Source organism: Rhizobium sp. P2_G9 (assembly GCF_056403475.1).
In genome coordinates, this window is the sequence record NZ_JBFUFK010000008.1 from 115,002 (window position 1) to 172,316 (window position 57,315).

The 57,315-nt window shown below is 61.2% G+C and carries 54 protein-coding genes (2 of these 54 running past the window's edge); 27 read left to right on the top strand and 27 right to left on the bottom strand.

Annotation, left to right across the window (positions count from 1 at the left end):
• Window positions 1–162: the 5' portion of a glycoside hydrolase family 3 C-terminal domain-containing protein gene (locus tag AC1DYF_RS08860; RefSeq protein WP_477876340.1), read on the bottom strand. The gene continues 2,301 nt to the left of window position 1, outside the view; the window shows 162 of its 2,463 coding nt (coding positions 1–162); it begins with the start codon at window positions 160–162; its stop codon lies off the left edge, out of view.
• Window positions 163–426: 264 nt separating this feature from the next.
• Between AC1DYF_RS08860 and AC1DYF_RS08865 the strand changes: the two genes are divergently transcribed.
• A complete protein-coding gene (locus AC1DYF_RS08865) occupies window positions 427–1,017 on the top strand; it encodes a TetR/AcrR family transcriptional regulator (RefSeq protein ID WP_477876341.1) in 591 nt (196 codons plus the stop codon).
• 94 nt (window positions 1,018–1,111) lie between these two features.
• Here AC1DYF_RS08865 and mctP read toward each other — a convergent pair whose 3' ends face one another.
• The 5 genes from mctP to AC1DYF_RS08890 form a co-directional block, all read right to left on the bottom strand.
• Window positions 1,112–2,587, bottom strand: a complete 1,476-nt coding sequence (mctP, locus tag AC1DYF_RS08870; RefSeq protein ID WP_477876342.1) for a monocarboxylate uptake permease MctP — start codon at window positions 2,585–2,587, stop codon at window positions 1,112–1,114.
• A complete protein-coding gene (locus tag AC1DYF_RS08875) occupies window positions 2,577–2,774 on the bottom strand; it encodes a DUF3311 domain-containing protein (protein ID WP_477876343.1) in 198 nt (65 codons plus the stop codon). Before AC1DYF_RS08875 ends, mctP begins: the two co-directional genes overlap by 11 nt.
• A gap of 269 nt (window positions 2,775–3,043) precedes the next feature.
• On the bottom strand, window positions 3,044–3,688 hold the full coding sequence (gene mctR / locus AC1DYF_RS08880; protein WP_477876344.1) for a two-component system response regulator MctR: 645 nt from the start codon (window positions 3,686–3,688) through the stop codon (window positions 3,044–3,046).
• Window positions 3,685–5,064: a two-component system sensor histidine kinase MctS gene (gene mctS / locus AC1DYF_RS08885; RefSeq protein WP_477876345.1), complete on the bottom strand. Its 1,380-nt coding sequence runs from the start codon at window positions 5,062–5,064 to the stop codon at window positions 3,685–3,687. Before mctS ends, mctR begins: the two co-directional genes overlap by 4 nt.
• Before the next feature lie 119 nt (window positions 5,065–5,183).
• On the bottom strand, window positions 5,184–6,314 hold the full coding sequence (locus AC1DYF_RS08890; RefSeq protein ID WP_477876346.1) for an ROK family transcriptional regulator: 1,131 nt from the start codon (window positions 6,312–6,314) through the stop codon (window positions 5,184–5,186).
• A gap of 180 nt (window positions 6,315–6,494) precedes the next feature.
• Here AC1DYF_RS08890 and AC1DYF_RS08895 point away from each other — a divergent pair, with 180 nt between their 5' ends.
• Genes AC1DYF_RS08895 through AC1DYF_RS08915 form a run of 5 tightly spaced genes read left to right on the top strand, consistent with a single transcriptional unit; the run spans window position 6,495 to window position 11,921 of the window.
• Window positions 6,495–7,781 (top strand): glycoside hydrolase family 30 protein, encoded by a 1,287-nt coding sequence (locus AC1DYF_RS08895; protein WP_477876347.1) that lies wholly within the window; start codon window positions 6,495–6,497, stop codon window positions 7,779–7,781.
• Window positions 7,782–7,818: 37 nt separating this feature from the next.
• The gene (locus AC1DYF_RS08900; protein WP_477876348.1) at window positions 7,819–9,081 is read left to right on the top strand and encodes an ABC transporter substrate-binding protein; all 1,263 of its coding nucleotides are present in this window, start codon (window positions 7,819–7,821) and stop codon (window positions 9,079–9,081) included.
• 58 nt (window positions 9,082–9,139) lie between these two features.
• On the top strand, window positions 9,140–10,063 hold the full coding sequence (locus tag AC1DYF_RS08905) for a carbohydrate ABC transporter permease (protein ID WP_477876349.1): 924 nt from the start codon (window positions 9,140–9,142) through the stop codon (window positions 10,061–10,063).
• Window positions 10,060–10,890, top strand: coding sequence for a carbohydrate ABC transporter permease (locus tag AC1DYF_RS08910; protein WP_477876350.1), 831 nt, complete (start codon window positions 10,060–10,062; stop codon window positions 10,888–10,890). Before AC1DYF_RS08905 ends, AC1DYF_RS08910 begins: the two co-directional genes overlap by 4 nt.
• Before the next feature lie 35 nt (window positions 10,891–10,925).
• Window positions 10,926–11,921: an ABC transporter ATP-binding protein gene (locus AC1DYF_RS08915; protein ID WP_477876351.1), complete on the top strand. Its 996-nt coding sequence runs from the start codon at window positions 10,926–10,928 to the stop codon at window positions 11,919–11,921.
• 184 nt (window positions 11,922–12,105) lie between these two features.
• Here AC1DYF_RS08915 and ggt read toward each other — a convergent pair whose 3' ends face one another.
• The 5 genes from ggt to AC1DYF_RS08940 all read right to left on the bottom strand — a co-directional run bounded on the left by ggt (window position 12,106) and on the right by AC1DYF_RS08940 (window position 16,804).
• Window positions 12,106–13,698: a gamma-glutamyltransferase gene (gene ggt, locus AC1DYF_RS08920; RefSeq protein ID WP_477876352.1), complete on the bottom strand. Its 1,593-nt coding sequence runs from the start codon at window positions 13,696–13,698 to the stop codon at window positions 12,106–12,108.
• 15 nt (window positions 13,699–13,713) lie between these two features.
• Complete coding sequence (locus AC1DYF_RS08925) at window positions 13,714–14,439, bottom strand: ABC transporter permease (RefSeq protein ID WP_477876353.1); 726 nt, start codon at window positions 14,437–14,439, stop codon at window positions 13,714–13,716.
• Window positions 14,436–15,149 carry an ABC transporter permease gene (locus AC1DYF_RS08930; RefSeq protein ID WP_477876354.1) on the bottom strand — a complete coding sequence of 238 codons (714 nt, stop codon included), beginning with the start codon at window positions 15,147–15,149 and terminating at the stop codon, window positions 14,436–14,438. Before AC1DYF_RS08930 ends, AC1DYF_RS08925 begins: the two co-directional genes overlap by 4 nt.
• 55 nt (window positions 15,150–15,204) lie before the next feature.
• Entirely contained in the window at window positions 15,205–16,050 is an 846-nt protein-coding gene (locus AC1DYF_RS08935) for a transporter substrate-binding domain-containing protein (RefSeq protein WP_477876355.1), read from the bottom strand.
• Window positions 16,051–16,132: 82 nt separating this feature from the next.
• Window positions 16,133–16,804: a GntR family transcriptional regulator gene (locus tag AC1DYF_RS08940; RefSeq protein ID WP_477876356.1), complete on the bottom strand. Its 672-nt coding sequence runs from the start codon at window positions 16,802–16,804 to the stop codon at window positions 16,133–16,135.
• Between the two features lie 68 nt (window positions 16,805–16,872).
• Here AC1DYF_RS08940 and AC1DYF_RS08945 point away from each other — a divergent pair, with 68 nt between their 5' ends.
• The 3 genes from AC1DYF_RS08945 to AC1DYF_RS08955 all read left to right on the top strand — a co-directional run bounded on the left by AC1DYF_RS08945 (window position 16,873) and on the right by AC1DYF_RS08955 (window position 20,664).
• Entirely contained in the window at window positions 16,873–17,748 is an 876-nt protein-coding gene (locus AC1DYF_RS08945) for a GntR family transcriptional regulator (RefSeq protein ID WP_477876357.1), read from the top strand.
• Between the two features lie 188 nt (window positions 17,749–17,936).
• On the top strand, window positions 17,937–19,361 hold the full coding sequence (locus tag AC1DYF_RS08950) for a glutamine synthetase family protein (RefSeq protein WP_477876358.1): 1,425 nt from the start codon (window positions 17,937–17,939) through the stop codon (window positions 19,359–19,361).
• A gap of 1 nt (window position 19,362) precedes the next feature.
• Window positions 19,363–20,664 (top strand): NAD(P)/FAD-dependent oxidoreductase, encoded by a 1,302-nt coding sequence (locus AC1DYF_RS08955; protein ID WP_477876359.1) that lies wholly within the window; start codon window positions 19,363–19,365, stop codon window positions 20,662–20,664.
• Between the two features lie 15 nt (window positions 20,665–20,679).
• Here the strand turns inward: AC1DYF_RS08955 and AC1DYF_RS08960 are convergent, their stop codons facing one another.
• Window positions 20,680–21,312 carry a TetR/AcrR family transcriptional regulator gene (locus tag AC1DYF_RS08960; RefSeq protein WP_477876360.1) on the bottom strand — a complete coding sequence of 211 codons (633 nt, stop codon included), beginning with the start codon at window positions 21,310–21,312 and terminating at the stop codon, window positions 20,680–20,682.
• 358 nt (window positions 21,313–21,670) lie between these two features.
• Between AC1DYF_RS08960 and AC1DYF_RS08965 the strand changes: the two genes are divergently transcribed.
• The 11 genes from AC1DYF_RS08965 to AC1DYF_RS09015 all read left to right on the top strand — a co-directional run bounded on the left by AC1DYF_RS08965 (window position 21,671) and on the right by AC1DYF_RS09015 (window position 33,487).
• Window positions 21,671–22,771, top strand: coding sequence for an ABC transporter ATP-binding protein (locus AC1DYF_RS08965; RefSeq protein ID WP_477876361.1), 1,101 nt, complete (start codon window positions 21,671–21,673; stop codon window positions 22,769–22,771).
• A gap of 5 nt (window positions 22,772–22,776) precedes the next feature.
• Entirely contained in the window at window positions 22,777–23,679 is a 903-nt protein-coding gene (locus tag AC1DYF_RS08970) for an ABC transporter permease (protein ID WP_477876362.1), read from the top strand.
• Window positions 23,672–24,505, top strand: coding sequence for an ABC transporter permease (locus tag AC1DYF_RS08975; protein ID WP_477876363.1), 834 nt, complete (start codon window positions 23,672–23,674; stop codon window positions 24,503–24,505). Before AC1DYF_RS08970 ends, AC1DYF_RS08975 begins: the two co-directional genes overlap by 8 nt.
• Window positions 24,506–24,527: 22 nt before the next feature.
• Complete coding sequence (locus tag AC1DYF_RS08980) at window positions 24,528–25,550, top strand: extracellular solute-binding protein (RefSeq protein WP_477876364.1); 1,023 nt, start codon at window positions 24,528–24,530, stop codon at window positions 25,548–25,550.
• A gap of 79 nt (window positions 25,551–25,629) precedes the next feature.
• Entirely contained in the window at window positions 25,630–27,297 is a 1,668-nt protein-coding gene (locus AC1DYF_RS08985; RefSeq protein WP_477876365.1) for an amidohydrolase, read from the top strand.
• 230 nt (window positions 27,298–27,527) lie between these two features.
• A complete protein-coding gene (locus AC1DYF_RS08990) occupies window positions 27,528–28,196 on the top strand; it encodes a GntR family transcriptional regulator (protein ID WP_477876366.1) in 669 nt (222 codons plus the stop codon).
• Window positions 28,197–28,511: 315 nt separating this feature from the next.
• Window positions 28,512–29,459, top strand: a complete 948-nt coding sequence (gene bioB, locus AC1DYF_RS08995; RefSeq protein WP_477876399.1) for a biotin synthase BioB — start codon at window positions 28,512–28,514, stop codon at window positions 29,457–29,459.
• Window positions 29,456–30,601: an 8-amino-7-oxononanoate synthase gene (locus AC1DYF_RS09000; RefSeq protein WP_477876367.1), complete on the top strand. Its 1,146-nt coding sequence runs from the start codon at window positions 29,456–29,458 to the stop codon at window positions 30,599–30,601. Before bioB ends, AC1DYF_RS09000 begins: the two co-directional genes overlap by 4 nt.
• A complete protein-coding gene (gene bioD / locus AC1DYF_RS09005) occupies window positions 30,598–31,236 on the top strand; it encodes a dethiobiotin synthase (protein ID WP_477876368.1) in 639 nt (212 codons plus the stop codon). The genes AC1DYF_RS09000 and bioD overlap by 4 nt, the downstream gene beginning before the upstream one ends.
• Window positions 31,233–32,498 (top strand): adenosylmethionine--8-amino-7-oxononanoate transaminase, encoded by a 1,266-nt coding sequence (locus tag AC1DYF_RS09010; RefSeq protein ID WP_477876369.1) that lies wholly within the window; start codon window positions 31,233–31,235, stop codon window positions 32,496–32,498. The genes bioD and AC1DYF_RS09010 overlap by 4 nt, the downstream gene beginning before the upstream one ends.
• A gap of 2 nt (window positions 32,499–32,500) precedes the next feature.
• The gene (locus tag AC1DYF_RS09015) at window positions 32,501–33,487 is read left to right on the top strand and encodes a beta-ketoacyl-ACP synthase III (protein ID WP_477876370.1); all 987 of its coding nucleotides are present in this window, start codon (window positions 32,501–32,503) and stop codon (window positions 33,485–33,487) included.
• 47 nt (window positions 33,488–33,534) lie between these two features.
• Here AC1DYF_RS09015 and nadC read toward each other — a convergent pair whose 3' ends face one another.
• The 9 genes from nadC to AC1DYF_RS09060 form a co-directional block, all read right to left on the bottom strand.
• The gene (gene nadC / locus AC1DYF_RS09020; RefSeq protein WP_477876371.1) at window positions 33,535–34,428 is read right to left on the bottom strand and encodes a carboxylating nicotinate-nucleotide diphosphorylase; all 894 of its coding nucleotides are present in this window, start codon (window positions 34,426–34,428) and stop codon (window positions 33,535–33,537) included.
• Between the two features lies 1 nt (window position 34,429).
• Entirely contained in the window at window positions 34,430–35,965 is a 1,536-nt protein-coding gene (locus AC1DYF_RS09025; protein WP_477876372.1) for an L-aspartate oxidase, read from the bottom strand.
• Window positions 35,962–36,933, bottom strand: coding sequence for a quinolinate synthase NadA (gene nadA, locus AC1DYF_RS09030; protein WP_477876373.1), 972 nt, complete (start codon window positions 36,931–36,933; stop codon window positions 35,962–35,964). The genes AC1DYF_RS09025 and nadA overlap by 4 nt, the downstream gene beginning before the upstream one ends.
• 67 nt (window positions 36,934–37,000) lie before the next feature.
• A complete protein-coding gene (locus tag AC1DYF_RS09035; RefSeq protein WP_477876374.1) occupies window positions 37,001–37,894 on the bottom strand; it encodes an NUDIX hydrolase in 894 nt (297 codons plus the stop codon).
• Window positions 37,895–38,023: 129 nt separating this feature from the next.
• Window positions 38,024–38,671, bottom strand: a complete 648-nt coding sequence (locus tag AC1DYF_RS09040; protein WP_477876375.1) for a hypothetical protein — start codon at window positions 38,669–38,671, stop codon at window positions 38,024–38,026.
• Window position 38,672: 1 nt separating this feature from the next.
• Window positions 38,673–40,133, bottom strand: coding sequence for an aspartate aminotransferase family protein (locus AC1DYF_RS09045; RefSeq protein ID WP_477876376.1), 1,461 nt, complete (start codon window positions 40,131–40,133; stop codon window positions 38,673–38,675).
• A gap of 3 nt (window positions 40,134–40,136) precedes the next feature.
• Window positions 40,137–40,784, bottom strand: a complete 648-nt coding sequence (locus AC1DYF_RS09050) for a class II aldolase/adducin family protein (RefSeq protein ID WP_477876377.1) — start codon at window positions 40,782–40,784, stop codon at window positions 40,137–40,139.
• Window positions 40,777–42,369: a xylulokinase gene (locus tag AC1DYF_RS09055; protein ID WP_477876378.1), complete on the bottom strand. Its 1,593-nt coding sequence runs from the start codon at window positions 42,367–42,369 to the stop codon at window positions 40,777–40,779. Before AC1DYF_RS09055 ends, AC1DYF_RS09050 begins: the two co-directional genes overlap by 8 nt.
• Window positions 42,370–42,448: 79 nt before the next feature.
• Complete coding sequence (locus tag AC1DYF_RS09060) at window positions 42,449–43,489, bottom strand: AraC family transcriptional regulator (RefSeq protein ID WP_477876379.1); 1,041 nt, start codon at window positions 43,487–43,489, stop codon at window positions 42,449–42,451.
• A gap of 290 nt (window positions 43,490–43,779) precedes the next feature.
• Between AC1DYF_RS09060 and AC1DYF_RS09065 the strand changes: the two genes are divergently transcribed.
• From AC1DYF_RS09065 to AC1DYF_RS09090, 6 genes are all read left to right on the top strand, one after another.
• Window positions 43,780–44,922 carry an MFS transporter gene (locus AC1DYF_RS09065; RefSeq protein ID WP_477876380.1) on the top strand — a complete coding sequence of 381 codons (1,143 nt, stop codon included), beginning with the start codon at window positions 43,780–43,782 and terminating at the stop codon, window positions 44,920–44,922.
• Between the two features lie 4 nt (window positions 44,923–44,926).
• Window positions 44,927–46,330 (top strand): coniferyl aldehyde dehydrogenase, encoded by a 1,404-nt coding sequence (locus AC1DYF_RS09070; protein WP_477876381.1) that lies wholly within the window; start codon window positions 44,927–44,929, stop codon window positions 46,328–46,330.
• Window positions 46,331–46,486: 156 nt separating this feature from the next.
• Window positions 46,487–47,752 carry a calcium-binding protein gene (locus AC1DYF_RS09075; RefSeq protein WP_477876382.1) on the top strand — a complete coding sequence of 422 codons (1,266 nt, stop codon included), beginning with the start codon at window positions 46,487–46,489 and terminating at the stop codon, window positions 47,750–47,752.
• A 63-nt stretch (window positions 47,753–47,815) separates the two neighbouring features.
• Window positions 47,816–48,688, top strand: coding sequence for a hypothetical protein (locus tag AC1DYF_RS09080; protein WP_477876383.1), 873 nt, complete (start codon window positions 47,816–47,818; stop codon window positions 48,686–48,688).
• A 76-nt stretch (window positions 48,689–48,764) separates the two neighbouring features.
• Entirely contained in the window at window positions 48,765–49,376 is a 612-nt protein-coding gene (locus AC1DYF_RS09085) for a hypothetical protein (protein WP_477876384.1), read from the top strand.
• Between the two features lie 7 nt (window positions 49,377–49,383).
• The gene (locus AC1DYF_RS09090) at window positions 49,384–50,022 is read left to right on the top strand and encodes a hypothetical protein (RefSeq protein WP_477876385.1); all 639 of its coding nucleotides are present in this window, start codon (window positions 49,384–49,386) and stop codon (window positions 50,020–50,022) included.
• A 98-nt stretch (window positions 50,023–50,120) separates the two neighbouring features.
• Here the strand turns inward: AC1DYF_RS09090 and AC1DYF_RS09095 are convergent, their stop codons facing one another.
• The 6 genes from AC1DYF_RS09095 to iolE all read right to left on the bottom strand — a co-directional run bounded on the left by AC1DYF_RS09095 (window position 50,121) and on the right by iolE (window position 56,090).
• Complete coding sequence (locus AC1DYF_RS09095) at window positions 50,121–51,230, bottom strand: Gfo/Idh/MocA family protein (protein ID WP_477876386.1); 1,110 nt, start codon at window positions 51,228–51,230, stop codon at window positions 50,121–50,123.
• 22 nt (window positions 51,231–51,252) lie between these two features.
• On the bottom strand, window positions 51,253–52,053 hold the full coding sequence (locus tag AC1DYF_RS09100) for an ATP-binding cassette domain-containing protein (RefSeq protein ID WP_477876387.1): 801 nt from the start codon (window positions 52,051–52,053) through the stop codon (window positions 51,253–51,255).
• Window positions 52,050–53,183: an ABC transporter permease gene (locus AC1DYF_RS09105; protein WP_477876388.1), complete on the bottom strand. Its 1,134-nt coding sequence runs from the start codon at window positions 53,181–53,183 to the stop codon at window positions 52,050–52,052. The genes AC1DYF_RS09100 and AC1DYF_RS09105 overlap by 4 nt, the downstream gene beginning before the upstream one ends.
• Window positions 53,184–53,255: 72 nt before the next feature.
• Window positions 53,256–54,236, bottom strand: a complete 981-nt coding sequence (locus AC1DYF_RS09110) for a rhizopine catabolism ABC transporter substrate-binding protein (RefSeq protein WP_477876389.1) — start codon at window positions 54,234–54,236, stop codon at window positions 53,256–53,258.
• A 40-nt stretch (window positions 54,237–54,276) separates the two neighbouring features.
• Entirely contained in the window at window positions 54,277–55,182 is a 906-nt protein-coding gene (locus tag AC1DYF_RS09115; RefSeq protein WP_477876390.1) for a ChbG/HpnK family deacetylase, read from the bottom strand.
• A gap of 2 nt (window positions 55,183–55,184) precedes the next feature.
• Window positions 55,185–56,090, bottom strand: a complete 906-nt coding sequence (iolE, locus tag AC1DYF_RS09120; RefSeq protein ID WP_477876391.1) for a myo-inosose-2 dehydratase — start codon at window positions 56,088–56,090, stop codon at window positions 55,185–55,187.
• A gap of 130 nt (window positions 56,091–56,220) precedes the next feature.
• On the opposite strand from iolE, the gene mocR reads away from it, so the two are divergent.
• Window positions 56,221–57,315: the 5' portion of a rhizopine catabolism transcriptional regulator MocR gene (mocR, locus tag AC1DYF_RS09125; RefSeq protein WP_477876392.1), read on the top strand. 360 nt of this gene lie beyond the right edge of the window; only the first 1,095 of its 1,455 coding nucleotides appear in the window; it begins with the start codon at window positions 56,221–56,223; the stop codon falls past the right edge of the window.

Sequence of the window (57,315 nt, forward strand, 5' to 3'; positions counted from 1 at the left end):
GGCAACCAGAGAGCCGGCACCGCGCGCGCCATTCGGCCCATCCGTCACCTTGATCTTTGGCACGCCGAGCCGCTCGACGGGAACGGTCGTCCAGAAATCGGCGCCGGACAGCAGGGAGACCTGCTCTTCGAGCGTCATCTGGTCGAGAATGGAATCGATCATGCAAACCTCCCGTTCAATCGAATTTGGACATGCCGAGTCGCAGGCCTCCAGCCGCCACTGTCGTCACTAAACTTACCGATTACTCGGTATTTTTAAGATGTCAATAGCCGGACCATGATGTATGAAGGGGGGCGCTGAAGAAATCTGCTGCAGGGATGTCAAACCGTCGCCATCCGGATAGAAGAAGCAGAAGAAAACGATGGGGAGCTTTGCGAATTGAAGTCCGTGCAGGAGGAAAAAAGGCGCCGATCCCCGAAGGGAGAAATGCGTCGCGCCGAAATCCTGACAGCTGCGATGCGGCGCTTTGCCGAAGACGGCTACCAGAATGCCGCCATAGGCGACGTGGCCCGGGACGTCGGCCTGTCGCTGCCTGGCTTGCTGCATCATTTCCCCACCAAGGTCGATCTTCTGCTTGCCATACTGGACAAGCGCGATCTCGACAGTGCCGATATCATCGGCCATTACCGCGCTGATCTTCGCAGCCTGCTTACGGGCATGATCGAAGTCTTCCGCCGCAATGCCGAGATGATCGAAGTCGTCCGCGCCTTCGCTATCCTGAACGCCGAGAGTCTGACGAAGGATCACCCCGCCAAAGCCTGGTTCCGCGATCGTGCCACACAACTGCAGAACGACATCGCAACGACTTTCGAGTGGGCCGCCGCCGATGGCACGGTGGATGGCAGGATCGATGGCAAGGCGATGGCAGCTGAGCTGATCGCGGTGATGGACGGCCTGCAGATGCTCTGGCTGCGCGATCCCGACCGCTTCGATATGGTCGGCGGATTGGAAGCCTATGTCCGTCGCCTGCTGGCGAGCCTTGGTTTGGACGCCGATTTAAAAGGCGTTGAGCGATAAGAACGGGTTGCTATCCGCCGCTTTCCGTGGCCGCGCCACATCTTCGCCGACGGCTTCGAGTGCGAAGGGTTGAAGCCCTCCGCACCCGACAGGTTTAGGCGTTTGCCGGAGCTTTCGCCGGAACCATGGCGTTGATCGCCACCGCGACCACGATGTTCGCGGCGAGTGCAAGCAGACCGGTATAGACCGTGAAAGGTTCTCCGCCGAGGCTGATCATGTGCAGCGGCTTCCAACCGGCGTCCCAGACGAGGAATGTGCCGCCAAAGAAGCCGACGAACCAGCCGGCCAGCAGTGCCGGCGCCTTGAACCAGTTGGTGTAGAGCCCGAAAACCAGAGCCGGAAGCGTCTGCAGGATCCAGATGCCGCCGAGCAATTGCAGATCGAGTGCAAACTGGGTGGGCAGGAAGATGATCACCAGCAGCGCACCGACCTTCACCACCAGTGAGGTGATTTTCGCCACCTTGGCTTCGCCGGCGTTGCTGACTCGGGGATCGACATAGGCTTTCCAGAAATTGCGGGTGAAGAGATTGGCCGCGCCAATGCTCATCACCGCCGCCGGCACCAGCGCGCCGATGGCAATCGCGGCGAAAGCAAAGCCGGAGAACCAGCCGGAGAACAGCGTCTTGAACAGGGTCGGAACCACGTCGGTTGCGCTGTCGAGCTTCAAGTTTGCGGCATGGCCCATGTAGCCGAGCAGGGCGAGAAGGCCAAGCAGCAGCGTGTAGGCCGGCAGAAGCACGGCGTTCTTGCGGATCGTCTTGCCGCTGTTGGAGGCGAAGATCCCGGTCAGCGTATGCGGATACATGAAGGCTGCGAGCGCCGAACCAAGAGCAAGCGTCGCATAGGCGACATATTGGCCGCCACCGAGCAAGAGATTGCCCTTGCCTGCGGCCTGGAACGCGGCATCGGCAGAGGCAAAGACATTGGCATAACCGCCGAGCTTTGAGGGTATCAGTGCCACGGCGGCGAGTACCACGATATAGATCATGATGTCCTTGACGAAGGCTATCAGGGCAGGCGCGCGCAGGCCGGCCGAATAGGTGTAGAGCGCCAGCACGATGAAGGCCACGGCGAGCGGCAGTTCACCATGCAGGCCGAGCGCCTTCAGCACCGCCGTCATGCCGACCAGCTGCAATGCGATATAGGGCATGGTGGCGATCACGCCCGTGGCTGCGACGGCAAGTTCGAGACCGCGCGAGCCATATTGCCCGTGCACGACGTCGCCCGCCGTCACATAGCCAAAATCCTTGGCGCGTTTCCACAGAACCGGCATGACCATGAAGACGAAGGGATAGACGACGATCGTATAGGGCAGGGCGAAGAAGCCATAGGCGCCGACCGTATAGACGAGAGCCGGTACCGCGATGACCGTATAGGCGGTATAGAAATCGCCGCCGACCAGGAACCAGGTGATCCAGGTGCCGAAGCTGCGTCCGCCCAGACCCCATTCATCGATGTGGGCAAGCGTTTCAGGCTTGCGCCAGCGGCTGGCGACGAAGCCCATGATGGTGACGAGCGCGAAGAAGAAGATGAAGACAGCGAGTGCGGTGGGATTGATCTCAGTCGTCATGGCGCGTGCTCCGATAGGCGATCCAGGTCAGCGCGGCGGTGATCGGCACCCAGAGCAGCTGATACCAGTAGAAGAACGGGAAACCGAACAGAGCCGGCTCGCGCATATTGTAGAAGGCCGGCCAGAGCAGGCCGATATAAGGAATGACGAGCAGCCAGAGCGCTGCCTTGTTCTGTGGTTTTTCCACGTCGGATACCTCTCGGGCGCCGGATGTCGGCACCAAGTTGCAGTTGTCGGCTTGGAAGGTGATTTGTCAGTCGCTGGACGGAGTGAGCCTGGCTCGTCCTGCAGCGACCGGTTTTCCGAATGAACGGAAGAAGGCGTGACGCATTTGAAGTCCTCCCAACGGCTCGCGCTCGGCCAGCCGTAGCGAAGTCCTATGGCGGAGCTTTTCGTCCGGCAAGGGGGCTCAAGGCATGAAATAGCCGGGCCTACCCAGAACTGGGTAGACGGGTTTTACCCTGCTTTCGCGCCGATTCCATGATCCAGCGCGTAGCGGATGAGGCCGGCCGTCGTGGCGATCCCGAGCTTCTTCTTGAGGTTCTTGCGATGTGTCTCCGCCGTGGCGGGGGTGATCCCGAGGCTCTCGGCGATCTCCTTGTTGCTGCGGCCGGCGACGATCAGGCCGAGCGTATCGCGTTCGCGCGGCGTCAGGCCGTCGCCCTCGTCGGGAGAACCCCGCTCCATCAGCGCATCGTGAACACCGGACGAGAAATATCTCCCCCCACCGGCTACGATCTCGATCGCCTTGACGATCTCATCGGTCGAGACGTCCTTGAGGATATAGCCCGCAGCGCCGCGCATGACGGAGGAGGAGATATATTCGCGGCTGTCATGCATCGACAGCATCACGATCCGTGCCTCGGGCAGCTCTTTGCGGAAAAGCTCGATCGCATCGATGCCGCTGAGCTTCGGCATGTTGATATCCATGAGCACGACCTGCGGCCGGACCTGTTTTCCAATATCGAGGCCGAGCTGTGCCGACGCCGCAGTGCCGGAGACTTCGATATGGTCGAAGGTTTCGAGCACGGCCTTCAGGCCATCGAGCACGAGCGGATGATTGTCGATCAGCAGGATCTTGATCTTGAAGCGGTCGGTCATGCGGCTTCCGCGCGTGTGAGTGGAAGGCGATTGGCCGATTTCGGCATCATCGCCGTCAGCGTCGTGCCCGCCGCGCTGCTGTCGATCAGAAGCAGGCCACGGAAATGCGCCATCCGTTCCTGCATGTTGCGCAGGCCGAGGCCAGATCTATCCGCGGCCCCCTCCTTGCCGAAGCCGGTGCCATTGTCCGACACTGTCATGCGCGCGCGTCCCCCATCAGTCCAGAGCCTGACGTCAAGCCTGGTGGCGCCGGAATGCCGTTCGACATTGTTGAATGCCTCCTGCGCGACGCGGTAAAGGGCTGTGCTCGCCTCCGGCTTCAGCATATCGACGAAGCCCGCCGCGCCGATTTCCGTCTCGATTGCCGTGCGCTCGCCAAAATGATGGCAGAGCGCTTCAAGCGCTGCAGTCAGTCCGAGATCGTCGAGGGCACGTGGACGCAGATCATGGGAGAGCCGCCTGATCTCTTTGATCGCGCCGTTCAACGCTTCGACACCGCGGTCGATCGTGACGGCGGCCTCCTCGACATTGGTCTTCACCTTGCGGCTGGCAAGGTCCATCGTGTAGCGCACGCCAAGCAGGTTTTGGGAGATGCCGTCATGCAGTTCCCGCGCCAGCCGCGAACGCTCCTCTTCCTGTGTGTCGATCACCCGTTGGGTCAATTCTTTTAGCCGGCCATCGGCCATGCGGCGTTCATGGAAGGTGAGAAACATGCAGGTGGTGAACACGACCAGCACCGCAGGCACGGCGATCAGCGCGACGATCACAAAAGTCTTCTTGATACTGGCGCGCATGGCGATGTTCGCGGCGGCACTTTGCGCATAGACATCGTCGAGATAGACACCGGTCCCTACGACCCATCGCCATTTGTCGAGGCTGACGACAAAGGACAGCTTGTCGGCGATCTGTCCGGTGGACGGCTTCTGCCATTTGTATTGGTGCAGGCCACCGCCGGCCTTGGCCGTGGCGATCAGTTGGGCGATCACCTTGTCGCCATCGGGGTCGGTCAGGTTCAGCCAGTTGCGCCCGTGCCGAAAACTCTGGCGCGGATGAACGATATTGTTGCCGTCATAATCATAGACGAAGAAATAGCCGTCCTTGCCGTAATCGAGCGAGGTCAGGATCGCCGCCACCTTGTCCTTGGCGGCCTGGTCGTCGAGAGCCGCTTCGCCATAGGTTGACTGGATTGCCGACAGTGCGAGATGGGTCAGGTTGAGAATCTCGGCTTCCTTGGCCTTCAGCATATTCTGCTCGAATGTCGCGATATTATCTCGGGCGAGCTTTGCCGATTGCCAGGTGATGAAGGCCGTGATCGCCAGGATCGCAATCACCAGCGGAATGATCGCAAGCGCGATGATCTGATGTCTCAACGTCACGAGATGGACTCCCAAGGTGGCCGATAGGCCGAGAATTCCATTCAGTAAGGCGTCAAGTATGGCATGCGGTCAAGCGGGGCTGAGTGCGTGCTTGCGATCTGATGTTTCGTCGCCCCACCTTATTTCGCTGAAAAGAAGCTTTGGATCGCAAGCGCTGCAGCGCCCCGCGCCCAATAGTCGGGATGCCAGTCGATGACGAGTTCAGGTCTGGTCAGGGGATACTGGCGTTCGAAACCCTGCCGGACCGCATCCGTCAAATGCGACCCGAAACGAATAGCCTCGCCGCTCACGATGACTAGCTTCGGATCGACGAACATGACGAGGTTGGCGAGCCGCTCGCCCAGTTCACGGCCGGTCTGTTCAAGAAACGCGATCGCCTCGGGGTTGCCGCTTTCGGCAGCGTGCTGGAGGTCGGTTCCGTCTCCGATCAGCCGCCATCGCTCCATGAGCGAGGGTTCGGAAAACCGCGCATCCCACGTCGCCGCGGATGCCGGATCGCCCGGGTCACGGCAGAATCCGATCTCGCCGGCCGCATAATGCGACCCGCTCAGCACCTGTCCGTTTATAACAACTGCTGCCCCGACCCCGGTTCCCATGATGAACACCGCGATCGAACCATGCGCACGCCCATGACCGAAGAGTTGCTGCGCAATGGCATAGGCGTTGACGTCGTTGTCGATCCACACGGGAATGTTGGCACTGGCCTCGACCAGGGCGGCGATCGGAACCGTGTCCCAACCGAAACGGTGCGACCTCATGCAGACGCCCCGATCCCGGTCGATGAGCCCCGGCAGCCCCAGACCCATGCCGACGAGTTTCCTGCGCCGTTCGTCTTCATCCGGCATCAGGCGCGCGACGATATCATGGCATTTTGCCGCCACGATTTCCGGCGACGGTTCGGGAATATCGAGCTGGATGGATTTGAGAGGGGAGGTCGCCAGGTCGGTCAACACCGCCTCGATACTCCCAGACATGATCTTGACGCCGATCGAGTATCGACTGGCATAATCGATCTGCAGCGAGATGGGCCGGCGGCCTCCCGAACTCTTCTGTTGCGGGCCCTCGAAAATAAGGCCGTCTTCCATCAAGTCGGTGATGAGCGTGGTCACCGCTGCTCCGGATAATCCCGTTGTCTGCGCGAGCTCCACCCGGCTGCGCGAGCCTTCCCGCCGCAGGATATCGAGAATGAGCCTTCGGTTCGTTTTCCTGATTTCCGCGGGGTCGCCTTTTCCGTGCATCGCGATGGACATCTCATTGATCTTCCTACGATCTCTCATAATCCCGAGACGCTGTACATCTCCTACTTACTTAATTATCTTAATTAAGTATTGCAATATGCGTGATCCGGTGTTATCAAGCTGACCGACAAAGGGCGGGAACGGAACACGGGATCACCCGAGCCAAAAAGCCCGAGAGTACCGGAGGATCAATTGCGGATCATTGTTTCAACCAGCCAGGCCGCCTGGGTGGAGGATGAATGTCGCCCTGTCGGCGGCAATGCGGACGTAGAAGCATCTGGCACGATAACGCCGAATTTCCGCGGCTTCGGCGCCTGCTTCAGCGAGCTATCATGGATCGCCCTTCAGGCGGCGGAAGAGGGCTCCCGCGCTATCCTGATCGACAAGGTCTTCTCGCCGCAGGGTCTCGATCTGCATTACAACCGTCTTCCGATCGGCGCGAGCGACTTTGCCGAAAGCTGGTACAGCCATAACGAAACCGAAGATGATTTCCCGATGGAGCATTTCTCCATCGCACGCGATCACCGTTATCTCCTGCCTTATCATCGCGCCGCCAGAGCGGCGCATGGCCGCGATTTCACCCTCTTCGCGTCGCCCTGGAGTCCGCCGACCTGGCTCAAGGACCACAAGGCCCATAACTTCGGCAGGCTCATCTGGAAGGATGAATATCGCAAGGCGCACGCGCTCTATCTCGTCAAATTCGTCGAAGCTTACAGAGAGCTCGGCATTGAGATCAGTGCCGTACATGTCCAGAACGAACCTGACTCCGATCAGAAATTCCCCTCCTGCTGCTGGACCGGCGATCGGCTGCGTGACTTCATCCGCGACGATCTTGGCCCCGTCTTCGACGTCAGGCGCGTGGATGCGGAAATCTGGCTCGGAACCATTGAACGTCCGAGTTTCAACGATTGGGTTGCGCCAACCCTGCTCGATCCCGTCGCGCGGCGAAGGATCGGCGGCGCCGGCTTTCAATGGGCGGGCAAGAACGGCATTCAGCGGTTTCGGCAAGCCGCGCCGGATCTGCCCCTGATCATGACCGAAAATGAATGCGGCGACGGCGCCAATAGCTGGGCCTATGCGCATTATGTCTTCGATCTCGCGCAGCACTTCCTGAGCAACGGCGTGCAGGCCTATGTCTATTGGAATGTGGTGCTCAAAAAGGGCGGCATCAGCACCTGGGGCTGGAAGCAGAACTCGATGTTCTCAGTCGATGACCAGACGGGCGAGTTGATCGAGAACCCCGAATATCAGCTCATGCGCCATCTTGCAGGCTTTGTGCGGGAAGGTGCTGCGGTGCTTGAGACGTCCGGGCGCTGGGCGGCAAACGCGATCATGTTCCGCAACCATGACGGCACCGATGTCGCCGTGCTGCAAAATCCCCTGAACGAAGAATGCGAAGTCCGCGTCGGCATTTCCAACGCGGTCTGGTCGGCGGTGCTGCCGCCCAAGTCCTTTGCCACGCTTACCAACCGGGCCTGATGGAAACGATCACGGCTCACACCTGAAGGAGGAGAGAATGAGAAAGCTTACCATGCTGGCCGCGATACTCGCGGCGGGAACCTCTATGATTGCGTCGGTGGCGCTTGCCGGCACGACCGTCAAAATATTCCGCTCTGAGACGAGCCCCGATGAAAGGGCGTTCAACGAAGAGGTTGCCAAGACATATGAGGCCACCCATCCCGGCATCGACATCAAGTTCGAATATGCGGAGACGGAAGCCTTCAAACAGAAGCTGCCGACCCTTCTCCAATCCGGCGATAAGCCCGACATTTTCTACAGCTGGGGCGGCGGTGTTCTCAAGGACCAGGCCGCGGCCGGCTTCCTTAGGGATATCAGTGCCGAAGTGAACGGGGCCTGGGCGAAGTCGCTGTCGGCGGCCGGCGTCAATGCCTTCACGGTCGATGGCAAGGTGGTCGGGGTTCCCGTGAGCGCCAGTGACGTCGGCTTCTGGGTCAACAAGACGCTTGCCGCCAAGGCCGGTATCGATCCGGCCGCGATCAAGACCTGGGACGATTTTCTCGAGGCGGTCAAGAAGGCGAAGGCCGCCGGCATCACGCCGATTGCCGTGGGGGGCAAGGACAAGTGGCCGCTGCATTTCTATTACGGCTACCTCGCCGTCCGGGAAGCGGGACAGAAGGGCTTCGCCGGTGCGATGGCAGGGGCGGGCGACGGATTCGGTTCCGAAGCGTTCATAAAGGCGGGCCGTGAATTCAAACGCCTCATCGACCTAAAGCCCTTCCAGGCTGGGTTCATGGACGCCACCTACAGCCAAGCCTCCGGCATGTTTGGCGACGGCAAGGCCGTCTTCCATCTCATGGGCGATTGGGACTATGATTCCGCGCGCAAGAATTCCGTAAGCGGGAAGGGGATTCCTGACGCCGACCTGGCCCTGATCCGCTTTCCCGCCGTCAAGGACGGCGTGGGCGCTCCGACCGATACCTTCGGCGGCATCAACGGCTGGGCAGTCACGGCGTCCGCCAAGCCGGAAGCGATCGACTTCCTGAAATTCTTCACCACCAAGGAAATCCAGTCGCAGTCCGCCGAGAAGGGCTTCTTCATTCCGGTCGCGATCGGGGCCGAGAAGGGTTTGAAGAACCCGTTCTTCGCCCAGATCTCTGCTGCTCTCGGCCGGTCGACATTCCACCAGGTCTTCCTCGACCAGGCGCTCGGCGCGAATGTCGGCGCAACCTTCAACGACATGTCCGCCGATCTCGCGCAGGGCAATACCACGCCCGAAGATGCCGCGGCGGCCATCCAGGACGCTTGGGTCAATCGGTGATGATCTGGGGCGGCGGCGTGGCCCCCCCCGCCCGTATCCGGATTGGGAGGAGGATGCAATGCAAGTTGATGGTTTGGCCACTCGACCCGCGACGGCTGGCGCGCCGAGTTGGATTCGCGATAGCAGGCTGCCTGCGATCGCCTTGATGCTGCCGCCCGCTCTACTGCTGTTCACGGTCTTCGTGATCCTGCCTTTGATCGATGCAGGTTACTACAGCTTCTTCAAGTGGAATGGCTACGGCTCGCCGACCGACTTTGTCGGTCTGCAGAACTATGTCCAGGTTCTCAACCACTCGGTCTTCTACCGTTCACTGCTCAACACGCTGATCATCCTGCTGGTATCGTTCGTGGTGCAGATACCGTTCGCTCTCGGCCTGGCGCTGCTGATCTATCGAAAGACACCGACGAACACTATTTTTCGGATGGTCTTCTTCGTGCCCTTCATTCTCGCCGAGATCGCCTCCGGCCTGATCTGGAGTTTCGTCTTCGACGGCAATGTCGGGCTTGCGGCAGGATTGTTCCGATCGCTCGGGCTCGAACCGGTTTTCGTGCTGGCCGACAGGAACTGGGCCTTCCTCGCGATCACGATCGTCGTCGTCTGGAAGTATTTCGGCTTTCATATGATGGTTTATATCGCCGCCCTGCAAGGCGTGCCCGAGGAACTCATCGAAGCGGCCAAGATCGAGGGCGCGGGGCGCGCAGCGATTGCCCGCCACGTGCTCATCCCGCAAATCAGGTCCGCCCTGGTCGTCAGCGGCTTCTTTGCGGTCGTCGGCTCGCTGCAGCTCTTCGACGTCGTCATTCCCCTGACGAACGGGGGACCGTCGAACTCGACCCACACGATCGTATCCTATCTCTACACCTTCGGCCTGCTGCGCTTCCGCATGGGCTACGGCAGCGCCGTCGGCGTCCTGCTCTTCATCGCGGCCGTCACCGTCGCGGCCGTCTACCAGACCCAGCTCAATCGGGAGGCTCGTCGATGAAAATGTCGGAACTTCTGCCGCGTGCCGGCCGGTGGCTGGCGCTGACCATCACCTCCGTCTTCGTGCTGACGCCGATGCTGGCAACCGTTCTCGGTGGCTTCAAGACCAACGGTGAACTGCRCATCAATCCGTTCGGGCTGCCGCAGGAATGGCACCCGGAATTCTATTCCGCCATCGCGCTCGATCCGGCTTTCTGGCGATACATGGGCAATTCGCTGATCATATCGATGTCGACCGTCGCGTTGACCTTGATCGTCGGCGCGGCCGCGGCCTATGTCTTCGCGCAGATCAAGTTCTTCGGCGCGCGCTATCTCCAGTCCTATCTCCTGCTTGGGCTGGTGTTTCCGTTTGCAACCGCGATCCTGCCGCTGTTCATCAAGGTCAGGGACCTCAATCTGCTCGACAGCCTGTGGGCCGTGATCCTGCCGCAGACGGCCTTCGGTCTTTCTCTGTCGATCATGCTGTTCAAGACCTTTTTCGAGCAATTGCCCAAGGAACTGTTCGAGGCGGCCTATGTCGAAGGATGCGGCTATATCCGCTTCTTCTGGCAGTTCACCCTGCCACTGTCGACGCCCATTCTCGCGACCGTCGGAGTCTTCGCCTTCGTGTCGAGCTGGAACAATTTTCTGCTGCCGCTGGTGGTGTTGAACTCCAGGGAGCTGTTCACCTGGCCGCTCGGGATGATGCAGTTCCGCGGTGACTACATGGTCGAATGGAACCGCACGCTGGCTTTCATAGCGCTGACGATCATCCCATCGATCGCCTTCTTCTTCGCAGCCCAGAAATACATCGTCGCCGGCCTGACGGGCGGAGCCGTCAAAGGCTGACGCTTGGAGCATGAAATCCAACTGGAGGAAACAAAATGACAGATGTGGCAATCAGTTCGCTCAACAAGACGTTCGGCGCCGTGGAGATCATCCCCAACCTCGATCTCCTCGTCCCGCACGGCTCCTTCACGGTCCTCGTCGGGCCGTCGGGATGTGGGAAATCGACCTTGCTGCGCATGATCGCGGGATTGGAAACCCCATCCCGCGGCACAATCGCCATCGGCGGCGCGGATGTCACGCACGAAGAGCCGTCCAAGCGCGGCATCTCGATGGTCTTCCAGTCCTATGCGCTCTTCCCGCATATGAGCGTGCGCCAGAACATCGATTTCGGCATGCGCCTTGCCAAAATGCCGAAGGAGGAGCGGGACAAGCGCGTCGCCTACGCGGCCTCGGTCCTGAAACTCGAAACCCTTCTCGACCGTAAGCCGGCCGCCCTTTCCGGAGGTCAACGCCAGCGCGTCGCCATCGGACGCTCGATCGTCCGCAACCCCAAAGTCTTCCTGTTCGACGAGCCGCTTTCGAACCTGGACGCGGCACTGCGAACCCAGATGCGGGTGGAATTGGCGGAACTTCACCAGAGGCTCGGAGCCACGATGATCTATGTGACCCATGACCAGGTGGAGGCGATGACGCTTGCCGACCAGATCGTCGTCATGAATGCGGGACGCATAGAACAGGTGGGCGGTCCGCTCGAACTCTATGAGCGGCCCGAGACCGAGTTTGTCGCCACCTTCATCGGTTCGCCGAAGATGAACCTGATCCGGGGCACCGCCGCAGAAGAATTCGATGCCGCCACTGTCGGCATCCGGCCGGAGCATGTCATCTTCGATCGGCAAGGGCCCTGGGAAGGCAAAGTCAGGCTGATTGAGCGGCTGGGAAATGAATCCATTGCCTATGTGGATGCTGAAATAGGCGAGATTACAGTTCGTACCGCAGGCAACATCGAGATCCCAAATGGCGACGCGGTCCGTCTGGCTCCGCAGGGCGAGCACCTGCATCGCTTCGACAATGAGGGGCGCAGGAAAAGATGACCTGCTCGTGAAAGGTGGGGCGAATGACCTGCTTGGTGCCGGTGGAAAACGACCTGGGCGGCAGTTGCGGCCAGTTTCGCCAAAGGTCTGCCCCTGCGATTGAGTATTCGGATCGCGTGGAGGAAGGTCGTCAGGACGCCCGGTCTTGAGCCTGGAATGTTCGCCGCGGCCCCCCTGCCTTCCTTCAAAGTCCCAGCGCACAACCATCCTTGCGCGGCTCGGAACCTCCCGTCAGCGTGCCGTTCGCCCAGTCGATACGGATTGCCTGTGCCCCGCCGATCGGGTCCTCTGCCGGAATGATTTCGAAGCCGCGGTTGCAGAGTTCAACTGCCGTCTCGGGGGATAGGGTGTGCTCGGCCTCCACCTTCGTACTGCCTGACACCGGCACCACTCTCGGCAGGTCGATGGCGTCCTGGATATCCATGCCAAAATCGAACACTTTTGATATGAGATGGGCGTGGCCCATCGCCTGATAGTATCCGCCCATGACGCCAAACGGCATCTCGACCCGGCCATCCCGGACCACCATCCCCGGAATGATCGTGTGCAATGGCCGTTTGCGAGGCGCCACGACATTGGGGTGATCGGAAGCAAGCGAGAAGCTCTGGCCGCGATTGTGGAGCACGATGCCGGAGCGGGGTGACACCAGACCCGTGCCAAAACTGTCGAAGATCGAATTGATGAAGCTTACGGCATTCCGATCCCTGTCGACCACGGAAATATAGACCGTATCCCGATGGCGGGGCATTTCGAACGACGGTAGGTCCCAACGCGCCCGCTTGAGATCAATCTTGCCGGCAAGGAGATCTGCGGTGGCGTCAGACAGCAGCGCGGAGACGGGAATGTCAGCCTTGTCAGGATCCGCAAGCAAGGCATCGCGCGCCGCATAAGCAAGCCGTGTCGCCTCGATCTCGATGTGCAGCCGGTCAGTCGATTGCGGATCACCCTTTGCCTCGAAACGGGAGAGGATGTTGAGGATCATCAGTGCGATCACGCCCTGCCCGTTCGGTGGGCATTCGTAAATGTCGTGGCCGCGGAATTCGGACTTGATCGGCGTGACATAGTCACCGCCGGCGGCAGCGAAATCCTCCATCGTATGCAGTCCGCCAAGCCCACGCAGATAGTCTACCATGTCCTCGGCGACCGGCCCGGTATAGAAGGCATCGCGTCCCTTCCTGGCGATCAGGCGCAATGTCGCGGCCAGTTCGGGCTGGCGATGCACCTCGCCGATCCGGGGTGCACGGCCTTTCGGCAGGAAAATCCGTGCTGCCGTCGCGTCGCGGGAAAGCAGGCTTTCTTCCAGCAACCAATCACGGTGCACGCGCGGAGAGATGGCATATCCCTCTTCGGCAAAGCAAATTGCCGGGGCAAGCACCTGGTCGAACGGCAGCCTGCCGTGATCGGCGTGCAATCGCGTCCAGGCGTCGATCGCGCCCGGGATCGTGACCGCGCCGGGAGAGTGGCGCTCGACCTCCGTCATGCCGCGTTCGATGAACCAGTCGCGCGTCAGTGCGGCCGGCGTGCGGCCTGATCCATTGAAAGCAATGACGTCGCTCGATTCGCCTGGCGATAGCAGCGCAAAGCAGTCGCCGCCGATGCCAGTCGAGCCCGGCTCGACGACACATTGCACCGCGCAAGCTGCGATCGCCGCGTCCATCGCATTGCCGCCGGCCGCGAGTATCCGGATGGCTGTCAGCGTTGCCGATGGATGCGAGGTCGCTGCCATCGCTTCGCATGCGACGACGACCGAGCGTGAGGGTTTCTCGAAATTGCGCACGGATGATCCTTTCTGTCAGGCGTGGCTCGTCGCGACCATGGTCGCTGGCGCGCTGCGCCGCATATCCGGCGACAACCTGTGTTCAAGTATGGACAGAGCCCGGATGAGCGAGAAGTTGAGGGCGAGATAGATGCCGCCGGCACAGATGAAGACCTCGACCGGACGGTAGGTTTGGGAAATCAGCCCTTGAGCGACGCTGGTGACTTCCATCAGCGTGATGATCGAGGCCAGCGACGTTCCCTTCACCATCAGAACGATTTCGTTGCTGTAGCTCGGGATGCATTGACGCAAGGCGAGCGGCAAAACGACGAGCCGATAGGCGAGAGCGCGTGACATGCCCAACGAGCGTGCAGCCTCGACGAGGCCGGCAGGCACGGACTGGATGGCGCCGCGCAGGATTTCGCTGCCATAGGCGGCGGTGTTGAGCGACAGCGCCAGAATGGCGCACCAGTGGGGCTCCCGGAACAATCCCCACAGCCCGACAGCTTGCAAGCCGTGACGAAACTGGCCCAGGCCGTAGTAAATCAGAAATATCTGCACCAGCAGCGGGGTGCCGCGGAAAAGGGCGACAAAGCCGCGTATTGGCAGGCGGACGAGCGCGGAACTGCCTTGCTGCACCAGTGCGAGTGTCAGGGCAAGCATGAAACCGATTGCGATCGAGGTGGCGGCCAGTTCCAGCGTCAGTGGCAGGCCCGATAGCAGTTTCGGCAGGATTTCCGCATAGAAGGCAAAATCGATCATGCGCCGCGGGCTCCGCGCCAGGCCCTGAATTCGGCCAGCCGGAAAACCTGGCCGGTGACGAGCGCAATGGCGAAATAGAGGAACGCTGCCGCGGTATAGAAGAGGAAAGGCTCTCGCGTCGAGCCCGAGGCGATCTGCGCCTGGCGCATCAGTTCGACGAGGCCGATCACCGAAATCAGCGCCGAGTCCTTCAGGACCAGTTGCCATACATTGCCGAGACCGGGCAAGGCGTGGCGGAGCAGTTGCGGCAGCATGACGAGACGCAATCTCTGCAAGCGCGACAGCCCAAGCGCCCGGCCGGCATCTGTCTGCCCTGGATCGATCGCAAGATAAGCGCCGCGGTAAACCTCCGATTGATATGCCCCGGAGATCACGCCGATCGCCACGACGCCGGCGCCGAAGGTCGGCAGTCCGACGAACCCCGCTCCGCCCAAAGCATGGTCCAGGCGGGTCAGCACGATGCTGCCGCCATAATAGAGAAGATAGATGGTCAAGAGATCGGGCACGCCGCGGAAGACGGTGCCATAGACGCTGGCCAGCCATCGCAGGGCGGCAACGGAGGAGAGGCGCCCGGCGGCCGCCGCGCCGCCGAGCAGGATCCCCGCCGTAAACCCGACCAGGGAGAGCAGCGCGGTGACGCCGGCAGCGATCAGCAGCGCCGTTCCCCAACCTCCTTCGCCGAAGCCAAGAAGTCCAAGTCCGTCAGTCATCTATGCATGCCCATGAAAAGAAACCAATCAGAGATGGTCATCAGGCGAAGCCGTGTCATTTGACCGGTGTCACATCGGTGTGGACCCACTTCATCGATATCTTCTTGATCGTACCGTCGGCAATGGCCTCGTCGATCGCCTTGTTCAGCATCGCCTTCAGCGCCGTATCTTCCTTGCGCAGGCCCGCTCCCGTGCCACGTCCGAAGACGCCGCCGACAAAGCCTGGTCCGGCGAGCGTATAGTCGGCGAATTCCGGCTTTGCGAGTGTGGCAGCCAAGGCTGTCTGCTGGGCAAAAAGCGCGTCGATACGGCCTGCTGCGAGATCGAGATCGTGCTCTTCCGTCGTCTTGTATTCCCGGATTTCCACGACATCGCCAAAATACTTCTTGAGGAAGTCGAGGTTCGTCGTTGCCGCCTGCACGCCGACAATCTTGCCCTTGAGCAGCGGTCTGAGCTTGTCGATCGCCGCTTGCGCGGCGGTGCCGTCGTCGAGCTTGAATTTCTCGCCGGTGATACCGAGCTTGCCAAGCTCGCTATCCTTGGCCGCGGCAAAGCCAGACGGATCGACAGCGTAAGCCTGGGTAAAATCGATCGTCTTGAGGCGCTTGTCGGTAATGAACATGCTCGCCATGATGACGTCGAACTTGCCGACCGTCAGCGACGGGATCAGACCGTCCCAGTTCTGGGCGATGATCTTGCACTCAATCTTCATCCGGGCGCAGAGATCATGCGCAAGGTCGATCTCCAAACCATCGAGCTTGCCGTCAGCCGTGGTGAAATTCCACGGGGCATAGGCGCCTTCGGTGGCGATGGTAATGGATTTTGGTGCGTCGGCGGCAACGGCGCCGAATGCGATGGTGCAGACAACCGCGGCGAGGGCGGCAATACGACGGATACTCATCAGATTTCCTCTCAGATTTCAGTGTTTGATTGTTTCCCCATCCGGTGCCGATTGTCTCCGGCTTCCGGTCTGCTACCGGCCGTCAACGGCGGCCGGGACTCGCGAAATCGGCCAACATCGGCGCGGTTTCGAGAATATGGGCCCGCATCACGGATTCGGCGTGCGCGGCGTCGCCGGTGCGAAGTGCCGTGATCAGGCGCTCATGCTCGTCGAGTGCGCTGACGGGTTTGTCGACATAGTCGAACCAGATCCGCATATAGGGCTCGATCACCACATGCAGTGTGGCGATCTGGCGGATCAGCTTGGGCCGGCCGCTGAGCTTGCAGATATAGAGGTGGAACTCCTGATGCCGGGCGACCCAGTCGCTGCTGCCGGCCAGTCCGGCACGCTCCATGCGCTCCAGCAGGCTTTGCAATTCTTCGAAGATCTCCGGTGTCAGCCTTTGCATGGCGAGCCGGACCGCAAGGCCTTCGAGGACGGAGCGGATTTCGAAGGTCTCGTAGATCTCCTCCAAGGTGAGGCCCGCGACGACGCAGCCGCGATTGGGCCTGAGCACGACAAGGCCGTCGGCCGCCAAACGGCGAAAGGCTTCGCGTACCGGCATGCGGCTCATGCCGACCTCCGCGGCGATGTCCTCCGCGATCAGCCGGTCGCCGGCGCGATACCGCCCAAGCCGTAATGCCTGATGGAGATAGCGATAGGCTTCCTGCTCGGCGGTCGAGCTTGCCGCTTCTTCGGTAAGGGACGGGATCATGCGTAAAACCCTGCTATTGGATAAATGTATCCAATCATCCAAATATCCATCGGTCAATGGAATTGTTAATGGCGCGACGCCAGGTGCGAATGCGGTCTAATCGTGAACCTGCAGGCGGTACCGCTGGTGTGGTTGACCGGGTTCGCTCACGCCAATCTTATTCGTTGCGCAAGATTGACTTCGTTCCCGCTTTTTCAATAAGTCCAAAGCTCTACGAAGCTCGAGGGGCAGGCAGGATGGCACGACCGCGACAGATTTCCGCAGAGGCCCTCAATGTTGAAATTCTCCCGCGCGTGGCTCAGGAGAGCGTCAAGCAGTGGACCTATCGCAGCATCCGCCATGCGATCATGACCGGACGCGTACCGCCGGGAAAACCGGTGACGATCAACGGGCTTTCCGAAGCCTTGGGCGTGAGCGCAATGCCGGTGCGGGAGGCGCTGCATCTGCTGGTCGCCGATGGCGCGCTCGAACATCTCGACAATCGCCGGGTCAGGGTCCCTGACATCACGCCTGAAAAATTCGACGAAATCATCGCGGCGCGCGTCGCTCTCGAGACCCTGGCGGCAGAACGCGCCATGCCCTTCGTCGACTTCGTCCGGCTTTCCCGGATGCAGAAGATCGATACCGAAATCGACGACGCTTATGATCGCGGCGATATCGAAGCCGGGATAGAACGGAACTTCGCTTTCCATCGCTGTTTCTATGAGGCGGGCTCAGCATCCGTATTGCTGCCGCTGATCGAGTCCGTGTGGCTTCGGCTCGGCCCCTTCATGCGCGAAGCAACCGAAAATCTCGACGAAACCTATCGTTTTGACCGGCACGGCGAAGCCATGCAGGCGATCAGAGACCGCAATGCGACAGCCCTGCGCGAAGCGATCGAGTCCGACATCCAGGACGGGGCAGGCTACCTGGGCCGCAAGCGTTTCGTGGCAAAATCGGTGTAGCTGGTTTTGACCCGTGCAGCTGTGTCCGAATTAATTTGATCAAATTAACTAGACTGTTGATCAAATATAGCCTATGAATGATCATCATTAAGGGCCGGAACTGCAGTGCCTTGGTGCGACTGCAACAGTTACCGGCCCAGATTCAGCGCATCGAGCCCTCTTCCCGAGGTGCCGCGCAGGCGGGTGTGATGATCATGTTGAGCAAGAGTTTGGATGTCGTTCAGGCGAATTTGACCGATGCGGGCGTGCCGCTCGTCCGGTCAGCGTCTCCGGCGGAAGCCTTCTTCGAAGCCAATCCCGATATCGAGGTGCTTGAGGCCTTCGTGGTCGACGTCAACGGCGTGCCGCGCGGCAAATGGATTCCGCGCGAGCGGGCGCTGGAAGTGCTCGCCAAGGGCATGGCCATGCCGCGATCGGTCTTTGCGCTCGACATCTGGGGGCGTGATGTCAACGCCGCTGGGCTTGCGGAGGGCACTGGCGATCCGGACGGCATCTGCATGCCGGTTGTGGGAACGCTGTCGCGGGTAAACTGGCTCAACCGCCCGACCGCACAGGTCATGCTCGACATGCGCAATGGCGACGGCAGCGATTTCCATGGCAATCCGAGGTCCACCCTGGCCGCTGTGCTGGCCAAATATGCGGATCTGCGACTCACCCCCGTTGCCGCGACCGAACTCGAATTCTATCTGATCGATCCGCTGCGCTCGGCGCTCGATCCTGTCCGGCCACCCAAATCGCGCGAGGGCAGGTGGCACACCGGCCAGACGCAGGTGCTGTCGATCTCCGAACTGGAAGACAATGAGGACGTGTTTGCCGATATTGCCCGCGCCTGCCGCGCACAGGGCGTACCTGCCGATACCGCGCTTCGCGAAAACGGCCCCGGACAATACGAAATCAATCTCCACCATGTCGCCGATGCGTTGAAGGCGGCGGATTATGCCGTGCTGCTCAAACGCATCGTCAAATCAGTAGCCCGCAAGCACGATCTCGATGCGACCTTCATGGCGAAACCTTATGGTTTGCAGGCCGGCAGCGGCATGCATGTGCATTTTTCGATCCTCGATGAGCGCGGCGACAATATCTTTGCCGCCGAAGACGGATTGTCGGAAAAGCTGATGCATTCGGTCGGCGGGCTGATCTCCTATATGCCCGACAGCATGGCCGTTTTCGCGCCGCATGCCAATTCCTATCGCCGGCTCAGGCCAAGCGAGCATGCGCCGACCTACGCTTCCTGGGGCATCGACAATCGGTCGGCCGCCGTCCGCGTCATCAAAGCCGGCAAGGCCGCGACCCGGATAGAGCACAGAGTGGCCGGGGCAGACACCAATCCGTATCTGGTGCTGGCGATGATCCTCAATGCGGCGCTCGCCGGCATGAAGGAACGGATCGATCCCGGCAGCGCCATCGACGGCGACGATCACGGCGTTGGACATGATGCGCTGCCGACAAACTGGGATGTGGCGCTGTCGCGGTTTTCCAAGTCGGGCTTTGCCCTCGGCACGTTCGGCGCGCCCTACCGCGCACTCTACAAAGCCTGCAAGGAGCAGGAACTTTCGGAATTCTCCCACAGGGTCACGGACGTCGAATACGACGCCTATATCAGGACGGTGTGACATGAACGTTCTCGCAAAATTCGACAATCCCGGCCATATCAGGTCCTGGTATGCGGCGACTGCTCTGGAACAGGCCCCACGCCCCGCGCTTCAGGGCGAGATCCACACCGATGTCTGCATCATCGGCGCCGGATTCACCGGCGTTTCGGCGGCGCTGGAGCTCGCCGAACGCGGTTTCAAGGTGGCGGTGCTGGAAGGCGAGCGGATCGGCTTCGGCGCTTCCGGCCGCAATGGCGGCCAGATCGTCAACGGCTACAGTCGCGATCTCGAAACCATTGCCAAGCGCTACGGCAAGGCGAAGGCCGATGCGCTCGGCCTGATGTCGCTGGAAGGCGGCAATCTCATTCGGCAACGTGTCGCCCAATATGACATCCGCTGCGATCTCCGCCACGGCGGCTTCTTTGCCGCCTTTACCGCCAAGCAGATGCGGGAAATGGAAAAGGTGCGGGCCGAGTGGACGGCGCATGGCCATGACGGGCTCGAAATGGTGTCCGCATCCGAAGTCGGGAAATATGTGCAGAGCCACCGCTATATCGGCGGCATGATCGACCGGCTCGGCGGCCATATCCATCCGCTCAATCTCGTCATTGGCGAGGCGCAGGCGGCAGAAAGGCTCGGTGTTCGCTTTTTCGAACGCTCCCGGGTGACGAATGTCACGCCGGGGGCAAATCCTGTCGTCTCGACCGATCAAGGACAGGTCAGGGCGAAATTCGTGCTCGTCTGCGGCAATGCCTATCTCGGCAGGCTCCTGCCGGAGATCGGCGGCCGGATGATGCCGGTGTCCAGCCAGGTCATGGCCACCGAGCCTCTCGATCCCCAGATGATCGAGGCTTTGCTGCCCGCCGATTATTGCGTCGAGGACGCCAACTATGTTCTCGATTACTATCGCCGCACCTCAGACAATCGCCTGCTTTATGGCGGCGGCATCGGATATGGCGGCAGCGATCCCAAGAATCTGACCGGTGTGATCCTGCCCAATTTGCTCAGGACGTTTCCGCAGCTTGCCGGTGTTCGCATCGACTATGCCTGGAGCGGCAATTTCGCGCTCACGCTCACCCGCATTCCGCATGTAGGCAAACTGTCCGATACGGTCTATTTTTCCCACGGCGACAGCGGCCATGGCGTCACCACGACGCATCTGCTCGGAAAAATCCTCGGCGAGGCTGTGGCCGGACAGGCAGGGCGCTTCGACGTCTGGTCGTCGCTGCCGAACTTGCCGTTCCCGGGCGGCCGCAGCTTCCGCGTTCCGCTGACGGTTCTCGGTGCATGGTGGTACGGCATGCGCGACAGACTGGGCGTGTGACGATCGGAGACCGTCTCATTCGTCGAAAATCAGGTCCAGCAATTCGCGGATTTGCGGCAAAAGGCGGCTGTAGTGCTCCTCAAGGCTCAAGGTATCGTCCTTGATCAGGGCGGTATAATGCGCAATCCAATGGTTATAGATGACGTTCGCCAGCATCTCAGCATCATAATCACCTCCGCGGCGCGTCTTGCAGGGACGATCGGCGAGAACGGCCTTGATCGTGTCTTTGAGAACGCGGTCGATTTGGCTGTAGCGTTTGACGAACTCGGATTCCGGATTGCGGATCGCAGCCGAATCCGCATAGCGCCAGACTGACCTGCTGAAGATTTGCAGCGAAAATGCTGAAAACTCGGCCAACAACTCGGCCATATCGTCATAGAGCCGCGGATGACTGCGCTTGGGCCGGGAACGATTGGCCTCGACGCCCCGTTCGTGACCTTCCAAGATGATCGCCAGCAGAAGGTCGTCGCGGCTGCCGAAATAATTGAAGATCGTCGGCGTCGAGACGCTGAGCTCGGCGGCGATTCCCGCCATCGTGGTTGTCTCGATACCCTGTTCCTCGAACAGCCGCTTGGCGCATGCAAGAATACTGTTCCGGCGCTCCTGCTTCTGCCTTGAGCGAAGCCCGACGGCCTGATCGCCCGCCATCCCGTTTCCTTCCTGCCAAAATATTTTATGGCGTAAAAGATTTTATTGACACAAACTTTTTATGACATACAGTATTAAACATAAGCGAACAACAAAAGAAAAACGGGAACGACATTGTTTGTGCGGCAACTGTGCCGCCAGCATCGAGGAGCTTAAAGACTGGGATTGCGCCTGATGCCAGGCGTTCGAAGCGATGCTTCGTCGCCGTCAGGTGTTTCAGCTATCCGGCAAGATTTGAGACGGGAATACCCATCCCGCGAGGGTTGGCGTGCGCTTAGGCGCGTCGATTGGATCGAAGGATCAGAGCTGGCTTTGAGCCCTGCGGCTCGGTCGGAGACAGAGGTCAATGGAACAACGAATGAGCTTGCCAAACTCGGATGTCGCTGCGGGTGGCGCGGTCAAGATGCAGAATATTGTGAAGGATTTCGGTGCGTTCCGTGCCGTGGACGATGTTTCCCTGGAAATCCGCCCGAACGAGTTCTTCACCCTGCTTGGACCATCGGGCTGTGGCAAGACGACGCTTCTACGCATGATGGCTGGCTTTGAGGCGCCGAGCACGGGCAGGCTTCTCCTCGACGGCAAGGACATAGCCGCTCTGCCGGCAAATCTCAGGCCCATCAACACTGTTTTCCAGAACTACGCTCTTTTTCCGCATATGACGGTCGCCGAAAATATCGGCTTCGGCCTGAAAATGCTCGGCAAGAGCAAGGCGGAAATTGCCGGGATCGTCGACGAAATGCTCGCTCTCGTGCGCCTCGACGGTGCGGGCAAGCGTCTTGTCACGCAGCTTTCGGGAGGCCAGCAGCAGCGCGTTGCACTTGCGCGGGCGCTGGCGCCGAAACCAAAAGTTCTGCTGCTCGACGAGCCCTTGTCGGCGCTCGACCTCAAGCTGCGCAAATCCATGCAGATCGAATTGAAGCGCATGCAGGAGGAGACGAGCATCACCTTCATCTTCGTCACGCATGATCAGGAAGAGGCCCTGACCATGTCGGACCGCATCGCCGTCATGGACAAGGGCAAGGTCCTGCAGGTGGGATCGGCGCACGAAATCTACGAACATCCTGCCGACCGCTTTGTTGCCGGCTTCATTGGCGAGACGAATTTCCTCGAAGGCAATCTGAGCGCAAGCAACGGGGCAACCGGAACCATTGTTCTCGACTGTGGGCTGACCGTCGATGCGCTGACATCGAAATCGCTTGCAGCCTCCGGGGCAATCACCATCGTCGTGCGTCCGGAACACCTCGAAATCGCGGCAGCCGGCACACCTGGAACGCTGGCCGCCACGATAGAGCGCATCGTCTATTTCGGCACCGACACCCATATCCACGCCCGTCTCGGCGACCAGACGGCGCTGACGATCCGTCGTCAGAACCGGCCCGGCGCAAGCGACGGGCTAGGCGAGGGGGCTCAAATCGGCGTCGCCATTCCCGCGGGCGTCGCCCAGGTTCTGAAGGATTGACCGAGATGTCAGCTGTACCGGCCGCAGACAGACAGCATGCCCGCCGCAATCTGGCGCTGGCCTCGCCCGCTATCCTGATCATGGCGATCCTGGGCCTGCTGCCGCTGGCGGTGGTGATCGCCTATTCCTTCATGGTTCCGGCGGATTATGGCGGCGTCGTGCCGAAATTCTCGCTTGAATCCTACATCTCGCTGCTGTTTCAGCGCGACATTTTCGACGACACGCTTTCCTTTTCCGGAGACTATCTCGAAATCTATCTCCGCACCGCGATCTTCGGCGCGATCACCACGGTGCTGTGCCTGCTCGTCGGCTTCCCGACGGCCTATTTCATGGCGACAAGACCGAAGGCGACCCGCAACCGTTGGGTTCTGCTGGTCACCATTCCTTTCTGGTCCAACCTTCTCGTTCGCACGATCGCGGTCATGTTCATCATCCGCGACGAAGGCCTGATCAATTCGATCCTGCTCGATCTCGGCATCATTGGTCACCCGATCACGATGCTCTACACCAATTTCGCCATCCTGCTCGGCCTGGTCTACAGTTTCGTGCCGTTCATGATATTGCCGATCTATGCCTCGCTGGAGAAATTCGATTTTCGGCTCGCGGAGGCAGGGTTCGACCTCTACGCCACACGTTTCCAGGTTCTGACGCGCATCATTGTCCCCTTGGCGAAACCAGGCATCATCACCGGCGCCATCCTCGTCTTCGTGCCGTCCTTCGGCGCTTATGTGACGCCGCTGCTCCTGGGAGGCGGCAGCCATCTGATGATCGGCGACCTCATTGCTCTGCAATTCGGCTCGTCGCGGAACTGGCCGCTCGGCTCGGCTTTCTCGATCGTTCTCATGGTCATCATCATGATCGCTCTTCTCATCCAGATCCGTCGCTCGGGGCAGGTGCGGCATGGCTGATCTCCCGACCTACGGCACCATCGACGTCAAGCGTCAAACCGGTTTCAGCTTCATTGCTGCCGTAACGATAACGGCGCTCTATGTTCCGATCCTCATCGTGCTGCTGTTTTCGTTCAACAATTCCACAAGCATCGGCGCGTCGTGGCAGGGCTTTTCCATCCGCTGGTATGTGTCGCTGCTCGACAATGGCGGCTTCTTCGACGCCGCCATCCTGTCGATCGTCATCGCCGTGTCGGCGACCGTCATGGCGACGGTGGTGGCCACCGCTGCGGCGCTGGCGACAACCCGCGTCAAACGTTGGAGAGGGCAGACGGCGACGGTCCTGACCATTACCTCGCCGCTGATTGTTCCGGAAATCGTCTCGGCGGTGTCGCTGCTCGCCTTCTTTTCCTTCGCTGCGCAGGCTTTTGGCATCAGCTTCGGCATTGCCAAGCTGATTGCCGCCCACACATCGTTCTGCATTCCCTTTGCCTATCTGCCGATCCGAGGTCGCCTCGAAGGCATGGACATCACGCTGGAGAATGCCGCGGCCGATCTTTACGCCAATCGCTGGCGGACATTCCGATACGTCACGCTGCCATTGCTTCTGCCCGGCATCATGTCCGGGGCGGCGCTCTCTTTCATCGTCTCTTTCGACGATTTCACCATCACCCAGCTGATCGCCGGGCCGGGGGAGACGACCCTGCCGCTGTTCATCTGGTCGCGCATCCGCAACACGGTAACGCCGGAGCTCAACGCCATGTGCACGTTGCTGCTTCTCGTCTCAATCGCGTTCATCGTCGTCTCTTTCATCTTCACCAAGAAAAGCCAGGACGAGGAATCCTGAAACCAAAAAGGGGAATACCGAAATGAAGAAGATAGCCTTGTTTGCGTTTTCAGCACTGCTGGCTTCGTCGACCAGCGCCTTTGCTGCGGGCGAGCTGCATATCTACAATTGGGGCAACTACACCAATCCCAAGCTGATCGAGAAATTCGAGAAGGCTTACGGTGTGAAGGTCACGCTCGACACCTATGATTCCAATGAGTCGATGATGGCCAAGATCAAGGCCGGCGGATTGGGCTATGATATTGTCGTTCCGTCCGACTATGCGGTCAAGATCATGGCGGACGAGGGTCTGCTGGAAAAGACCGAACCGGACCAGATGTCCAACTTCAAGAACATGAAGCCGGACCTGGTTCACCTCTATTACGATGATGGGCGTCACTACTCGGTTCCGTGGCAGGTCGGCATCACCTCTTTCTCGGTCGATACGACCGTCTACAAAGGTGACATCGATACCTGGGCCGTTCTTTTCGACCCGCCGGCCGAACTCAAGGGCCGCATCAACATCCTCGACGACATGGTGACTGTCATCCATGCCGTCGAACTCTACAAGGGCTTTCCCCGCTGCACATCCGACAAGGCGCAGTTGAAGGAGGTCAGCAAAATCCTCAACGCTGCAAAGCCGAGCTGGCGCACATTCAGCTACGACGCGCCGACGCTGCTCTCGTCCAAGGATGTCGATGCCTCGATGATCTGGGATGGCGCAGGAATCCGGGCACGCGCCAATCGCGCAACGCTGAAGTTTGCCTTCCCGAAGGAAGGCGCCGGAGGCTTCGTCGACAATGTCGCTGTCCTGAAGGGTGCGGCAAACCTCGAAAACGCCAAGCTGTTCCAGAATTTCGTCATGGAACCGGAAAATGCCGCGCTGATTTCCGACTTTGCCACTTACAATAACGGCATTGTCGGTTCGGAAAAGTTCATGTCCAAGGACATCAGCAATGCGCCGGAACTGCATGCGCCGGCATCGATGAAAATCAGCTTCGACCCGCCGTGCCCGCCCGAGGTCATCGATATCTACAACAAGATCTGGACCAATCTGCGCAAATAACTTGCGGAACATTGGCTGAAGCAACGGGCGGCGGCAGCGCCGGCGCCCGCCCGATGACTTATTTCATGGAAGCGAGATCATGGCCGAAATAGCCGACATCATCATCACCAATGGCAAGGTCATCACCATGGATGACGCCATGCCGCGTGCCGAAGCCATTGCGCTCAAGGGCAACAAAATCGTCTTCGTCGGATCGGCGGACACGGCGAAGGCTCATGCCGGGGAGGCGACACGCATAGTTGATGCTCGTGGCGCCACGGTCATGCCCGGTTTCAACGAATCGCACATGCATATTTTTGGCGGCTCGCTGAGCCTCACCCAGCTTCCGCTGTCGGGCGTTCGCGGACATGAACGGCTGAAAGTGCTGGTGGAAGCTTATGCCGCAGAGCATCCCGACCTGCCGTTGCTCGTCGGACACGGGGCCGATTACGTCCTTGTCGGCTCTGATGGTGCAGCACGGCAGGCATTGGATGCCATCGTCGCCGATCGGCCGCTTGTGGTCATGGCGGTCGACTATCACACCGCCTGGGCGAACACCGCGGCACTGGAAGCGGCCGGGATACTCAGGGGGAAAAAGCTCAGCGTCGGCAATGAGATCGTCATGGGTGCGGACGGTCTTGCCACAGGCGAATTGCGGGAGAGCGAGGCGATCGGGCCGGTGCTTGATCTGGGGGCGACGGGCGGTCGCGAGCGCTTCGGGGTGGCCACCGGCGGCGACCCGGACAATGTGACGGCGGAGCAAAGGGCCAGCGATGCCGCACTCTTCAAGCGTGGCCTCGCCTATTGCGCTTCGATGGGCATAACGTCGTTCCAGAACATGGACGGAAATCTCTACCAGCTCGAACTGCTCGACGAGATCGAGCAAGGCGCGGGGCTTCCGGTGCGCGTGCGCATGCCCTTCCATATGAAGAATTTCATGCCGCTGAGCGATCTCTCCGACAAGGCGGATGCGTGGCGCCGTCGCTATGACACGGATCGTCTTCGCTGCAATTTCGTCAAGATGTTTGCCGACGGCGTCGTTGAATCCGGCACCGCCTATATGGTCGGCGGCTATGGTGACAAGCCCGATGAAAACGGCGATCCACTGTTCACCGACGACCAGTTCCGCGCGATCGCCGCGGAGGCCGACCGTCTCGGCCTGCAGATTGCGGTTCATGCCATCGGCAGCGCTGCCGTGCGGCAGACGCTTGACGCCTATCAGGGGGCTATTGCGCTCAATGGCCGGCGCAACAGCCGGCATCGTATCGAACATATTGAAACCATCGAGACGGACGACGTGCCGCGTCTCAATGCACTCGGCGTCGTCGCGTCGATGCAGCCGACACATCCGCCCGGCACCGGGGCAACGCCGGTCGAACCCTATCTCAGCCGCATCGGCGAGAAACGGTGGCCTCTCGCTTTCGCCTGGCGGACCATCGCGGAGACTGGTGTGGAACTCGTGTTCGGCACCGATTGGCCGGTGACTGGCCTCGATCCGCTTGTCTGCATTCAGGAGGCGATGACACGCAAGCCGTGGAAGGAAGAGCTGAGAGACCAGAGGCTGAGCTTGATGGAGGTCCTCAGAGCCTATACCAGCAACGGTGCCTGGGTCGAATTCATGGAGGACCGGAAGGGCGTTCTCAAACCCGGCTATCTCGCCGACATCGTCGTGCTCGATGACGATATCGAGCGTGCAGCAAGCGAAGCGATCGGCCGGATCAAGCCGGTTCTGACGATCTGCGACGGCAAGGTCAGCTATCAGGCCTGACGCATTCAATTGCGGTCATTTTACAGTGCATGCCCGGGCATCCGCAGGTCTTCGATAGCTTGGAAACCCAAAAACGATACTTGGCATCGGTTCAGCTTCCATCGACTGCGCCAACCAAATGCGGGCTCCCCGATCCGAGCCCGCTCCCCTCGACCATAAAGCCGGTGGACGAGATCCGCCTGCCTGTTGCGAGGCTCGACAGCGTCGCTGTTGCAAATTATCTATGAAACATGACGATCGCATCAGAAGAGACAATCGCCAATCGCATTAGCCGCGTTCTCGCCGACCGCATCATCACCGGTGTGCTGGAGCCTGGCAGCAAGCTGAGGCAGGACCATATTGCCGATGAGTTCGGCACCAGCCATGTTCCGGTGCGCGAGGCGTTCCGTCGCCTCGAGGCGCAGGGTTTGGCGGTGAGCGAGGCGCGTCGCGGCGTGCGGGTTGCATCTTTTTCGTTCGCCGAGGTACAGGAAGTCGCGCGCATGCGTTCGGTGCTGGAGGCGCTGGCGCTGCGCCACGCCGCACCGCATTTGACGCCGCATATCCTGGATCAGGCGGAGGCGGCCGTGCTCGCCTGCGATGTCGCGGTTGATATCCGCCTGTGGGACGAGGCGAATCGCCGGTTCCACAGGCTGCTGCTTGCGCCCTGCGACATGCCGCGGCTGCTGACCGCGATCGATGATCTGCACATGGTGGGATCACGGTTTTTGTTCGCGAGCGGGCCTGGCGGATGGTTGCCGCGGCTCGATGCCGACCATCACGCCATTCTCGATCATCTGCGCAAGGGCCGGATCGACCAAGCTGTCGTCGTATTGGAGCGGCATGTGCAGAGAATCGGCCAGAAGCCCATACAATATGCTTCGGGCGCGACGGGCGCGGCGTTTGCGATCGAGGGCTGAGCGTGGCGCTCATCCGTATTTCTGATCCTTTTTGAAAAAGCAGAGCCAAATTCGCGGAGTTGATGGCTCGATGATTGCACACGCCATGGTGCGCGGTCCTTGGCCGGCGCACTGGCACGTCCGTGGCATAATGCAATCCTCTCCCTATGGTTGCTCGGAGAACTCATTTTCCCCGTGAGGGCTATTGCAAAATTCTGCGCGGCATAAAATTATAGATAAAAATGGATTCTATCTATTTATCCACATGGGAGAGCATTGATGTTGGTGGAATCGGCAGTGGTGAACGGAGAATCCGTCGAGACGCAGGCGGCTGGCATGCTCGCTTCACTAGAGGATGCCAGAACTATCTATAATTTGCCGTTCAACGATCTTCTCTTCCGCGCCCAGCAGGTGCATCGGACCCATTTCGATCCGAACGCCATCCAGATGAGCCGGCTCCTATCGATCAAGACTGGCGGCTGCGCCGAGGATTGCGGCTATTGCAGCCAATCCGCCCACTACCCGACAGGTTTGAAGGCCTCGAAGCTGATGGAGGTAGAGCGCGTGCTGACCGAAGCGCGCAAGGCCAAGGAGGGTGGGGCGACGCGCTATTGCATGGGCGCTGCCTGGCGCAATCCCAAGGATCGCGACATGGATGCGCTGGTCGCCATGGTCGAAGGCGTCAAGGCGCTCGGGATGGAAACCTGCATGACGCTCGGCATGCTGACCCCCGAGCAGTCCGGGACGCTCGCCGATGCCGGCCTCGATTACTACAATCACAATGTCGATACGTCCGAGCGCTATTATTCCGAGATCATCACCACCCGCACCTTTGCGGACCGGCTGGAAACGCTTGCCAATGTCCGTGACGCCGGCATCAAGGTCTGCGCCGGCGGCATTCTCGGCATGGGCGAGACGGTCGAGGACCGCATTTCGATGCTGGTGACGCTCGCCAACCTGCCGGTTCCGCCGGAAAGCGTGCCGATCAACATGCTGATCCCGATCCCGGGTTCGAAGCTTGCCGACGCAGCCCCGGTCGATCCAATCGATTTCGTTCGCACCATCGCTTTGGCGCGCATCCTGATGCCGCACTCGCATGTGCGCCTGTCGGCTGGCCGAACGGATATGAGCGACGAGATGCAGGCCCTTTGCTTCTTTGCCGGTGCCAATTCCATCTTCGTTGGCGACACGCTGCTGACGGCAGACAATCCCGGGGAGGATCATGACGCTGCACTGTTCCGCCGGCTGGGCCTGACGCCGATGCAGTTGGAACCGGCCTCTTGAGTTCGTCGGCTTTTGCCCGCTACGAGGCCACGCTCGCCGGCCTCGCGCGCAGGTCGCGGCTCCGCGAACTCACGCCCCAGCAAGGCGTGGATTTCACCTCCAATGACTATCTCGGCCTTGCCAGTGCGCCGCGGCTGAAAGCGGCGATAGCGGCGGCGCTGGATAGAGGCGTGCCCACCGGCGCCGGCGGCTCGCGGCTGTTGCGCGGCAATCACAGGGAACACGAGGCGCTCGAAGCAGAAGCGGCGGCATTCTTCGGAGCCGAGAAGGCTCTTTATTTCAGCAGCGGATTTACCGCCAATGTCGCGCTCTTCTCTTCCCTGCCGCAACGCGACGACCTGATCGTCCATGATGCGCTGATCCATGCCAGTGCCCATGACGGCATAGCTCAGAGCAAGGCGGAGGCGGTTGCCGCGCCGCATAACCAGGTTGATGCCTTTGATCAGGCGATCCGCCGCTGGCGGCAGGCCGGCGGCAAGGGTCATCCCTGGATCGCCGTCGAGAGCCTCTATTCGATGGATGGCGACCAGGCGCCCGTGCTCGAACTTGCGGACCTTGCCGACCGGCATGACGGCTTTCTCGTCGTGGATGAGGCGCATGCCACAGGCATACTTGGTCCCGGAGGCCGCGGCCTTGCCGCCGGGCCTGAGAGCCGCGGCAATGTGCTGGTGCTGCACACCTGCGGCAAAGCGCTTGGCGTGTCGGGTGCGCTTCTAGGCCTGCCCGCGACGCTCGCGAGCTTTCTGATCAACCGCGCACGCAATTTCATCTATTCGACGGCGCCATCGCCATTGATGGCGACGGGTGTGCGGGAGGCCCTGCGCATGATCGCCGACGAGCCTGAGCGGCGCGCGCACCTGGAGAGCTTGAGGAATTTTGCGGGCGAACAGCTGCAGTCACGACTGGGCATTGAACCCAGCGGCTCGCAGATCCTGCCGGTGATGATCGGCGACAATGCCCGTTCGCTGCGCATCGCCGACCGTATGCGGGCCGGTGGTTTCGACCTGCGTGCGATCCGGCCACCGACCGTGCCGGAAGGTACGGCACGGCTGAGGATATCCATCACACTCAATGTCGATGAAGGCCAGATTGCCGCCATGGTCGAGCACCTTGCAGCTGTTATCGAAGAGGAAAAGCCATGATCCAACGATTTGTGGTCTCCGGCACCGATACGGGCATCGGCAAGACGATCTTTTCCGCTGCTCTGACTGGTGCCTTAGGCGGATATTACTGGAAGCCGGTCCAGTCCGGGCTCGATGACGAGACCGATAGCGAAACGGTCGCACGGCTCGGCCGCGTGCCGCACCAACGCATCCTGCCGGAAGCCTATCGCCTTTCGGCACCCGCTTCGCCGCATCTCTCGGCTCGACTCGACGACGTGATGATTGATCCGGAAAGGCTCATGCCGCCGGAAACCGACCGGCCGCTGGTGATCGAAGGGGCAGGGGGGCTTCTGGTGCCGCTTCGGGATGATCTGGTCTTCGCCGATGTCTTTGCCCGCTGGCAAATTCCGGTCATCCTCTGCGCCAGGACGGCACTCGGCACGATCAACCACACGCTGCTGTCGCTCGAAGCGCTGAAGCATCGGGACATCCCGGTATTCGGCGTGGCCTTTATCGGCGATGAGAACCAGGAGACGCAGCGGATAATCGCAAAAATGGGCGGCGTCCGCTCGCTCGGCCGGTTGCCGGGCATTCCGCATCTTAGTGCCGATGCACTCGGCCGGGCATTCCGGGAGAATTTCGATCTCACCGCTTTCGCGGAGGTGTCCGCATGAGCCGCTCGGCTGTCTGGCATCCCTTCACCCAGCACGCGCTCGAACCGGTGATGAAACGTATCGCAGCGACAGACGGCGCCTATCTGATCGAGGAGGATGGCAATCGTATCCTTGATGCCATTTCGTCCTGGTGGGTGATCACCCATCGTCACCGGCACCCCGTGATCATGCAAGCGATCCGCGCCGCGACTGAAGCCTTTGATCAGATCATCTTTGCCGAATATTCGCACGAACCGGCCGAACAGCTCGCGGAAGGACTGATCGGCCTCGCCCCATCCGGATTGAAGCATGTCTTCTATTCCGATAGCGGCTCGACCTCGGTCGAAGTGGCGCTGAAAATGGCGCTCGGTTATTTCCACAATCGCGGTGAGCCGCGCGACCGCATCGTCGTGATGGAGGCGAGCTATCACGGCGACACGATCGGCACCATGTCGACCGGCGAGCGCGGCGTCTTCAATGCTGCCTATGAACCGCTGCTGTTCGGCGTCGACCGGCTGCCGTTTCCCGAGGCAGGCCGCGAGCAGCAGACGCTCGACATGTTCGAAACATTCTGTCGTTCGGGTCGTGTGGCCGCCTTGATCATCGAGCCCTTGGTTCTCGGTGCCGGCGGGATGAAGATTTACGATGCCGGCGTCCTTGCCGGGCTCAGGGAGATCGCAACCCGCCACGGCTGCCTGTTCATCGCCGATGAAGTGATGACCGGCTGGGGCCGGACGGGGACGATGTTTGCCTGCGAGCAGGCGAACATCTCGCCCGATATCCTCTGCACCTCCAAGGGTCTCACCGGCGGCGCTGTGCCGCTCGCAGCAACGCTGTGCACCGGCGATATCTTCGACGCGCACCTCTCGACCGATCGGCGCAAGACGTTCTTCCATTCGAGCTCCTACACGGCCAATCCGATCGCCTGTGCGGCGGCGGTTGCCAATCTGCAGATCTGGCGCAGCGAACCGGTCGTCGAGCGGATACGAAATCTCGAAGCGCTGCACCGGCAGAATCTTGAGCGATTTGAAGGCGACGCGCGCTTTGCCAACATCCGGCAGGCCGGAACGATTGCTGCGCTCGATCTTGTCGTGCCGGCCGGCGGCTATCTGGCCGAGGTCGGACCTCGCATGCGGCGGCTGTTTCGCGAGCGCGGATTTCTCATCCGTCCGCTCGGCAACGTCATTTACCTGATGCCACCCTATTGCCTGACCGCCGACGAACTTGGCCGCGCTTATGACGCCATCGACGAGGTGGCATCCATCGTCCTGGGGGCGCCCTGACGATGCAAACCTGGTCTTCCCGCATGATCGGCTTCGGCCATGCCGTGCCGGCGCGGCGCGTCGACAATGCCGAGATCGAGGCGAGCCTTGGGCTCGAACATGGTTGGATCGAACGACGGACCGGCATCCGGGCGCGTCACTGGGCGGGAGATGGGGAGACGCTGAGCGGCCTTGCCGCCGAGGCCGGGCGAATGGCACTCGACGATGCGGGTGTCGCTCATGACGAGATTGCCTTGACGCTGCTGGCAACCTCGACCCCGGACCATCTGCTTCCGCCTTCGGCGCCCTTGCTCGCCCACCGGCTGGGCCTGGAAAAATCCGGTGCGATCGATCTCGCAGGCGCCTGTTCGGGCTTTCTCTATGCACTCACCCTCGCGGACGGCTTTGTTCGCGCCCAGGGACGCGCGGTTCTCGTGGTCGCCGCTAACATTCTCAGCCGGCGTATCAATCCCGCAGAGAGGGCCAGTGCGGTCCTCTTCGCCGATGCCGCGGGCGCTGTCGTGCTCGCACCCAGCCGCGACCGCCAACGCGGTCTTCTTGCTGCTGAACTTGCCTCCGATGGCGGCGGCTATGATCTGATCCATATACCGGCGGGGGGCAGCAATCGGCCTTTTTCGCATGATATCCCGGCGGAGGATTTCCTGATGACGATGCGGGATGGCCGAGAGGTGTTTTCGCGGGCTGTCGAGCTCATGACCAGGACATCGCAAAGGGTGCTCGATCGGGCGGAAATCGCCATCGGGCAGATCGATCGGTTCGTCCCGCATCAGGCCAATGCACGCATGTTTGACGCCGTTTGCGGCAATCTCGGCATCGATCCGGCAAGAACGGTGCGGACGATCGAAACCTTCGGCAATTCCTCCGCTGCCACCATCCCGCTTTCGCTTTCCGTCGCCAGGAAAGAGCGACCATTTGCGGAGGGCGAGACGCTGCTGCTGACCGCTGCCGGGGCCGGTTTGACGGGCGGTGCAGTGGTCTATCGAGTCTAGCCGACGAAGGCGGTCTCCATTGCAAAGGCGTTCACCCGACATGAATGCTATCCGAACCGTTCCTGCAGAGACGGCGTCCGATCATCCGCCCGCTCACAAAAATCCATCCCGATATCGAGCGTTGGCGCACTGTGCGTACACCAGCCGACCGAGATCAGGTCGACGCCGGAAGTAGCGATGGCGACGGCGGAGGCCTTGGTCACGCGGCCGGAGGCCTCGGTGATCGCGCGGCCGCCGACCATGTCGACAGCCTTTCGCAATATGCCGGGGCTCATATTGTCGAGCAGCACCGCATCGACGCCGATCGCCAGCACTTCAGCCAATTGTTCGAGCGTATCCACTTCAACCTCGACCTTGACCATGTGACCGGCATTGTTCCTGGCGCGGCGGATCGCTTCGGCAATGCTGCCGACGATGGCGATATGATTGTCTTTGATCAGTACGGCGTCATGGAGTGCGAAGCGATGATTCATGCCGCCGCCGGCGCGGACGGCATATTTTTCGAGCGCCCGGAGACCTGGGGTCGTCTTGCGCGTACAAACGATCTGGGCCTTGGTCCCTTTGACGGCACCGACCAGGCCAGCCGTGGTCGTGGCTATGCCCGAGAGATGGCCAAGAAAGTTGAGCGCCGTCCGTTCGGCCGTCAGCAATCCGCGAGACGGACCCGAGATCGTCGCGATCACATCCCTGGGCCTTAGCGCGGCGCCGTCCTGCATATGGGATTCGAAGCGGATAGCCGGATCGACAAGCTCGAAGGCGAGCTGGGCGACGGAGAGGCCTGCAAGCGTGCCGGCCTCCCGGGCAGCGAGGACAACGGTCGACGTGGCGTCGAGCGGAATGACTGCGTTCGACGTGATGTCGCCGGCGAGGCCGAGGTCTTCGAGGAGGGCCGCACGCACGATCGGCTCGACAATCAGGCGATGGGGAGAGGACAGGTTCATATCAGGCGCTCCGGGCAAGGATGTTGGGTCGATTGGCGTTGGTGGTGTCGAGGGCTTCCGCAAGCGTCATTTGCTGTCGACTTGGCACGATGGCTGTTGCCGGGAAGTCCGTGCGGGCATGGGCACCACGTGATTCGCAGCGCTGATGGGCGAAGACTGCAATAAGGAGCGCCACGAGGGCGGGATCGCTCCCGGCGCCACCCGTGCTTACGAGTGGCGTCAACTGCTCGATTGCCTCTACGAGGCCTCTTTCATTGCGGCGCAGTCCGAGATGCCGGCTCGCGATCGCGCGTGCGGCGACAAGATCGGGTGGAGGCGGCAGGTTGATCGCCGCCTTGTTCGGTGCTTGGCGGCCAGTGGTTCCGCCAATATCAAGAGCGGCGCGTTCGGCCATGACCACAGCTTCGAGCAGCGAATTGCTGGCAAGCCGGTTTGCGCCATGCAGGCCTGTGCAGGCCGCTTCACCGACGACCCAAAGGCCGGGGATGGTGCTGCGCCCATCAAGGTCGGTGGCGACGCCTCCCATGTGATAGTGAGCGGCAGGGCATACCGGGATCGGCGTGGTCGCGGGGTCGATGCCGGCTTGTTGGCACAGGCGGTCGATCACCGGAAAGCGGGTTCGAAAACGCGAACCCAGCGCGGATCGCGCGTCGAGGAAAACACGGCCGCCGCGATCGAACTCAGTGCTGATGGCGCGGGCAACGACATCCCTTGGTGCGAGTTCTGCACCGTCTGTCGCCTGCATGAAACGCTGGCCATGTTCGTTGAGAAGGACGGCACCTTCGCCGCGCACGGCTTCACTCACCAGCGGTAGCGGCATCTGGTCAGTGTCGAGTGCCGTCGGATGAAACTGCACGAACTCCATGTCGGCGAGGGCGGCACCAGCCCGGGCGGCAAGCGCGATACCCTGGCCGAAATTGCCGGCAGGATTGGTCGTGGCGCGATAGAGCCCGCCTATGCCCCCGGTTGCCAGCACGACACGGCGTGCGGAAAGCGTGACCGCATTGCCTTTGTGTACGCAGACGACGCCAGAGATGCCATGCGCATCGACCATCAGACGGCGTGCCTCACAATGTTCCAGAACCATGATTGATGGCGTTTGCCGAACCGCCTCTACGAGAGCCTTGACGATCGCCGCTCCCGAGCCATCGCCCTGGGCGTGGACGATACGGTGTCGGCTATGGGCAGCCTCTAGTCCCAGCGCCAACCTGCCATTCGCATCGCTGTCGAAAAGGACGCCATACCGCTCCAGCAATTCGATGGCGTGAGGTGCCGAGGAGACGATTGCGCGCACGGCAGGCTCGTCGCATAGGCCATTTCCGGCGGCCAAGGTGTCGGCAATATGGAGTTCGATGTCGTCATCCTCGCCGAGGCTCGCGGCGATGCCGCCCTGTGCCCAGGCACTCGAGGATTCCTGACCGAGCGAAGCGCGGGTCACGAGCACCACCGGCATTGGTGCGAGCGAGAGCGCCGTCACCAGTCCGGCGATGCCGCTGCCGATGATGACGCATTCATGCGTCTGGGGAAGCTTGGTCATATTGCCAGCATCCTTTCCACAGCGCAGCGTGCCGGGGCGGCAATAGCGGGGTCGATGGTCACTTCGTGGCGGTTTTCCTCCAGCGCCTTGCGGATATTGCCGAGCGTGATCCGCTTCATATGCGGGCAGAGATTGCAGGGCCTGACGAAATCGACATCGGGATGATGGACAGCGATATTGTCGCTCATCGAACATTCGGTGAGCAGCACGACCCGCGCCGGGCGCTCGCGGGCGACAAAGTCCGACATGACCGCCGTGGAGCCGGAAAAGTCGGCGGCCTTCACCACATCCGGCGGGCATTCCGGATGCGCGAGCACCACTATGCCCGGATGATTTTCCCTGATTTGCCTGATGTCGTCGGCATCGAAGAGTTCGTGCACCTCGCAATGGCCGTGCCAGGCGATGATCTCGACGGAGGTTTCGCGCGCCACATTCAGCGCAAGATATTCGTCGGGCAGCATCAGGACGCGGGGGACGCCGAGCGACTCGACGACCTCCTTTGCATTGCCCGAGGTGCAGCAGATATCGGACGCGGCTTTCACCGCGGCAGACGTGTTGACATAGGTCACCACAGGCACGCCCGGATGGGCCTGCCGCAGCAGCGCGATATCCGCAGGCGTGATCGAACCGGCAAGCGAGCAGCCGGCTTCGAGGTCGGGGATCAGCACGGTCTTGCCCGGGTTGAGAAGCTTGGCGGTCTCGGCCATGAAATGCACGCCGGCCAGTACGATCACGTCCGCCTCGACCTGCATGGCTTTGCGGGCAAGTGCGAGGCTGTCGCCGACGATATCGGCCACTCCATGGAAGATTTCGGGCGTCTGGTAATTATGCGCGAGGATCACCGCGTTGCGTTTGCGTTTCAGGTCGAGGATGGCCGCGATGTCCTCTTCGTGAAACATCCATTCGGCCTTGGGAACGACACGGCTGACTCGGTCGTAGAGCGAAGACAGTGAAACTGCGGGTGACATATGCGCCTCCTATATACTCAGATTGAGTATTAGTCGGACAGAGACATATTCTCGATTTGAGAATATGTCAAACCCGCGAAAGTGGTAATTTAGTTCCAGCGAATTCGCGTTCTTCCCGCACGCTGCGCCTGAAGCGGAACAGCTTCGCTGGCCGGCCACCCGTCTCGCTTTCGCTCTCGCCGGTTTCCTCGACGAGATCGTGCTGTTCGATCAGCCGGCGGAAGTTGGGTTTGTAGAGCGTCAGTCCTGCCAGGGCTTCGACGGTACGCTGCAATTGCAGCAGGGTGAACTGGCTGGGCATCAGTTCGAACACGACCGGCCGGTATTTGATCTTGGCACGGAGCCTTGCGATAGCCGTCGCCAGGATGCGCCGGTGATCGCCCGCCATGGCGCGGCCGAAGGTCGTCGGGCCGAGGCCTCGATCCTCCCCGATAGCTTTGGCTTCATAGAGCAGTTCGTAACGCTGGAGGACGAGATCCTCATTCCACTGCGCATCCGCGCCGCCGAAAGCGATCGCTATCCTGCGCTTGCGCTCGTCGGATTTCGCTACCGGACTGTCCGCCGCCCAGCGCTGGAGACGATCGAGCAAATCGACCAAGATGGCCGGCCGGCCATTTCGATGGTCTTCCCAGGGGAGGTAGTCGTACCAGCCCCGCCAATGCCCACGGCCAGGTTCGGTCTGTTCCCGCATCAGGCCGAGATAGCTGATCGAGATCGTGCGGCCTGCGCCGTCCGTCCTGTCGCGGTCGGCAAATGTGTAGAGCTGCTCCAGGAAGCCGGGTGCCTGGCCCGTCTGTTCCTCCACCCATTCGCGCAGCCCATGCTGCAGCGAACGGTGTCCGGTCTCGAACGGACCGGAGGGCAGGGCGTTGCCGGCGTCAATGGTCATGACGCGCGGCTGACCGTCGGTCACGGCGGCGAGGACGGCGATGAGCTCGGCGTGGATCGAAGATGTCGTCATAGAACGTTCGTGTGCAAACAATCTCGACCGCTTGTAGCACAGGTTCTGGTCCGTAGGGAAACCGCGAAATCAAACAGGCAATGGCGGTTCAGACGAATTTGTCGCGGCGCTGTCGCCCGCCTTTGATCATCAGTAGCCGGCTTTCATGATCGCCCGCTCGCCACGAAGGTGTCGTGCGGCGGCGTCCTTCTGGTCTTTCCTGAGCCGCCCATTGGCGATGAATTTGACCAGCCATGGAATGCGTTTCACCTTTCGTGACGTGCTCTGCGCCAGCACGAAGCTTTCGGCGCATTTCTCGAGAATCTCGACATTGGCCGTGAGCCGTGCGAGCCCCATGCCGAGGCAGAGCGAGACATCGTCGAGCGCATAGGCATTGGCGCCGTTGGACAGCGCCGCGATCGGCCTGCCATCAGTTGACCGCATGGACAGGCGAGATACCTCGACGCCGAGATGGCGGACCTGCTCGTCGAAGACGGCAGGCAGCGACACGCCGAGACTGGCGAGCGCGCCGGTCCAGGGCAGGGCACCCGAGGCGATGGCGCCGACATCCGGTCGAGCGGCGTAGATGCGGTGGTGCAAGCCGGAGGGCGCACCCGACAGGTTGGTCCATCGGAACACCATCATGCCACCCGGCGCGGCGATCATGACTGCAACGAAAGCATCCTGTTCGGGGACGCGTTGCGACAGCGTATCGCCCGGCTGCAAAAAACCTTTGCCGGCTAAGCGAATGGCCGCCTGCCCGAGCGCATCCTCGATTACCCTGTTGTCCGCAGTCATGTCACACCAACTTGAAGACGGATTCGAAGCGGTTCAGCGCATCGTCGATCACCTCGTCGGTATCGGCCATGCTCGTATAGATGCGGCTGCCGGCGAGCGTCAGGATGCCATGCGCGAGATAGGCCGCACCCATCTCCTCCATCAGGTGCCGGCGGGCATTGACCTCGCGCATGAGTTTGATCGGGTTGCGCATGCTCATCAGCAGCACCGCCGAGGTCTGGAGATGGACGATCGAGCCCATATTGTAGACGACATAGGGCAGGCCGAGCCGGTTCATGATCTCCTTCAGCCCGCTGGCAAGCCGGTCGCCAGCACGGCCGGCAATGACCGGGGCGTTCGTCCGCGCCATTTCCTCGATCGCGTGGTAGCCGGCGACGCAGGAGAGCGGATTGGCCGAGAGCGTGCCGCCGACGAAGGCGCGCTTCTTCGACGTGCCTATGCCGCCGACCAGCGTCATCATGATGTCCTTCGGCCCGCCGATCCCGCCAGCCATCAGGTAGCCGCCGGTAATGCATTTGCCAAACACGGTCAGGTCCGGCCGCACATTGAAATAGCCCTGGGCGCCGCCCATGCCGACGCGGAAACCGGTCACGACCTCGTCGAAGATCAGCAACGCGCCGAACTCGTCGCAGAGTCTTCTGACTTCCGCATTGTAGTCCGGAGTCACAGGCCGGGTGCCGCTTTCCGGGCCGAGCGGCTCGACGATGACGGCGGCGGTGCCGCCGCGGAGGCGATTGAAGAGCAGCTTGCGGCGCAGTGTCGAAAGCTCGTTGGGGAAGACTTCCTGTGTATGGCCGGTGGCGCCACGCGGGATGCCGATCGCCTCGCGCCGACCGGTGCCCGGGACGCGCATGCCATAGACCATCTGGTCGCTCCAGCCGTGATAGCCGCCGCCGACCTTGATCACCCATTTCTTGCCGGTATGGGCACGCGCAAGGCGGATTGCGCCCATGACGGCTTCCGTGCCCGAGCCGAGCATGCGAAACATTTCGATATTGGGCATGTGGTGGCGGATGAGTTCGGCGAGCTTGAACTCATATTCATGCAGCAGGCCGGTGACCGGGCCGCATTCGTCGATCACCTGATGCGCTTTCTCGCGCACCGGCAGATAGTTCGAGCCAAGCAGCGTCGGTCCGCCCGCCTGGAGGAAGTCGATGTAGCGGTTGCCGTCGGCGTCCCACAGATAGGGGCCGTCGACTTTCGTCGCTGCGAGCGGGAAGGGGTGATTGAAAGCGAGATTGTGCTGTACGCCGCCCGGAATCACATCCTCGGCCCGCTTCGCCCAGGCCTTCGATGTCTGGCATTTCTGCTCGAAATAATCGAGCACGCCGGGCATCGCGTCCTTGCGGATGCCGCGCGGCGGCAGTTTCAGCAGCGCATTCAACCTGTCCATCAGGTCCTTGTTGTCGGGCCATTGGCTGATCGCATAGGCAGGCTCGGCGGGGCGTGGTGTCATATTCATGTCTCAGGCTCCTGAGGTGACGGCTTTGTCCAGCGTTGCGGCAATCATAGGCCGGAGCGAGGCAGCCGGGCCGTTCTGGTCGATGCGTGTGTGGAGATGGATGGCAGCGGCGGCCTCGATGCGGCTGGCCATCGAGGCTGCGTCATCGAGGCTCGTCGTGGTGTAGATAACGCCATGGCTGGCGAGCAGGTAGGCGTAGACGTCTAATCGCAAGGATTTGCCCAGTGCCTTGACCAGCATGCCGGTGCCGGATGGTCTGTAGGGGACGAGGCCGATATAGCGGCCGAGCTCGGACGGGCTGCCGACCGGCCATAGCAGGGTTTCGTGTAACAGGGCGACGGCGCTTGCGATCGGCTGGTGGGTGTGGATGCTGGCGCGCCGCTCCGGCCAGGCGGTCAGCATGCGCTGATGCAGGCCCTTCTCGACCGAGGGCTTCCTGCCGCCCTCAACCTGCTCCAGCGTGTCGAGCAGCAGGACGACGATATCCTCAGCCTGCATCGTCTCGTAATCTGTCGCGGTCGGCGTCACCGCAAAATGCCGGTCATCCAGCCTCAGCCCGATATTGCCACCGGTGCCGGCGAAATAGCCGTGCGCAGCGAAATGGCGGCACATGTCTGCGACCTCTTGCCGTTCGGTCAGAAAACTAGCCATAGGCCCTCTCATTGCCGCCATTGAGGCGCCGGTAGAGCGGCGCAAGCCGCTTGTGGAGTTCGGTGAAGGTGCCGAACAGGTCGTCATAGAGCTGCCGGTTGGCGCGGTCCGGCTCGTAACGGCGTTCGACCTCGACGAGGCCAGGCACATCCTCGAAGCGGAGCAGGCCGAGGCCGACTGCGCCGATGAAGGCAGCACCGCGTGCATTGGCCTTCACCGGGTCGCGGAGCTGGCGGATGCGGACATCGAGCACATCGGCGAAGATCTGGCACCAGGCGCCCGATATGGCCCCGCCACCGATCATGGCGAGTTCCTCGATCCTGTGGCCGAGGAAGCCCGCGACCGGCTTCATCATCCAGCGTGTGTTCAGCGCCACGCCCTCGAAGACGGCACGGACCAGCGTCTCGCGATTATGCTGCATACTGAGATTGAAGATGCCTGCGCGGAGCGAACGATCGTCAACCGGGGAACGCTCCCCGAACAGCCAGGGCAGGTAGATTGCACCCTCGGCGCCTGCAGGCACGCGCGCTGCGATTTCGTCGAGGATGCGATAGGTGTCGATCGAGGGCTCGGCATCGATCAGCCCATCCTTGTGGAAGACGATACGATCCTTGAGGAAGGCGATGTTGGAAGCACCGCTCGATTGCATCGCCATCATCAGATATTTCGACGGGACCGCGCAGGGCACCGAGGCGATCTGGGTCAGGACATTGGTCTTCTTGAACGGCACATGTGCCGCGATCCAGGATGACGATCCCATGTAGAGATGCGCATCACGGTCTGCCTGCGTGCCGGCGCCGATGGCGGCGGCCGTATTGTCGATCGCGCCGGCCACGACGGGCGTTGTCGCCGGCAGGCCAATCGCTTCCGCGACCTCGGGCAGCAGGGTGCCGATAACGTCGGTGCAGCGGACGAGGTCGGGGAATTTCTCCCTGTCGATGCCGCTCATCGCGATCAGGCCGTCATGGTATCGGATATTGTCGACATCCCTGTTGTCAGTCRCCCAGGAGGTCAGGATCGAATCCTGCGTGGCGCAGAAGCGGCCGGTCAGGCGCAGGTTGAAGAAATCGAGCACATTGAGGAATTTGTAGGTCCGGGCATAGATTTCGGGGAAGGCGTCACGGATCAGCAGCATGTGGCCCGCCGGGTCCTTGCCCGACAACGCCGGAGCGCCTCCGCAGAGCCGCAGCCATTTCTGCAGCTTCAGCGCATCGTAACCCGCAACCTTCAGGCCGCGCATTTCACGCTTCAGGTAACGGGCGCCGCGCATGTCGAGCCAGATCACGGCATTCATCAGTGGCTTGCCGTCGCGATCGACGGCGATGGTGCCTTCGCCCTGGGTTGAGGTGCAAATGGCCGCGATGCTGGAGGCGGGGATGGCGCTTCCGCCGATTACCTCGCGGGCGGCGTCGATGAAGGCCGTCCACCAATCCTCCGGGTTCTGTTCGGCACCGATCCGGTCGACGACTTCGAACCGGACGGGACGGAACGCCCAGCCGGCGACCTTGCCCGTCAGCGAGACGAGCCCGACCTTGCAGCCGCTCGTGCCGAGATCGATCGCCAATATGTACCGGTCGGATGTCATTAGTTTCACAGTCTCCCAGGGAAAGGGTCTAACCGAGGCCTCACATTCCGATAAGCGGCCGACCGATCCGATTTGGGGTCTATTTCGGCCAATTGACGGCAAGATCCTTGCGCAAGGCGCCAGGTGTCGAGCCCGTCCAGCGCCGGAAAGCGCGGCGGAAATTATGCGGGTCCGTGAAGCCCACGGCAAAGGCGATCTGTTCGACCGACATCTGCGGATTGGTAAGCAGTTCGAGCGCCCGGTTTTTCTTCAGCCCATCCAGCACGCTCTGGAAGGAGACTCCGCCCTCGGCAAGCCGGCGCCGGAGCGTCCGTTCGCTCATGCCAAGTTCGCGAGCGACCTTCGCTATGGCATGATGCCCGTCCAGCCGCTGCCGCAGCACCCGTTCGACGGACTCGATGACTTCGGCGGCCTCGCGCGAGCGGGCGCGATGGAAGGCGAGGAATTCGAGAAGCTGCCGATGGCCGAAAGGATCGGCTGTCTTGAGCGGCTCATCGTACCAGGCAGGGTCGAAGACGAAGGCATTGGCGATCGCACCGAACCGGATGTCGCAGCCGAAGACATTGGTATACGCGTCGACATAGGGCGGCGCGGGATAGGCGAAGTCGACGCGGAGCGGCTTGAAATCCTCGCCGGCGAGAGCAAGTCCGATGCCCATGAAACTGGCAAAGGCCTCTTCGACGAGGAAGACATAGATGTCGGGATCGCTGAACCGGCTCGTCGCCATCACAGCTACACCCTCGCCCGAGGCGCGCATGTCGAACTCCAGCATGCTGCCGGTGTCCTTCTGCAATTCGAGCCCGAGCCGGACCGCTTCGCCCACCGTGGGCGCCGTCAGCATCGCATAGCCGACAAGGCCGACCGACGTGATCCTCTCGCGCATGCCTGTTTCGAGCCCCAGCGGCCTGCCCTTCGCCATCTTCATCGCCCGCAGGATCACTTCGCGCCCCTGACGGAAGGAGATACGGCATGCGGGATCGGCAAGGTCGTCCAAGGTAACGCCGAGGCCGGCGAGGAGGCGCCCGGCATCAAGGCCGACCTCGCCAAGCGTCGCGGCAAGGCTGCGAATAAGAAAGGCTGGGATGTTCGCGGTCATGTAACGCGCATCGACTGGCTTCATCTGACCCCTTTCTTGGTTCGCTCGCAGGCTGCCGATTTAAAGCCATCCTGCCGCGATCTTCAAGATTTTCCTGCCTTGCCATGTGATCTCCTGTCGTCCACCCGAACGAATTTCAGCATGTCACGGTGTTCCAGTTTGGCCGGATCGGATACCATCATGTCCTCAGCGATCCCTTGCCGGCGGGTTTCGACGTTCTATGCTGCACGATACCGCTTCGGGGGAGGGGCAATGACAAGGATCGAAGGCGCGCGGGTCATGCAAATCAGCAATTGCGAGCCTGGGGGAATTCGATGATCTGGTGGATTCTTGGCCTCAGCGCCGCCTATGCCGTCGCCCTCAATGGCACGATGGTCACGCCCTTCGTGGTGATGTCGATCAGCAAGCTTGCCGGCTATGATGAGGGCCTTGCCACCATGGTCGCCGCCGCCGAGCTGGCCGGCATCGCGCTCTATGGCATCTTCCTGCCGGGCCTCGCCAAGCGATCCTGGAAAGTCGTGGCCGTGGCCGGCCTGATCGCCGTCGCTCTCGGCGAAGCATCGAGCTTCTGGCTTCACTCGCCCTGGCTGCTGGCAGGAGCGCGGCTTGTGGCGGGGCTTGGCGAAGGGGCGATCTTCAGCCTCGTCTGCATGAATCTCGCCTCGATCGCCAATGCCGAGCGGCTCTGGGGCGGCATAAGCCTGATCGGCGGCACGACCATGGGCCTACTGCTCTTCGTGGTTTCGCTGATGAAGCTGCAGCCCGACAGTGCGCCCGTCTTCCTTGCCATCGCGGCCTTCACAGTCATCATGGCGCCCTTCTTCATCTTTCTCGCCCGGCGTCCACGCGCCATGCCCGTCGCAACCGAGCAATCCAGGCTCGACCGCGGCAAGATGCTGCTGACCATGGTTGTGGTCTTCCTGGTTTATGCCGTGCAGGCTGCGCAATGGGCGATCTGCGGCTATGTCGGCGAGCGGGTCGGCCTGAGCGGCGGCGAGGTCGGTTTCTATCTCGCGGTTTCGTCACTTCTCGGCTTCGTCGGCGCCGTGGTTCCCTCGATGACGCGCGAGCGGTCGATGCGGCTGCCCTCTGTGCTGCTCGGCTTCCTTGTCATGGCTGTCGCGATCTATTTCCTGTTCAATATCTTCACCGCCTTCGTCTTTGTGACGACGCAGGTCTTCGTCAATATCGGCTTCTATATCGTCACCCCCTTCCTGACGGGCGTGCTGACGGAGAATGATGCGGATGGATCGCTGATGTCGCGCACGCTGGTTGTCGCTATTGTCGGGGCAACGATCGGCACCGGGGTCGCCGGGCCGATCCTCGTCGCGACGAATCCATCGGTCTTTGCCTGGTCCTGCCTGCTACCGCTTGTGTTGGCGGCTGGTTTGGGCATGATCGTGTTCGGGCACCTGCATCGCAGCCCATCGGCTCTCAGCCCACGCACGGGAGAATGAGAATTTGGACGCCGCCGTTTCCGAGACGATGCAATCGATCCAGACGCGGCAGCGCGATGCTTTCGAGCTCGAGCCAAATCCGACCTATGCGACGCGCCGAGACCGCCTGGATCGGATTGGCCGACTGCTGAAGCAGCATAGCGAAGAGTGGTGCAGCGCCATTTCTCGCGATTTCGGCAACCGCTCACGCCATGAGACGCTATTGCTGGAAATTTCGCCGCTGATGACGTCGCTTCGCCATACGCGCTGGCACCTGCGGCGCTGGATGCGGCCGCACCGGCGCGGCCGCTCGATCGAATTCCTGCAACTGGCAAACTGGGTCGCATATCAGCCGCTCGGCGTGGTCGGCATCATGGTGCCCTGGAACTATCCGCTGCTGCTGGCGCTCGGGCCGTTGATCGATGTCCTCGCCGCCGGCAACCGGGCGATGATCAAACCGTCGGAGTTGTTGCCGGAAACCTCGGCCCTCTTGAAGCGGCTGGTCGCTGAATATTTCAGCCCTGAGGAAGTCGTGGTGGTCGAGGGCGGCCCCGACGTGGCCGCCGCCTTTTCGGCTCTGCCCTTCGATCATCTGCTGTTTACCGGCTCCACTTCCGTTGGCCGCAAGGTAATGGCGGCCGCAGCACAGAACCTCGCACCGGTGACGCTCGAACTCGGCGGCAAGTCGCCGACGCTGATCGCGCCGGACTATCCCATCGAAGAGGCAGCGCGCGACATTGCCTTCGGTAAGCTGATGAATGCGGGCCAGACCTGCATCGCGCCGGATTATGTCCTCGTGCCGCGCGGCAAGCTCGATGCGCTCACGGAAGCCTTGCTCGCCAGGATCAAGGCTTTCTATCCGAGTGAGGATGGCGGTGCGGACTATTCGACCCTCGTCGGCGCCCGCGCGTTGGATCGGCTCACGAAGGGCCTCGACGAATGCCGTACCCGCGGCACGAAGCTCGTCGCCGCTGATCTCCCGATCCCAGCTGGCGGCATGCAGCCCACCCTGGTGCTGGACCCGCCTCCGGATTGCCTGCTGATGGAGGAGGAGATCTTCGGGCCCATTCTGCCGCTCGTGTCCTATGACGACTTCGATGCAGCGCTGCGCTTTATCCGCCAGCGTCCGCGGCCGCTGGCGCTCTATCTCTTCACCCGCGACAGGGCACTCGAGCGCAAGACACTGGCGGCGACCATATCAGGCAATGTCACGATCAACGGCACGCTGCTGCACATCGCCCAAAGCGACTTGCCGTTCGGCGGCATCGGGCCGAGCGGCATCGGCGCCTATCACGGCTTTGACGGCTTTGTCCGCTTCTCGCATGCGAGAGGCATCGCCAAGGTGCGGCTTTTCAATCCGGCACGTCTGGCCATGCCGCCTTATGGCCGGATCGCCGCGCTCCTGGCGCGGTTCATGACGCGCGGATAAGCCTGGCGCTAACGGCCGCGCCGCAGCCTGGTCGTTTTCGTTCAAAAAACTCCCGATGAAACAATTGAAACAAAAAGGCGTGCTGCGGAAAATACCCGTGAAACGGACGCGCCTCAAATCAGCATCAGACGAACAAATGTTCCTGAGGCTGAACTGATGAAGACCATCCACTTTTCGACCGATAGCGACACCACGGTGAGCGCCGCCAAAGACGACGTCCTTTATGTCCTCGATCGTGACGCCAATATCGCCGTGACCGGAAAACCGGGACATGGCATCAACGCGAAAAATGGCGCCGAGAACCGCGATTTCCTCATCGCCGGCCATATAACCGCCGATCCATCCGCCGGATTCGGAGTTGTCGTCGGCAATGATCTGCATCGCGGCGGCGGCACATTGACGGTTTCAGCGCATGGTGTCGTCACCGGTGCCAAGGGCATTGCCAGCTTTGCCGACAACGAGCACCTCGTCAATAACGGCAAGATCTCAGGCCAATCGGGCATCGAGTTCAATGGTGCCCATACGCTGCTTGAAAACACCGGACACATCGCCGCCACCATGTATGGCGTCACGGGCAATGCTGAAGGAATGATCGTCAACGCTGGGACTATCGGCGGCGATAGCGTAGGCGTTGTCCTATCCCTCGACGGCACCGACAGCTGTAAGACGGTCAATACTGGCACGATTGACGGAGGCGTGGTCGGGATGAGCTTCCTGGCCGGTTCCGGCGCCCGCTCGGTCGTCGTCAACCATGGCGAAATCACCGGAGGCATTCTTTCCATAGGGTCCAGCAATTACGCCTCGCGTGAAATCATCCGCAATGACGGTACCCTGACCGGAGCCGTGCATCTCGGCGGCGGCAACGACATCTATGACGGCCGGGGCGGCCATGCGACGGAAGTGGACGCCGGCATCGGCGACGACCGCTATCTGGTATCTGACAAGCAGACCAAGCTCGTCGAGGGCATGGACGGTGGCATCGATACCGTCAAAGCTGCGTCCAACTGGACGCTGGACCTCAATTTCGAAAACCTGACGCTGCTCGGCAAAAGCGGACTGACGGCGACCGGCAACAGTGAGAGCAATGTCATCCGAGGCAATGCAGGCGCCAATATCCTCTATGGTCTCGACAGCGATGATATCCTTACCGGCGGCAAGGGTGACGATATGCTGTATGGCGGCGCCGACTACGATACATTCGTGTTTTCGAAAGGCGGCGGTCATGACCATATCTGCGATTTCAACGGCCTGCAGGACGTGATCGATCTGCGCGGCATAGCAGGGCTCGACGATTTTTCCGACGTCCTCTCTCATGCCAAGCAGACCGCTTCCGGCGTTTCGATGCATTTCGGCGGTGGGGATGTCCTAACCTTCGACAACGCCACGATGGCCGACCTGGCACAGGACCATTTCATGTTCTGACCCGGACCACGGGATAGCTGTCCGTTCCTGGCCGGCAGACCAGTCACATCGAAGGAATGCCGAATGAAACCCCTATTGAATTTGCTGCTCGCGTTTGCAATCGGGCTCCTCGCGGCGGATGTGGCATTTGCAGCGCGCGCCGGCGCAAAGTTTGCGAATGTGGCTCTGGAGGATCGCGTCGCGCCTGGATTGCCGACGACCTATCTCGATCTTGCCCGCTATTTCGTCGCCGACCTGCACCAAGACGGAAACGTCTATAGAGGCGGCAAGATCCGCAGGGTGCGGCATGTGAACGACCCGGACAGCGAAAACACGGACATGAGCTTGGCCGAGATCGATCATGTCGAAAGGCTCGACCTTGTTTCGGGCGGCAAGCGGCAGATGGTGCTGGTTTTCGATTTTGGCCAGGACGGCGGCTCCGCCCAGAGCTTTACCGTGCTGGCGTTTTATGCGCTTGACGGAGAGGTTCGTCTTCTGGACGCCATCGATGTCGGCCTCGATCTCTGGACCTCGCCGGAGGAACCGCCGATATTGCCGCTGTCGAGCGGCGGAAGTGTGCTGATCTTTCGCTCCTCGCACTTCAATTCGCAGGAGGCCTATCTGTTCACCACCCTGTTGCTGGTGCGAAACGATCGGCTGGCAACGGTGGTCTCCTATTTCACACTCGACTGGCAAGGCTGTGACGACAACGGCACCGTCAAGCAGGTTTCATCCTTCCGCACGCTTGGCGCACGCCGAAGGCACATGCCGGATACAGTCGAGGTGAGCGTGACGGTATCGAAGACACGCGGGGGAGATTATTGCGGCGAGCCGCCAGTTGCGGTCTCCAAGCGCAAGCAATCGGTTCGCTTCAAATGGGACAGCAAGCTCGGGCGCTATCTGGGACCTAAGGATGCCCTGCAGCGCCTGCAGCAAGCGAACCCGGATGACCCCTGAAAGCGTGCCCGTTGCGCCTCAATCATATCACATCAGACATCGCCCAGCTCTTCGGGCATGCACAGGATTTCGTTTCATGAAACAGCAATTATGCATATTCCTGCTTCCTTTGATCGTTGCGACCTTTGGGCTGGGTACCGCTCATGCGGCAGATGCTCCTAAGGTCGGCGGAGAACTCACCTGCAGCGGTCCGGTCTCAAGCAAAGACACGGGCGAAAGTCTGTATGAGCGCTTTGGCGAACAGGCAAGGCTCAGCGAATTCGACGATGAGAACAACAATTCCTCCATCGAAGTTGCGCTTTTTTCCTCTGAGGCTCAGCTCGATGTGAAACTCGAGGACAATGATTTCGTCAAAAACGTTGCAGCCGTCGAAGTGTCGTCGAGCGTCACTGCTTGGTCGGTGAACGGTGTGAAGATCGGAATGAGCCTTGAGGATGTCGCGGCGATCAATGGCGGTCAGTTCAAGCTCAAAATGACGGACGATGATATCGAAGGCAACGGAGTCTTTTCAGGCGGGCGATTGGAGAAGCTTGACGGTGGTTGCCGCCTGAACGTCACGTTTACAGGTTCCTATGATCTCAAAATCCAGCAATTGCTCAGCGGGAAAGAGATTTCCTCCGACAGTCCGGACTTGGTGAAGCAGCGTCCGACTGTCAGCCAACTGTCCCTCTCGTGGTCCAGGAGATAATCGTATCATGAAGTCGCGCTTTTCCCTCTTCGTATCGGCCGCATTGGCGGTTCTGGCGGCTGATGCCGGCAATATGACTGTGGCTGCGGAAAGACCGCCGGGAGGCGAGGTCAACTGCAAATGGCCGGTCAATCCCGGTCAGACCGGTCTGGCGATCCTCAAGCACCATGGCAAGCAGGCCAGGGTTGCAGTTGTGGCCGGCACCGATGGAGAATCGTGGGCTGGAATGCAGCTTTATCCCGATGATCCGACGCTGCGTTTGGAAATCCAATGGTCTGACGATGTCATCAGGAGCAAACCGACGGGGCTCTACCTCAGGGAACAGAATAGTCAATGGACTGTTTTTGGCCTCAAAGTGGGAATGACGCTCAAAGAAGCCACCGCGGTCTATGGCGCCCCACTCGATCTGTCGGGCTTCGATCAAACGAGGGATGGCGGTCCCAACGCAGTATCCGCAGAATTCCCGCGGGGCAAATTGGAGGGCGGATGCAGGGTGGTTGCGGTTTTTTCAGCGCCCGGTGTCACCTTTGACATGCTGGGGCCGCTCTATGGCGCCGATCACATCGCCCCCGACAATCCCCAATTGCTCAAGATAAACCCGGTCCTCAGCGATCTTATCATTTTTTGGGAGCAGCCGCAGGAGTGACCTCCGCGGCGCGGCGCGCGTCTTGTCGACCGGACCTGCCAGGGCGTGGTCTCGATGGGTGTTGGTGCCATGCTTCACACGGCGCCGGACTATGTTTGTCAATCCAGATGTTGCGCGGCCTTCAAAGCGAGGGCAGCGAGCAAAGCCTGATCGCGCCGGGCCTCGCTCATGGTGTTGATCTTCGACGTTCCCTGCGTGATGCTTGACCACAATGCTTCGAGTTCCAGCACGAAGGGCTCGTTGAAGCCGGATCTCACGTCGACAGTTTCGATATCCTTGCCGCCCGGACGGGTGATGGTCAATTGCGTCGGGAAATGATTGAGATAGGGTGCGGGGAAGACCAGTTCGACCACTTCGTCGTCGAAATAGAGGCTGATCCGCTCACGGTAGAAACCGACCGACGGCAATTCCAGATAGACCATATTCCACAGGGCCATCCCATCGCGCAGTTCGACCGCGCCCTGGGCGGCAGCGCCGCCGGCGAAGATTGCCGCTTGCAGCGGTTTTCCGGCCGTGATGCCCATGGCATCGAGCAGACCATGAACGGCATTGACGTCGTGCACCAGGGATGAGCAATACGCCCCGGCAAACCCTTTGGCCAATATCGCGCCAGGTGTCCGCCGCAGTGCGGCGGCAACCTGCTTCGCCTTGCGGTCTCCCGTTTCGGCAATCAGTGCTGGGCTCACGTCAGAACCAGCAATCAATGGATGATGGCCGACGAATGGTCCCGCATCGGGATCGTTGACCTCGACACTGATGGCGCGCAGCTTTCCGCCCTTGTCCTTGATGTATTCGCATGCGGCCTGGTAACTGGGGTCGAACCGCTTCATGTAGCCGACCTGAACCACCAATCCGGATTGCTGCTCCAGCTCCATGAGCGCATCGATCTCAGCAGCACCGTAGCAAAGCGGCTTTTCGCAGAACACATGCAGGCCGTTCTTCAGCCCGGCCTCGACCAGTTCGCCATGCCATGCATCGGGCGCGCAGACCATCAGCGCATCGAGCCCCATGCCGAACAGGACTTGCGCATCGGCGACCGCCGGCACGCCGAAGCGCTTAGACAACGCGTCGCGAACCGTCTGCGAGGGGTCGCTGATGGCGACCAGCTCGAACATGGCGGGCAGGGCGAGCAGGTTGGGAATATGCTCGACCTGGGCGATCAGGCCGCAGCCGGCCACGCCGATTTTCAGGCGATGTCTGTTGTTCATAGCGGTTACCTTTTGAATGAGTTCAGGAGGCGGATCGCGCCAACTCTTGATGCAAATCCTTGAGCTCCCGTCGGCCGGCCATCAGGTCGAGGACCTCGCTTTCGGAAATCTCGTCCTTGCGGAATGTGCCGTAGACCTTGCCGCGGTTGAGCAAGGTGAACATGTCGGCAATCGGATAGGCGTGGTGGATGTTGTGGGTGATGAAGATCACGCCGATGCCGCGTTCACGGGCGCTGGCGATGTAGCGCAGGACGATCGAAGCCTGGTGGACGCCGAGCGCCGACGTCGGTTCGTCGAGGATCAGCACCCTGGCGCCATGATAGACGGCGCGGGCGATCGCCACGCATTGCCGCTCTCCACCCGATAGCGTGCCGACCGGCTGCTGCGGATCGCGCACGGCAATGCCCATGCGGTCGAGCTCTTCCGTGACGATGGCGTCCGCGCGCCGGACGTCGAAGCGGCGGGTCAGGAGCTTGCCTTTGTGCGGCTCGCGGCCGAGAAAGAAATTGCGGGTGATCGACATCAGCGGGATCATTGCCAGGTCCTGAAATACCGTGGCGATGCCGCTGTCGAGCGCCTGCCGCGGCGAGGTCAGCACGGTTTCCTTTCCGTCGATGCGCATTACACCGGCCGAAGGTTGGTGAACGCCGGAGAGAATCTTGATCAGCGTCGATTTGCCGGCGCCATTGTCGCCCAGCAGGCAGTGGACCTGCGCCCTGTGGGCGGCAAAACTGATATCGGTGAGCGCATTGACCGAACCGAAGCGCTTGCTCACCTGTTCGAGGCTGACGATTGGCGTTGTCTGGTTGGCGGTAGCGATCATGAGCGTGACTCGGTCGCCTTGCGGCGGATGTAATTGTTGAACAGCACAGCGACCAGGACCATCAATCCCAAGAAAACCATGAACCAGTCACTGTCGACCCCGGTGTAGAAAATGCCCATCTGCACCGTGCCGAAGATCAGCGCCCCGAACATGGCGCCCACCGCCGAGCCATAACCACCCGTCAGGAGGTTGCCGCCGATCACGGCTGCGATCACCGCCTCGAACTCCTTCTGGGTCCCGCGCAGCACGTCGGCCGAGCCGGCTTCCAACACCTGGATCGTGGCGAACAGGGTCGCTGCCAGTGCTGAACCGATAAACAGCAGGATTTTTACCCGCTCCACCGGCACGCCGACATTGCGGGCAGCATTGACGTCGCCGCCGACAGCGAAGATCCAGTTGCCGAACGAGGTCCGCAGCAGGATCCAGCTTGCGGCGATGGTCAGCAATATCCACCACGCGATCGACACCGGCAGGCCCTGCACGGCGGCCAATCCATCGGGACGGGTTGGAAACCAGCCGATGCTGGCCAGCCAGTTGAGAAACGAGGTGCCGAACTTGCCGCCAAAGATCCAGATCAGTCCCGTCTCATGTGAATCCTTGGTGATGTAGGGTATCTGCGTCCGGCCGGTCAGCATGCGGGTTACGACCAGGCTCAGCCCGCGCAAGATGAAGTAGCTCGCCAGGGTGACGATAAAGGAGGGGAGCTTCGTCCGGGTCACGAGCAGGCCGTTCAGCGCGCCGATGATGACGGCCACGATGAAGGCGATCAGCACCGACAGCCAGATCGGCAGACCCAGCGTGACCACGCCAATGCCGATGACGATGCCGGCAAAGCCGATCGTCGAGCCGAGCGAAAGATCGAATTCGCCGCCGATCATCAACAGTGACACGGCTGCCGCCAGAATGCCGAGCTGAGCCGATACGGTGAGGAAATTGACGATGCCGAGCGGACTGAACAGCCCGCTGCCGGACGCGGTGACCAGGAAAAACAGGAAGACGAAAAGGGTGGCGCCAAGCGCGCCCAGTTCCGGCCGCCTGAGCGCCCGGGACAGGAATGCGGTTTGGGATGTCGCCCGTACGCCAGTGGGTGGATTGGTTCCACTCGCAGCTGCAATCCGTTCGTTGCTCATAAATCGTCCTCGCATTCTCAGGGGGCACGTCGACCTGCGGGCGGCGCGGCAGAGCGCACCGCCCGCTTGCGCTCAGCGGTAGCCCTGCTGGCTGAGGGTTTTGACGGACGCGGCGGTCGCCTTGGTGACGAGCACCGGACCGGTGATGATGTCAGAGGTCGGCATGGTACCGAACATCGCATGCGCCGTCAGCACGGCAACGGGCAGATACCCCATCAGAACCTGCTGGTTGTCGAGGCCGAAGAGGATCCTGCCGTCGGTAATCGCGTCGAGCACTTCGGGCGAGAGGTCGAACACGCCGATCTTCAGCTTGCCGTCCATCCCCTGTTCCTTGAGCATGTCGAGCATCGGACCGACCAGCGTCGTGCCGAGCAGGACCATGGCATCGGAACCTGGATGCGCCGTCATGAAGGCCTGGACACGGCGTGTGGCCTCGGTCGGGTCGAGCGTCACGGCGACGATATCGACCGTGCCGCCGGTTTCCTTCAGCCCATCGGCGAGGCCGCGGCAGCGCTCGTCCTGGCTGACATTGCCGACTTCGTGATTGACGCACATCGCCTTCTTGACGCCTTCCTTGCCGAGCATGTGGCCGGCATTGAGGCCATTCGGATATTCGGCGCCGCCGCCGATATAGAGGTCGAGACCCCAGGGCTTGACCTGTTCGAGGCCGGTATCCGTGACGATGACGGGAATGCCGGCGGCCTTGGCGGCCTTGATCGGCGCTTCCAGCGCCGCGGCGTCGGGGATGGTGACGACAAGACCATCGACGCCGGCGGCGGTCGCGGCCTCGATCATCTGACCCATCTTGACGACATCGAATGTCGTCGGCGCCTGATAGTCGACCTTCACATGCAATTGGTCGACCGCCTCCTTGATGCCGTTCTTGACCACCGACCAGTAATTGTCGTTGGCCTGACCGTGGGTGACGAAGACGATATGGACATCCTTGGCCGGCTTCATCTGGGCGGCCGCGGGTGAAAATCCGGCCAGGAGCAGCGCTCCCGCAATACCGGCAGAAAACAGGATTTCCTTCATTCTCTTGATGCGTTGCATTGTTCCATCCCTCTACAGGCTGCCCGCATTGTCGGAAAATTCACTCTGCGCCCGCGGGATCGGCGCCTATCTCCTCAGTGATCTTCATGCGCTGCTGGAAGTCCCGGAGTGTGCCACGCAACACCTCCAGGCCGTCCAGCCAGTCGATCCGTCCTGGACTCCTCAACAGGTCGTATTCCTCAATGCGGATCATCGCGCTGTCAGGTTCGATATTTTCGATCTCTCCCGCCGCATTGGCGTGCAGCGCCACGAATGTCAGGCCGGCTCCCGGGACCTTGGAAAACATCGCCCGGTAACGGTCTTCGGCGTTTCCCTCCAGATGCCAAGGCGTTTCCAGCACCTGGTCGACCAGTATATTGCCGGAGGAGGCCAAGTCCCGCGCCACGTCCTCGTAAAAGGCGGCATTCAGCGCGCCAATGCCTCCGATCGAACCATGACCGGACAGCGACTTCGGAAACAGCACCGGCACCTCATATTCCCTGCCCAGCTTGAGATAGATCGGCAGGAATTCCGGAGCCAGCGCCGCGTCCTGGTGCGGGTCGAAATGCGTCGGCTTCAATCCCTTTGCCAGAAAGGTTTCCACCTGAGCCCGCATCTCCTCTTCCACTGCCAGCGGATCGGCGCGGTAGCGCAGGTCGATCGGGTCGCCATGAAAGTAGCCCTCGCCATCCACCAGACCTGAGCGTATCGAAGGCGAGGTGAGGGGCCGCCAGCGATAGTATTTCTTCTCGGCCGTCAGCGTGAAATGCACGCCGAGTTTCAATCCCGGCGTCTGGCGACCGGCTTCCGCGATCTCGGAGAACCAAGGGCAGGGCACCATGACCGAGCCGGAATCGCAGCGGCCACGGGCGAAAAGATCGAGGAAGGCCGCATTCGCGCCGTGACACATTCCGAGATCGTCGACATTGACGATCAGGCCGGAACGCTCTGGCGCTGGTCTGTCCATGTTCATCCCCTGCCGTCGAGTGTGAAGCCGGCATCCAGCGCCGCCTGCTTCAGATAGGTGTAGCCCATGGTGGCGTAGGTCAACGGATGGGCCTTTGCCGGATCCTGCTCCGCTTCGACCACAAGCCAGCCGCTATAGCCGCCATCGGCAAGCATCTTCAAAAGCGTGGGATAGTCGATGCAGCCATCGCCGGGCACCGTGAAAATTCCTTCCAGCACCGCGCCCATGAAGCTCATATCCTCGGCGCGCGCCTTCGCCAGCATGGCAGGGCGGGCGTCTTTGCAATGAACGTGAACGACGCGGGCAAGATGCGTGGCCAGCAAGGTCTTTGGATCGCCGCCGGAAAACACGCAATGGCCGGTGTCGTAGAGCAGCCCGACTGCCTCGCTCGAATGCCGCATCAACTGGCCGATCTCGGCGTCCGTCTCGACAATCGTGCCCATATGATGGTGAAAGGCCATTCCAACACCGAACTCCGCCATGCGTTCGGCGAGCTTGGTGATCTTGGCGCCATAGGCGGCCCATTCATCCTCCGGCAACCTTGGGCGCTGCGAGATCGGCTGGAAAATCCCGTCATGGCGTCCGCGGGACGTGTCGGCGTAGACGACGCGCGTAGCGCCGAGATCGCGCAGCAGGGTCAGATGCGGCAGGATGGCGTCGAATTCCTCGTCGACCTCGCGGTCGAGAACGCGGCCGTCGAACCAGCCCGATACGAGTGCGAGATCATGACGACCAAGGATATCCGAAAGCTCGGCACTTTGGCGCGGGAATTTGCCGCCGAGTTCGGTTCCGTCATAGCCGGCCTGCCGCGTTTCACTGAGACAGGTTTCCAGCGGCGTGTCGCCGCCGAGGGAGGGCACATCGTCATTCGACCAGGTAATAGGATTGATGCCGATCTTCACGCCCATTGGAATTTCCCTCATTTCATGAAAGAAATGTTACCAGCATCTGTGCCTACCAAAAGAGCCAGATCGGCTCGTTTGCGAGGAACCAGATTCGCACGCGGAAGGGCTGGCGGTTGCTGGAAAGAGGGCTCGCGTGGAAAACTTTCCGCTGGAATCGATCGCTTTATCGCGTGACGACAGTACAGAAACGCTGCGGAAGCAACTCTACGAGGAATTGCGACGGCTGATCACCGAACGCATCCTGCCTGCCGGGGCCGCGCTCCCCTCGACCCGGCTCCTGGCACAGGATCTCGAAATCGCCCGCAACACGGTCAACGCCGCCTACGACCAGCTGACAGCCGAGGGCTATATCCAGGCGAGGCACCGCGCGACGCCCATCATCGTCAACCTGCCGATAGCGTCGGGCCTGGAGCCCGACCGCTTGCAGGCCGCACCCAGCCGGTTGTCGGCGCGGGGCGAGACCATGCTGCGCCAGCCGGCCCATCATGGCGTGCCCGGGCAGCTGGCGTTCCATCCCGGCATGCCCGATCCCGAGACCTTCCCGTTCTCGACCTGGAGCCGGCTGATAGCCAAGCATGCCCGCTTCTCGCGCGCCTCCTTGTTCGGCACCTATCATGTTGCCGGCCTGCCGGCGCTCAAGGTGGCCATTGCCAATTATGTCAAGGCGTCGCGCGGTGTTCGCTGCAGCGCCGAGCAGATCGTGGTCACCACTGGTGCACAGGCCGGCCTCGACCTGCTGTCGCGGCTTCTGTTGGATCCCGGCGAAACCGTGTGGATGGAAGAGCCCGGTTACTATGGTGCGCAAGCCGCATTCACGGCCGCCGGCGCCTTTCTTCACCCGATGCGTGTGACCGAGACGGGCTGGACGCTCGATCCGCCTCAGGCTGCGCGGATCGCCTATGTAACGCCGGCCTGTCACCATCCGCTTGGCGCGACCATGCTGATGGAGCAGCGACTGCGACTGCTGGACATCGCCGATGCGCTGGATTGCTGGATCATCGAGGATGATTTCGACGGCGAGTACCGGTTCGAAGGCCAGCCGATCCCGGCCATGCAGGCCCAGGACAAGAGCGGCCGCGTCATCTATGTCGGCACGTTCGCAAAAATCCTGTTTCCGGCTCTGCGGCTGGGCTTCATGGTCCTGCCGGCCGGCTTTCCCGGCGGCATTGCGCGAGCCCTCAGCATAACCGGCCAATTCGCGCCGCTGGTGCTGCAGGCGGCATTGGCC

Coding starts and splice junctions, on each gene's coding strand:
- AC1DYF_RS08865 (WP_477876341.1), top strand. CDS start 427: ATGCGTCGCGCCGAAATCCTGACAGCTGCGATGCGGCGCTTTGCCGAA.
- mctP (WP_477876342.1), bottom strand. CDS start 2,587: ATGACGACTGAGATCAATCCCACCGCACTCGCTGTCTTCATCTTCTTC.
- mctR (WP_477876344.1), bottom strand. CDS start 3,688: ATGACCGACCGCTTCAAGATCAAGATCCTGCTGATCGACAATCATCCG.
- AC1DYF_RS08890 (WP_477876346.1), bottom strand. CDS start 6,314: ATGTCCATCGCGATGCACGGAAAAGGCGACCCCGCGGAAATCAGGAAA.
- AC1DYF_RS08900 (WP_477876348.1), top strand. CDS start 7,819: ATGAGAAAGCTTACCATGCTGGCCGCGATACTCGCGGCGGGAACCTCT.
- AC1DYF_RS08905 (WP_477876349.1), top strand. CDS start 9,140: ATGCAAGTTGATGGTTTGGCCACTCGACCCGCGACGGCTGGCGCGCCG.
- AC1DYF_RS08915 (WP_477876351.1), top strand. CDS start 10,926: ATGACAGATGTGGCAATCAGTTCGCTCAACAAGACGTTCGGCGCCGTG.
- AC1DYF_RS08925 (WP_477876353.1), bottom strand. CDS start 14,439: ATGATCGATTTTGCCTTCTATGCGGAAATCCTGCCGAAACTGCTATCG.
- AC1DYF_RS08930 (WP_477876354.1), bottom strand. CDS start 15,149: ATGACTGACGGACTTGGACTTCTTGGCTTCGGCGAAGGAGGTTGGGGA.
- AC1DYF_RS08935 (WP_477876355.1), bottom strand. CDS start 16,050: ATGAGTATCCGTCGTATTGCCGCCCTCGCCGCGGTTGTCTGCACCATC.
- AC1DYF_RS08940 (WP_477876356.1), bottom strand. CDS start 16,804: ATGATCCCGTCCCTTACCGAAGAAGCGGCAAGCTCGACCGCCGAGCAG.
- AC1DYF_RS08945 (WP_477876357.1), top strand. CDS start 16,873: ATGGCGCGACGCCAGGTGCGAATGCGGTCTAATCGTGAACCTGCAGGC.
- AC1DYF_RS08950 (WP_477876358.1), top strand. CDS start 17,937: ATGATCATGTTGAGCAAGAGTTTGGATGTCGTTCAGGCGAATTTGACC.
- AC1DYF_RS08955 (WP_477876359.1), top strand. CDS start 19,363: ATGAACGTTCTCGCAAAATTCGACAATCCCGGCCATATCAGGTCCTGG.
- AC1DYF_RS08960 (WP_477876360.1), bottom strand. CDS start 21,312: ATGGCGGGCGATCAGGCCGTCGGGCTTCGCTCAAGGCAGAAGCAGGAG.
- AC1DYF_RS08965 (WP_477876361.1), top strand. CDS start 21,671: ATGAGCTTGCCAAACTCGGATGTCGCTGCGGGTGGCGCGGTCAAGATG.
- AC1DYF_RS08970 (WP_477876362.1), top strand. CDS start 22,777: ATGTCAGCTGTACCGGCCGCAGACAGACAGCATGCCCGCCGCAATCTG.
- AC1DYF_RS08975 (WP_477876363.1), top strand. CDS start 23,672: ATGGCTGATCTCCCGACCTACGGCACCATCGACGTCAAGCGTCAAACC.
- AC1DYF_RS08980 (WP_477876364.1), top strand. CDS start 24,528: ATGAAGAAGATAGCCTTGTTTGCGTTTTCAGCACTGCTGGCTTCGTCG.
- AC1DYF_RS08985 (WP_477876365.1), top strand. CDS start 25,630: ATGGCCGAAATAGCCGACATCATCATCACCAATGGCAAGGTCATCACC.
- AC1DYF_RS08990 (WP_477876366.1), top strand. CDS start 27,528: ATGACGATCGCATCAGAAGAGACAATCGCCAATCGCATTAGCCGCGTT.
- bioB (WP_477876399.1), top strand. CDS start 28,512: ATGCTCGCTTCACTAGAGGATGCCAGAACTATCTATAATTTGCCGTTC.
- bioD (WP_477876368.1), top strand. CDS start 30,598: ATGATCCAACGATTTGTGGTCTCCGGCACCGATACGGGCATCGGCAAG.
- AC1DYF_RS09010 (WP_477876369.1), top strand. CDS start 31,233: ATGAGCCGCTCGGCTGTCTGGCATCCCTTCACCCAGCACGCGCTCGAA.
- AC1DYF_RS09015 (WP_477876370.1), top strand. CDS start 32,501: ATGCAAACCTGGTCTTCCCGCATGATCGGCTTCGGCCATGCCGTGCCG.
- nadC (WP_477876371.1), bottom strand. CDS start 34,428: ATGAACCTGTCCTCTCCCCATCGCCTGATTGTCGAGCCGATCGTGCGT.
- AC1DYF_RS09025 (WP_477876372.1), bottom strand. CDS start 35,965: ATGACCAAGCTTCCCCAGACGCATGAATGCGTCATCATCGGCAGCGGC.
- nadA (WP_477876373.1), bottom strand. CDS start 36,933: ATGTCACCCGCAGTTTCACTGTCTTCGCTCTACGACCGAGTCAGCCGT.
- AC1DYF_RS09035 (WP_477876374.1), bottom strand. CDS start 37,894: ATGACGACATCTTCGATCCACGCCGAGCTCATCGCCGTCCTCGCCGCC.
- AC1DYF_RS09040 (WP_477876375.1), bottom strand. CDS start 38,671: ATGACTGCGGACAACAGGGTAATCGAGGATGCGCTCGGGCAGGCGGCC.
- AC1DYF_RS09045 (WP_477876376.1), bottom strand. CDS start 40,133: ATGAATATGACACCACGCCCCGCCGAGCCTGCCTATGCGATCAGCCAA.
- AC1DYF_RS09050 (WP_477876377.1), bottom strand. CDS start 40,784: ATGGCTAGTTTTCTGACCGAACGGCAAGAGGTCGCAGACATGTGCCGC.
- AC1DYF_RS09060 (WP_477876379.1), bottom strand. CDS start 43,489: ATGAAGCCAGTCGATGCGCGTTACATGACCGCGAACATCCCAGCCTTT.
- AC1DYF_RS09065 (WP_477876380.1), top strand. CDS start 43,780: ATGATCTGGTGGATTCTTGGCCTCAGCGCCGCCTATGCCGTCGCCCTC.
- AC1DYF_RS09075 (WP_477876382.1), top strand. CDS start 46,487: ATGAAGACCATCCACTTTTCGACCGATAGCGACACCACGGTGAGCGCC.
- AC1DYF_RS09080 (WP_477876383.1), top strand. CDS start 47,816: ATGAAACCCCTATTGAATTTGCTGCTCGCGTTTGCAATCGGGCTCCTC.
- AC1DYF_RS09085 (WP_477876384.1), top strand. CDS start 48,765: ATGAAACAGCAATTATGCATATTCCTGCTTCCTTTGATCGTTGCGACC.
- AC1DYF_RS09090 (WP_477876385.1), top strand. CDS start 49,384: ATGAAGTCGCGCTTTTCCCTCTTCGTATCGGCCGCATTGGCGGTTCTG.
- AC1DYF_RS09095 (WP_477876386.1), bottom strand. CDS start 51,230: ATGAACAACAGACATCGCCTGAAAATCGGCGTGGCCGGCTGCGGCCTG.
- AC1DYF_RS09100 (WP_477876387.1), bottom strand. CDS start 52,053: ATGATCGCTACCGCCAACCAGACAACGCCAATCGTCAGCCTCGAACAG.
- AC1DYF_RS09105 (WP_477876388.1), bottom strand. CDS start 53,183: ATGAGCAACGAACGGATTGCAGCTGCGAGTGGAACCAATCCACCCACT.
- AC1DYF_RS09110 (WP_477876389.1), bottom strand. CDS start 54,236: ATGCAACGCATCAAGAGAATGAAGGAAATCCTGTTTTCTGCCGGTATT.
- AC1DYF_RS09115 (WP_477876390.1), bottom strand. CDS start 55,182: ATGGACAGACCAGCGCCAGAGCGTTCCGGCCTGATCGTCAATGTCGAC.
- iolE (WP_477876391.1), bottom strand. CDS start 56,090: ATGGGCGTGAAGATCGGCATCAATCCTATTACCTGGTCGAATGACGAT.